This is a genomic window from Pseudomonas sp. TH31, assembly GCF_016650815.1.
GTDB lineage: Bacteria > Pseudomonadota > Gammaproteobacteria > Pseudomonadales > Pseudomonadaceae > Aquipseudomonas.
On the sequence record NZ_JAEKEZ010000038.1, the window covers coordinates 288,358 to 346,028 of the forward strand.

The 57,671-nt window shown below is 60.7% G+C and carries 37 protein-coding genes and 16 pseudogenes (2 of these 53 only partly in view); 18 read left to right on the forward strand and 35 right to left on the reverse strand.

All coding sequences use genetic code 11. The features are described from left to right. Window positions 1–247: the 3' portion of a hypothetical protein gene (locus tag JFV26_RS31745; protein WP_201197497.1), read on the forward strand. The gene continues 14 nt to the left of window position 1, outside the view; 247 of the gene's 261 nt are visible here — the last part of the coding sequence; its start codon lies beyond the left edge, outside the window; the stop codon is at window positions 245–247. 123 nt (window positions 248–370) lie between these two features. On the opposite strand, the pseudogene JFV26_RS31750 reads toward JFV26_RS31745, so the two are convergent. After that, window positions 371–891: pseudogene (locus JFV26_RS31750) on the reverse strand (DUF4142 domain-containing protein). A gap of 217 nt (window positions 892–1,108) precedes the next feature. Between JFV26_RS31750 and JFV26_RS31755 the strand changes: the two are divergent. Both JFV26_RS31755 and JFV26_RS31760 read left to right on the forward strand, forming a co-directional pair. Beyond that, window positions 1,109–1,351, forward strand: coding sequence for a YdcH family protein (locus JFV26_RS31755; protein ID WP_201197498.1), 243 nt, complete (start codon window positions 1,109–1,111; stop codon window positions 1,349–1,351). 101 nt (window positions 1,352–1,452) lie between these two features. Continuing rightward, window positions 1,453–1,626, forward strand: a complete 174-nt coding sequence (locus JFV26_RS31760) for a hypothetical protein (RefSeq protein ID WP_201197499.1) — start codon at window positions 1,453–1,455, stop codon at window positions 1,624–1,626. A 108-nt stretch (window positions 1,627–1,734) separates the two neighbouring features. Here JFV26_RS31760 and JFV26_RS31765 read toward each other — a convergent pair whose 3' ends face one another. The 3 genes and pseudogenes from JFV26_RS31765 to JFV26_RS31775 all read right to left on the reverse strand — a co-directional run bounded on the left by JFV26_RS31765 (window position 1,735) and on the right by JFV26_RS31775 (window position 4,936). Next, window positions 1,735–2,814 (reverse strand): SMP-30/gluconolactonase/LRE family protein, encoded by a 1,080-nt coding sequence (locus JFV26_RS31765; protein ID WP_201197500.1) that lies wholly within the window; start codon window positions 2,812–2,814, stop codon window positions 1,735–1,737. Further along, complete coding sequence (locus JFV26_RS31770) at window positions 2,811–3,956, reverse strand: SRPBCC family protein (RefSeq protein WP_201197501.1); 1,146 nt, start codon at window positions 3,954–3,956, stop codon at window positions 2,811–2,813. The genes JFV26_RS31765 and JFV26_RS31770 overlap by 4 nt, the downstream gene beginning before the upstream one ends. Window positions 3,957–4,073: 117 nt before the next feature. After that, window positions 4,074–4,936: pseudogene (locus JFV26_RS31775) on the reverse strand (LysR family transcriptional regulator). Window positions 4,937–5,126: 190 nt separating this feature from the next. Between JFV26_RS31775 and JFV26_RS31780 the strand changes: the two are divergent. Further along, a complete protein-coding gene (locus tag JFV26_RS31780; protein WP_201197502.1) occupies window positions 5,127–7,757 on the forward strand; it encodes an MGH1-like glycoside hydrolase domain-containing protein in 2,631 nt (876 codons plus the stop codon). A gap of 134 nt (window positions 7,758–7,891) precedes the next feature. Here JFV26_RS31780 and JFV26_RS31785 read toward each other — a convergent pair. The 10 genes and pseudogenes from JFV26_RS31785 to JFV26_RS31830 form a co-directional block, all read right to left on the reverse strand. Beyond that, window positions 7,892–9,609, reverse strand: a pseudogene (locus JFV26_RS31785) (hydrogenase maturation protein). Between the two features lie 445 nt (window positions 9,610–10,054). Further along, complete coding sequence (locus JFV26_RS31790) at window positions 10,055–10,813, reverse strand: PIG-L deacetylase family protein (RefSeq protein WP_201197503.1); 759 nt, start codon at window positions 10,811–10,813, stop codon at window positions 10,055–10,057. 355 nt (window positions 10,814–11,168) lie between these two features. Continuing rightward, window positions 11,169–11,339: pseudogene (locus JFV26_RS31795) on the reverse strand (acyl-CoA dehydrogenase); the annotation flags it as partial. A 1-nt stretch (window position 11,340) separates the two neighbouring features. Beyond that, window positions 11,341–13,500, reverse strand: coding sequence for a glycogen debranching protein GlgX (gene glgX / locus JFV26_RS31800; protein ID WP_201197504.1), 2,160 nt, complete (start codon window positions 13,498–13,500; stop codon window positions 11,341–11,343). 239 nt (window positions 13,501–13,739) lie between these two features. Continuing rightward, window positions 13,740–14,090 carry a DUF2934 domain-containing protein gene (locus JFV26_RS31805; protein WP_201197505.1) on the reverse strand — a complete coding sequence of 117 codons (351 nt, stop codon included), beginning with the start codon at window positions 14,088–14,090 and terminating at the stop codon, window positions 13,740–13,742. Window positions 14,091–14,111: 21 nt separating this feature from the next. Further along, window positions 14,112–16,904, reverse strand: a pseudogene (locus tag JFV26_RS31810) (malto-oligosyltrehalose synthase). Continuing rightward, a pseudogene (gene malQ / locus JFV26_RS31815) lies at window positions 16,901–18,977 on the reverse strand (4-alpha-glucanotransferase). The pseudogenes JFV26_RS31810 and malQ overlap by 4 nt, the downstream one beginning before the upstream one ends. Further along, window positions 18,974–20,769, reverse strand: a pseudogene (gene treZ / locus JFV26_RS31820) (malto-oligosyltrehalose trehalohydrolase). Before treZ ends, malQ begins: the two co-directional pseudogenes overlap by 4 nt. A 16-nt stretch (window positions 20,770–20,785) precedes the next feature. After that, window positions 20,786–22,366, reverse strand: a complete 1,581-nt coding sequence (glgA, locus tag JFV26_RS31825; protein WP_201197506.1) for a glycogen synthase GlgA — start codon at window positions 22,364–22,366, stop codon at window positions 20,786–20,788. Window positions 22,367–23,069: 703 nt separating this feature from the next. Next, a complete protein-coding gene (locus tag JFV26_RS31830) occupies window positions 23,070–23,348 on the reverse strand; it encodes a DUF3077 domain-containing protein (protein ID WP_201197507.1) in 279 nt (92 codons plus the stop codon). A gap of 806 nt (window positions 23,349–24,154) precedes the next feature. Here JFV26_RS31830 and JFV26_RS31835 point away from each other — a divergent pair. Further along, a complete protein-coding gene (locus tag JFV26_RS31835) occupies window positions 24,155–24,997 on the forward strand; it encodes a hypothetical protein (RefSeq protein WP_201197508.1) in 843 nt (280 codons plus the stop codon). A 127-nt stretch (window positions 24,998–25,124) separates the two neighbouring features. Here JFV26_RS31835 and JFV26_RS35090 read toward each other — a convergent pair. From JFV26_RS35090 to JFV26_RS35095, 7 genes and pseudogenes are all read right to left on the reverse strand, one after another. Continuing rightward, window positions 25,125–25,223, reverse strand: a pseudogene (locus JFV26_RS35090) (tetratricopeptide repeat protein); the annotation flags it as partial. A gap of 172 nt (window positions 25,224–25,395) precedes the next feature. Next, window positions 25,396–26,349 carry a D-2-hydroxyacid dehydrogenase family protein gene (locus JFV26_RS31840; protein WP_201197509.1) on the reverse strand — a complete coding sequence of 318 codons (954 nt, stop codon included), beginning with the start codon at window positions 26,347–26,349 and terminating at the stop codon, window positions 25,396–25,398. Between the two features lie 13 nt (window positions 26,350–26,362). Then, window positions 26,363–27,381, reverse strand: a pseudogene (locus JFV26_RS31845) (alpha/beta fold hydrolase). Between the two features lie 202 nt (window positions 27,382–27,583). After that, window positions 27,584–28,018: a YqaA family protein gene (locus JFV26_RS31850; RefSeq protein ID WP_201197510.1), complete on the reverse strand. Its 435-nt coding sequence runs from the start codon at window positions 28,016–28,018 to the stop codon at window positions 27,584–27,586. Beyond that, on the reverse strand, window positions 28,018–28,464 hold the full coding sequence (locus JFV26_RS31855) for a DUF411 domain-containing protein (protein ID WP_201197511.1): 447 nt from the start codon (window positions 28,462–28,464) through the stop codon (window positions 28,018–28,020). The genes JFV26_RS31850 and JFV26_RS31855 overlap by 1 nt, the downstream gene beginning before the upstream one ends. Before the next feature lie 696 nt (window positions 28,465–29,160). Beyond that, complete coding sequence (locus JFV26_RS31860; protein WP_446739963.1) at window positions 29,161–30,504, reverse strand: methyl-accepting chemotaxis protein; 1,344 nt, start codon at window positions 30,502–30,504, stop codon at window positions 29,161–29,163. Between the two features lie 56 nt (window positions 30,505–30,560). Further along, window positions 30,561–31,151 carry a hypothetical protein gene (locus JFV26_RS35095; protein ID WP_446739960.1) on the reverse strand — a complete coding sequence of 197 codons (591 nt, stop codon included), beginning with the start codon at window positions 31,149–31,151 and terminating at the stop codon, window positions 30,561–30,563. Between the two features lie 402 nt (window positions 31,152–31,553). Here JFV26_RS35095 and JFV26_RS31865 point away from each other — a divergent pair, with 402 nt between their 5' ends. After that, complete coding sequence (locus JFV26_RS31865; protein WP_201197512.1) at window positions 31,554–32,066, forward strand: hypothetical protein; 513 nt, start codon at window positions 31,554–31,556, stop codon at window positions 32,064–32,066. A 51-nt stretch (window positions 32,067–32,117) separates the two neighbouring features. On the opposite strand, the gene JFV26_RS31870 is transcribed toward JFV26_RS31865, so the two are convergent. Further along, the gene (locus JFV26_RS31870; RefSeq protein ID WP_201197513.1) at window positions 32,118–33,113 is read right to left on the reverse strand and encodes an aldo/keto reductase; all 996 of its coding nucleotides are present in this window, start codon (window positions 33,111–33,113) and stop codon (window positions 32,118–32,120) included. Window positions 33,114–33,231: 118 nt separating this feature from the next. Between JFV26_RS31870 and JFV26_RS31875 the strand changes: the two genes are divergently transcribed. Together JFV26_RS31875 and JFV26_RS31880 are read left to right on the forward strand one after the other, a co-directional pair. After that, window positions 33,232–34,158, forward strand: a complete 927-nt coding sequence (locus tag JFV26_RS31875) for a LysR family transcriptional regulator (protein WP_201197514.1) — start codon at window positions 33,232–33,234, stop codon at window positions 34,156–34,158. Between the two features lie 743 nt (window positions 34,159–34,901). Next, on the forward strand, window positions 34,902–35,090 hold the full coding sequence (locus tag JFV26_RS31880) for a hypothetical protein (protein WP_010460665.1): 189 nt from the start codon (window positions 34,902–34,904) through the stop codon (window positions 35,088–35,090). On the opposite strand, the gene JFV26_RS31885 is transcribed toward JFV26_RS31880, so the two are convergent. Beyond that, complete coding sequence (locus tag JFV26_RS31885) at window positions 35,080–35,484, reverse strand: fe2+ zn2+ uptake regulation protein (RefSeq protein ID WP_201197515.1); 405 nt, start codon at window positions 35,482–35,484, stop codon at window positions 35,080–35,082. The genes JFV26_RS31880 and JFV26_RS31885 overlap by 11 nt on opposite strands. Window positions 35,485–35,792: 308 nt before the next feature. On the opposite strand from JFV26_RS31885, the gene pvdQ reads away from it, so the two are divergent. Then, entirely contained in the window at window positions 35,793–38,138 is a 2,346-nt protein-coding gene (gene pvdQ, locus JFV26_RS31890) for a bifunctional acylase PvdQ (protein ID WP_342215506.1), read from the forward strand. A gap of 54 nt (window positions 38,139–38,192) precedes the next feature. On the opposite strand, the gene JFV26_RS31895 is transcribed toward pvdQ, so the two are convergent. Then, window positions 38,193–39,194: a FecR family protein gene (locus tag JFV26_RS31895; RefSeq protein ID WP_201197517.1), complete on the reverse strand. Its 1,002-nt coding sequence runs from the start codon at window positions 39,192–39,194 to the stop codon at window positions 38,193–38,195. Between the two features lie 152 nt (window positions 39,195–39,346). Here JFV26_RS31895 and JFV26_RS31900 point away from each other — a divergent pair. Further along, window positions 39,347–39,615: pseudogene (locus tag JFV26_RS31900) on the forward strand (PepSY domain-containing protein). Window positions 39,616–39,741: 126 nt separating this feature from the next. Here JFV26_RS31900 and JFV26_RS31905 read toward each other — a convergent pair. Beyond that, a complete protein-coding gene (locus tag JFV26_RS31905; protein ID WP_201197518.1) occupies window positions 39,742–39,903 on the reverse strand; it encodes a hypothetical protein in 162 nt (53 codons plus the stop codon). 305 nt (window positions 39,904–40,208) lie between these two features. Here JFV26_RS31905 and JFV26_RS31910 point away from each other — a divergent pair. Both JFV26_RS31910 and JFV26_RS33965 read left to right on the forward strand, forming a co-directional pair. Beyond that, window positions 40,209–41,238, forward strand: a pseudogene (locus tag JFV26_RS31910) (Ldh family oxidoreductase). A gap of 15 nt (window positions 41,239–41,253) precedes the next feature. Further along, window positions 41,254–41,343 (forward strand): annotated as a pseudogene (locus JFV26_RS33965) (metal ABC transporter ATP-binding protein); the annotation flags it as partial. A gap of 30 nt (window positions 41,344–41,373) precedes the next feature. Here the strand turns inward: JFV26_RS33965 and JFV26_RS31915 are convergent. Next, complete coding sequence (locus tag JFV26_RS31915; protein ID WP_201197519.1) at window positions 41,374–41,691, reverse strand: DUF883 family protein; 318 nt, start codon at window positions 41,689–41,691, stop codon at window positions 41,374–41,376. 164 nt (window positions 41,692–41,855) lie between these two features. Between JFV26_RS31915 and JFV26_RS31920 the strand changes: the two genes are divergently transcribed. Then, window positions 41,856–42,107 (forward strand): hypothetical protein, encoded by a 252-nt coding sequence (locus JFV26_RS31920; protein ID WP_201197520.1) that lies wholly within the window; start codon window positions 41,856–41,858, stop codon window positions 42,105–42,107. 37 nt (window positions 42,108–42,144) lie between these two features. Here the strand turns inward: JFV26_RS31920 and JFV26_RS31925 are convergent, their stop codons facing one another. Next, window positions 42,145–43,053, reverse strand: coding sequence for a LysR family transcriptional regulator (locus JFV26_RS31925; RefSeq protein WP_201197521.1), 909 nt, complete (start codon window positions 43,051–43,053; stop codon window positions 42,145–42,147). An 85-nt stretch (window positions 43,054–43,138) separates the two neighbouring features. On the opposite strand from JFV26_RS31925, the pseudogene JFV26_RS31930 reads away from it, so the two are divergent. Further along, window positions 43,139–44,061 (forward strand): annotated as a pseudogene (locus tag JFV26_RS31930) (carbon-nitrogen hydrolase family protein). Window positions 44,062–44,088: 27 nt separating this feature from the next. On the opposite strand, the pseudogene JFV26_RS31935 reads toward JFV26_RS31930, so the two are convergent. The 8 genes and pseudogenes from JFV26_RS31935 to JFV26_RS31970 form a co-directional block, all read right to left on the reverse strand. Beyond that, a pseudogene (locus JFV26_RS31935) lies at window positions 44,089–44,648 on the reverse strand (GNAT family N-acetyltransferase). 53 nt (window positions 44,649–44,701) lie between these two features. Beyond that, window positions 44,702–45,175 carry an LEA type 2 family protein gene (locus tag JFV26_RS31940; protein ID WP_201197522.1) on the reverse strand — a complete coding sequence of 158 codons (474 nt, stop codon included), beginning with the start codon at window positions 45,173–45,175 and terminating at the stop codon, window positions 44,702–44,704. A 128-nt stretch (window positions 45,176–45,303) separates the two neighbouring features. After that, a complete protein-coding gene (locus JFV26_RS31945; RefSeq protein WP_201197523.1) occupies window positions 45,304–46,383 on the reverse strand; it encodes a nucleoside hydrolase in 1,080 nt (359 codons plus the stop codon). A 207-nt stretch (window positions 46,384–46,590) separates the two neighbouring features. Continuing rightward, window positions 46,591–47,901 (reverse strand): MFS transporter, encoded by a 1,311-nt coding sequence (locus JFV26_RS31950; protein WP_201197524.1) that lies wholly within the window; start codon window positions 47,899–47,901, stop codon window positions 46,591–46,593. 628 nt (window positions 47,902–48,529) lie between these two features. After that, window positions 48,530–49,161 (reverse strand): annotated as a pseudogene (locus JFV26_RS31955) (N-carbamoylsarcosine amidohydrolase). Window positions 49,162–49,173: 12 nt separating this feature from the next. Further along, window positions 49,174–49,926, reverse strand: coding sequence for a maleate cis-trans isomerase family protein (locus JFV26_RS31960; RefSeq protein WP_201197525.1), 753 nt, complete (start codon window positions 49,924–49,926; stop codon window positions 49,174–49,176). Window positions 49,927–49,944: 18 nt separating this feature from the next. Beyond that, a complete protein-coding gene (locus JFV26_RS31965) occupies window positions 49,945–50,751 on the reverse strand; it encodes an alpha/beta fold hydrolase (protein WP_201197526.1) in 807 nt (268 codons plus the stop codon). Next, a complete protein-coding gene (locus JFV26_RS31970; protein ID WP_201197527.1) occupies window positions 50,748–51,896 on the reverse strand; it encodes an FAD-dependent monooxygenase in 1,149 nt (382 codons plus the stop codon). Before JFV26_RS31970 ends, JFV26_RS31965 begins: the two co-directional genes overlap by 4 nt. A gap of 310 nt (window positions 51,897–52,206) precedes the next feature. Between JFV26_RS31970 and JFV26_RS31975 the strand changes: the two genes are divergently transcribed. The 4 genes and pseudogenes from JFV26_RS31975 to JFV26_RS31990 form a co-directional block, all read left to right on the forward strand. Then, window positions 52,207–53,259, forward strand: a complete 1,053-nt coding sequence (locus JFV26_RS31975; protein WP_201197528.1) for a 2,5-dihydroxypyridine 5,6-dioxygenase — start codon at window positions 52,207–52,209, stop codon at window positions 53,257–53,259. 161 nt (window positions 53,260–53,420) lie between these two features. Then, window positions 53,421–53,905: pseudogene (locus JFV26_RS31980) on the forward strand (MarR family winged helix-turn-helix transcriptional regulator). 405 nt (window positions 53,906–54,310) lie between these two features. Further along, entirely contained in the window at window positions 54,311–54,787 is a 477-nt protein-coding gene (locus tag JFV26_RS31985; protein WP_201197529.1) for a (2Fe-2S)-binding protein, read from the forward strand. 16 nt (window positions 54,788–54,803) lie between these two features. After that, window positions 54,804–57,671 carry the 5' portion of a molybdopterin cofactor-binding domain-containing protein gene (locus JFV26_RS31990; protein WP_201197530.1) on the forward strand. The gene runs 681 nt beyond the window's last position, so only the first 2,868 of its 3,549 coding nucleotides appear in the window; its start codon is at window positions 54,804–54,806; the stop codon falls past the right edge of the window.

Sequence of the window (57,671 nt, forward strand, 5' to 3'; positions counted from 1 at the left end):
AGTGACTCAGCAACAGGATCAGGCGGTCAATCGCAACGATCCGGCGATTGATCCTCAGGTCCCTGGTGAAAGTGGCAGCGAAACCGACGAGAAAACCCCTGAGCCGGACAGTGCCAATACAGCGGTCGACCAGAAAAATCGCAACACCGACAACGACAACGAGTTCAGTCCCGGCTTCAAGCCCAATCCCGACCGGCCAAAGCCTGGCGAGGAAACCGATGCCGATATCGATACCGATGGCGGCTAATGCCACCATGCATAAAACTGTGGGAGCGGGCTTGCTCGCGAAAGCGGTGTGTCAGGCAACATTGATGTTGGATGACACACCGCTTTCGCGAGCAAGCCCGCTCCCACAGGGGGGATGTGACGGTTACTTGCCAGGATGCGCCGCTTGCAGGGCTTTTGCCGCGTCCAGGTGTTTTTCCAGCGCCGGCAGCATTTGCTGGGCAAAGCCTTTGAGCTCGGTGCCGCCCGGGTTTTATCGTCGGTCACGGTATCGGCTTCTTTCTTGAACAAAGCGATGGTTTCTTCGTGTGCCTTCACCTGATTGTTGGCATAGGCCGCGTCGAACGAGTCATCGCGCATGTTGAGGATTTTCTCTTTCGCCTGCTTCACCAGCGTCGTGTTGTCCGGCACCTTGATGTCATATTTTTTCGCCAGGGCCGCCAGTTCATCGTTGGCCTTGGAGTGGTCGGTGATCATCATGTTGGCGAACGTTTTGATGTCCGCCGATGAGCTTTTTTCCAGGGCCAGTTTGCTGGTTTCGACTTCGGCGATGCCGCCCGCCGCGGCGTTATCGACAAAGCTGTTGGAAGTGGCAGCGAAAGCGGCGCCCATGCTGCTGCTCAAGGCAACGGCCAGGGCGAGGTGGCGCAGGGTGAATCCGTCCATTGGTGATTCTCCACACAGGTGTTCTTGGGCGATCGAGTGATCGTTAAACAGTGGAGGCTGGTGCGGGACCAAAGGTTTGATCGCAAATACAACGGGACGACGAACGGACACCGCTGGTCTGACAGGTGGTCGACAGAACCGGGTAACCGAGGCCATTCTGATGGTTGGTGAACGCAATCGATCGCGTTTGCTACCGATCAACAAACGGAGGTGTTCCATGCCGGTGCCACACGACCTTTATCAGGACCTGAGCTTTTCAAAGGAAGATATCCAGCAAAAACGCACCAAGGATCCGTTACTGGATTCACTGATCAACAAGTATTCGCAAGCGGATGCCGAGGTGGTCAAGGCTGAAACCGCCCAATCAGACGCGCCCACTGATGACGCCCTGAAGAAGCTCAAGGAGCGGCGCTTGCAGGTCAAGGACAAGATCGTCAAACAACTCCAGGCGTCGTCCTGAACCACCGACGACCGGTGACTGAATAATTGGAACGGCGTCAGACCCCGGCACCTCGAAAGTACAGAGCCTTTTTATTCATGACTCGCTTGAGAGGTGCCTTCATGACACACCCCAAATTTCCCAGCGAAGAGCAGGGCGGGTATGACCCGATCCCGACCCATCCTGAGCCGCTGAGCCCGCAGCACTATACGGTTGAACCCGAAGAGCCGGACGGCGATGAGCTTGCGGATGATAAGAAGCGCAAGCCCGTAAACCCCAAAATCCCAGACGCATAGATCCCCCTGTGGGAGCGGGCTTGCTCGCGAAGGCGGCGTGTCAGCCAACATAAATATTGGATGTACGGACGCCTTCGCGAGCAAGCTTTGCTCCTACAGGTGGATCGGTTAGTGCAGTGCTTTGGCCAGCGGCAACCGCGCCATGTACTGGGCCTTCAACGAACCGAAATACAACCAGTCCCCATACTCACGCACGGTGGTGATCGGCGAATAATTGCCGTTGCTGGCATCCTGCAGATTGGCGATCACGTTACCGTTCAGGTCCAGGCCCAGCGCAAACGCGCGTTTCTCCACCGGTTTGGGCAGCACGGACAACGCCCGCACAATCATCTTGCGTATGAACGGATGCGCTGCCGTGGCATCCAGCAGTTTGTTGCGCGGGGCATACAGCGCCACCCAGAAACGGTCGTGGCCATTGAACGCCAGGTTGTCCGGCAACCCCGGCAAGTTGTCGATGAACAGATCATGCGTCCCGGCTTTCGGCCCGCTCAGCCAATAGCGACTGATGCGATAGGCGCCGGTTTCGTTGACCAGCACAAAGGCATCGTCCGGCCCGAGGGTCACGCCGTTGGCGAACTCCAGTTTGTCCAGCAACACGCTGGTCTTGCCGGTCTGGAAGTCATACCGCAGCAAACGACCATCCCCGCCGTGCTCGATGATCGCCTCGCCATCCTTGCCGTAGCCCCAACGATGGGTCGCATCGCTGAAGTAGGCGTAGTGCCCGGACTTGTCGATGGCCACGTCATCGATAAAGCCGAAGGGCACGCCATTGGCGGTAGTGGTCAAGGGCGTCAGTCGACCCTGGGCATCGAGGGACAACAAACCCTTGACCCCGTCGGCGATCACCAGCAAGCCATTGGGGTGCCGGGCCAGGCCCAACGGTCGGCCACCGGTGTTGGTCAATACCTGGGTGACTTTGCCATCGAGGCTGGTACGAATCACCCGACCGTCATGCAGGCCGGTGATCAACTCATTGCCCTCCAGCAGCAATGCCTCTGGCCCGTCGATGTCCGCGGCGCCCACGCGTTCCACGTCTTCAAGTTTCTGATTGTCGGCATACACGCCGCTGGCCAGGGACGGCGCCGGTGCAGGGTTCCAGGCCACCGGTTGAACCTTGGTCGGCATCAGCAGCAAGAAGGCAACAATAACGACAATGAGCAGCAACACACACCGCAAGAACACTCTCACACGCGGACTCCTGCCGGGGCCAGGTGCTGTTGCGCCATGTCGCGCAACGCCAGCATCGACGCCGCCGACTCGTGTTCGATCCGCCGCTTGAGCAGCAGTTGGTTGGCGATGCGCATCGCCAAACCGCTGAACTGATAGTCCAGGGTCCGGACAAACCGCGTACCGTCACCCAACGCCTCGCACTCGTAAGTCACCACCAGCGACAGACCATGATCACCTCGGGCCTGAGCGCTCCAACGGCGCCCCGGCAAATACTCCTCGACCTCCCAGCGCAGGTGGCCGTCACGCCCGCCGGCGCGGATGTCTTCCTCGAAGCGCGACCCTGCATGCAGCGGGCCCGCCTGGCCATCGACCTTGAGCGACGACGGATGCCACTCCGGCCACCGGGTCACGGTGCTGGCATAGGCAAGCACGGCAATCGGATTGCCGGGAATGTCGATCTGATGCTGCATGCGGGTCATGGGCGTTCTCGTCGGGTGCAGGTTGGCGTGCTCCGGTTCCCAATACAGGGTGCCGAACAAGTGGTCCATCAGCGGAAAAACGATATTGAAGTTGCGCTCCTGCATCAGCTCGCGGCGGTGATGCAGCTCATGCAGGCGGCGCATCTGGCGAATCCACGGCAGCCGCGTGACGGGGTTGCGCGGCGGCAAGTGCTCGCAGGCGTGAAACACTTCATAGGTCAGGTACCCCAGGACCATGCAGCCACCGAACAGCCCGGCGACGTTGGTATTGAACATTGAGATCAACCACCACACGGGCAGGGTGATGACCACCGTGTGCACCACGATCAGCCAGGCCGGAAACAGAATCACCCGCCAGTCCCTGGCACTGTCGTAGGTCATGTGGCCGGGAGCGAAAAAGCTGTGGTGATCGCCGGCGTGCCGGGCGTAGAACAGCCGGGCGAAGCTTTTCTTGTGATGCCCGAGGTGACGGTGCACCCCGTATACGCCGAAGTTGAAAAACAACAGCGTCAGCGGCACCGCCAGCCATTCCAGCGGCTGGACCTGCTGCACGGTGCGCCAGAACCCGCTAATGGCCAGGATGCCGAACAGCAACACAAACGCCCCGTGCAGCCACGGGTTGTAGAGTCGATGAATGTCGGCGCGGTATCGGGCGCGGAATGCTTCGGTGGTCTGCCTCACTGCAATCACCTGTGATGGTTGTTATCACAGCAGATTAGCCGATCCGGCCGGGCAGGCTGGTCCAACCTTGAAGACACAAACGCCATGCTCCGGTGTAAAAGCCGCCTCTCGATGTGCTCAGCCCAACGGGTTCCAGCGCTGGGACCAGTCATCGTCGGTCTTGATCACTTCGCGCAACAGGCCGAAGGCCTGTTGCAGGGTCGCCGAATCGCGGTCCCGGAGTAAACCAGGTAGGTCGGGTAACTGAACTCCGGAGCCTTGGCCACGGCTTCCAGCACGCCGCTTTCCAGGTAACTCTTGACCACGCGAGTACGGAAATAACCGCTGCCGCCATGCTCCAGCAGATACTGCAAGGCCAGGGGTCCGAGGTTGAAACCCAACGCAGCCTTGGCCTTTTCCGGCAGGGCGGCGTCGTGCTGACGACGGAAGTCCGGGCCCCAGTCGATGTACACGTAGGGGGCAGGTTTTGCGGCCAAACGCACGAGGATCAGTTTTTCTTCCAGCACCTGTTCCACTTGCAGGCGCGGCCAGTATTCCGGCTGGTAGACCAGCGCCGCGTCCAGTACGCCGAGTTCCAGTTGGCGCAGCAGGTTTTCGCCGTCACGGATATCCATGCGCAGGGCGTGACTGGGGATCTTCTCCCGCAACTCGGCGGCCCAACTGAGCATCAGCGGATTGCACAAACTGACTTCGCCACCGATGTGCAGCACGTCGCGGTAGCCTTCGGGCAGCGGCAGGTCGCGGCGGGCGGCCTCCCAGGTCTGCACCAGTTGATTGGCGTAGACCACGAAGGCTTCACCGTTTGCCGTCAGGCGGGCACCGGCGCGGTTACGCACGAACAGCGTGCTGCCCAATTGGCTTTCGAGCTTCTGTACCCGGGCGGTGATCGCGGTTTGGGTCACGTGGAGTTTTTCCGCGGCGGCGGCGAGGCTGCCGTGGCGGACGATTTCCAGGAAGGTGCGGGCGAGTTCGATGTCCATGGGGTGGCCGAAGCGGTAGGTGTCGGCATTGTAAGAGCAGCCATGGCGTTCGCCTATCGTTGTAGCAGCTGCCTCGCGGTGCTCGGCAGCTGCTACAAGGGATCTGTGGGCAGTCGACAGGGAGTGTTCAACTATCGGGCACGCTGACGCACTACACTGCAACCGTCTCCCGCCTCCAACGGACCACCCCATGACGGCAAAACCCGCAGCCAACATCCTCACCACCCCTGAAGGCCAGCGCTTGGCCGGCAGCGAGGCCCAGGACTGGCGCGAGTGGGGGCCCTACTTGAGCGAACGCCAATGGGGCACGGTACGCGAGGACTACAGCAGCGATGGTGATGCCTGGCGCTATTTCCCCCACGAACACGCCCGCAGCCGCGCCTATCGCTGGGGCGAGGATGGCCTCGCCGGGTTCAGCGACAAGGCCCAGCACTGGTGCCTTGGCCTGGGTTTATGGAACGAGCGCGACCCGATTCTCAAGGAACGTCTGTTCGGCCTGAACAACAGCGAAGGCAACCACGGCGAAGACGTCAAGGAGCTGTATTTCTTCGTCGACGGTGTGCCGAGCCATGCCTACATGCGCATGCTCTACAAATACCCGCAGGCCGAATTCCCCTATACCGACCTGGTGACCGAAAACGCCCGTCGTGGCCTGGCCGATGCCGAGTACGAAATCCTCGACACCGGTGTGTTCGAGGATGATCGCTATTTCGACGTCACCGTGGAGTACGCCAAGCACACCGCCGACGACATCTTCATGCGTGTCACGGTGCACAACCGTTCCGATCAACCGGCGCGCTTGCAGGTGTTGCCGCAGTTGTGGGCGCGCAACACCTGGAGCTGGATCGTCGGCGGGCAAAAGCCAAGCCTGACCCTTGACGGTAAACAGGTCATGGCCCGCCACCCTCTACTGCCTGATCGACAGGTCACGGCTTGGGGCGAGGCCGATTGCGAATGGCTGTTCTGCGAAAACGAAAGCAACTTCCCCAAGCTCGATGCTGTGCCGGCGAGCGGCCCGTTCAAGGACGGGATCAACGATTTCATTGTCGATGGTGCCGCCGACGCGGTGCGTCATGACAGCGGAACAAAGGTCGCCGCGCATTTCATCCTGACCTTCGACGCCGGCCAAAGTCGCAGCGTGTTCCTGCGTTTTGCCCCGGCCGGTTCCCCGCAAATCAACGCCCGGACCTTGTTCGAACGCCGCCGGGCCGAGGCCGATGGCTTCTACGCGGCCCTGCAAACCGAGATCAAGGACGCCGATGCGCGCAACGTTCAACGCCAGGCCCTGGCCGGGTTGCTCTGGTCGAAACAGCTGTATTACTTCGACGTCAATCAGTGGCTCGACGGCGATCCGACACAACCCGCGCCGCCGCCCGAACGCACGCACATTCGCAACACCCATTGGCGGCACCTGTCGAATTTCGACATCGTCTCGATGCCCGACACCTGGGAATACCCGTGGTACGCCTCGTGGGACCTGGGCTTTCAAGCGGTGGCGTTTGCGCTGATTGATCCGGGGTTCGCCAAACATCAATTGCTGTTGCTGGTCAAGGACCGCTTCATGCACCCCAACGGCCAGTTGCCGGCCTACGAATGGCGCTTTGACGACGCCAACCCGCCGGTGCATGCCTGGGCCTGTTGGCGGGTATATCAGCAGGACCGGGCGCTGACCGGCGTCGGTGATATGGATTTCCTTGAGCGAATCTTCCACAAGTTGCTGCTGAATTTTTCCTGGTGGGTCAACCGCAAGGACGCCGAGGGTCGCAACCTGTTCCAGGGTGGTTTTCTCGGGCTCGACAATATCGCGCTGTTCGACCGCTCGGCGCTGCTGCCACCCGGTTATCAACTCGATCAGGCCGACGGCACGGCGTGGGTCGCCGCCTATGCACTGGACCTGATGCGCATCGCCCTGGAACTGGCCAGGCGCAACAGCGTGTATGTCGACATCGCGGTGAAGTTCTTCGAGCACTTCCTCTACATCGCCGGGGCGATCAACAAAATCGACTCTGACGCCGAAGGCTTGTGGGACGAACAGGATCAGTTTTTCTACGACGTGCTGCACCGCCCCGACGGCGTTAACGAGCCGCTGCGGTTGCGCTCGATTGTTGGCCTGATGCCGCTGTTCGCCGTGCAGGTGCTGGAGCAGCACGAACACGAAGGCTTGCCGGGTTTGCGCGAGCGTTTGCTCGGGTTTATGCGCCATCGCCCGGACCTGGCCAGCCTGGTGTCGCGCTGGACCGAACCCGGTGAAGGCAATCGCATGTTGCTGGCGCTGTTGCGGGGTGAACGGACCAAGGACTTGCTCAAACGCATGCTCGACGAAAGCGAGTTTCTCTCGCCGTTCGGCATTCGGTCCCTGTCCAAGGCCTTCGCAGAGCAACCCTTCGGCATCCGCATAAACGGCGACAGTTTGTGCGCCCGTTATGAACCGGCGGAATCCGAGTCTCGGCTGTACGGCGGCAACTCCAACTGGCGCGGGCCGGTGTGGATGCCGATCAATTACATGCTGATCGAATCGCTGCGCGAGTTTCACCGTTACTACGACCAGAACTTCTCGGTGGAATACCCGACGGGCTCGGGGTTTCTGGCGACGCTGGAAGAGGTTGCGGACAGCTTGAGCCAGCGGCTGACCAGGCTGTTTCTAAGGGACGAAGAGGGCAATCGGCCGTCGATGGCTGCGTACGCGCAGTTGCAGGCTGACCCGGCGAGCCGCGATCTGGTGCTGTTCCATGAATATTTTCATGGCGAGACCGGGCGTGGGTTGGGGGCCAGCCATCAGACCGGGTGGAGTGCGTTGGTGGCGCTGCTTTTACAACCTTGAGACCGTATTATCGTTCATCGCGAGCAGGCTCGCTCCCACAGAGTTTTGCGTTGCCTGCACAGATTGTGTGAACACCACAAATCCAATGTGGGAGCGGGCTTGCTCGCGAAGAGGCCCTTAAAGGCGCCGAAAAATCACCCGGCCAACTCAACCTCCCGAACCACCGCCCACTGCGCCACCAACCGCGACGGCGTCCCACACGCCTTGCGCTTGAATACAAAGTTGCGGCATTTCTCAGCAAACTGCTGGCGGTTCTGCACCATGTCCAGGTGCATCTCTTCCAGCTCCGCATTCCGGCAATGCTGCATCAGTTGCGTATCGAGCCGGCCCTTGCGCGCGCGAACCTCGGCATACGCCGGATCGCTCAATGCCCCGTTAGCCCGCTGCAACAACCACAGGCCGAACTCGTCCGGACACCTCGGACCGATTTCCTGAACCATGCCCATTTGCAACGCCTGGGTCGCGCTCACTGGCAGGCATTCCGCGCTGAGCTTTTGCGCCATGGCCTGGCCCACGGCGCGGGGCAGGCTGTAGGTCCAGTATTCGGAGCCGTACAAACCCATGGTTTTGTAGTGCGGGTTGAGCACGATTTCGGCGCGGGCGAAGACAATGTCGGCGGCCAACCCCAGCATCACACCACCGGCTCCGGCGCTGCCGGTCAGGCCGCTGATCACCAGTTGCCGGGCCATGAGCAGTTCCTGGCAGACATCATCGATCGCCTGAATATTCGCCCAGGCTTCCAGCCCCGGCACGTCGGCCGCCTGAATCACATTCAAGTGCACGCCATTGGAAAAACTGCCGCGCCCGCCCTTGATCAGCAACACCCGCGTGTCCCGAGTCTTGGCCCAGCGCAGCGCCTCCACCAGCCGCTGGCACTGCTCGGTACTCATGGCGCCGTTGTAGAACTCGAAGGTCAGCTCGCCGACCTGCCCGGATTCGCGATAGCTGATCGGTTGATAGGCTTCGATGTTGAAAGGGGTGGACGCAATCGACCAGTCGAGGCTCGGCACTTCCCGCAGTTGCTGCGCGAGCACATGCCGAGCCGGGCGCTTGAAGGTTTCTTCGCCAGGCAGCGGCTTGCGGCGCAGCGAGCCGATCCACAGGCTGGCATCACCGGTCGCCACCAGCACCGCGTCGTCATGCACCGCGAGAATTTCCCCCGGTGTCCCGCTGCGCGCATCCAGATGGGCGTCATACAGGTAGTACTGACCGCCGGCCAGGCTGGCCAGCACACCCGGTTGACCGTCCGCGGCGTCGATGCGGCGTTTGATAAAGCGCGAGCAGTCGTGCCAGCTAAAGGTGCGATCGGCCTGTTTCATGTTCGGCTGCAAGCGACCGCGCACTGGGTGTCGGGTGTCATCCAGCGGCACCGGTACGAATCCGGCGATGAACTTTTCCACTACTTCGCGGATGCACAGGATCGCGGCATCGCTGACCCGTCCGTTGTACAACTCGGATTTACGCAGGCCTTGGGGCAGGTTGAATTCGCACGTGGCCCAGACCGGCCCAGCGTCCATTTCTTCAACGGCCTGCAGCGCGGTGACGCCCCAGCGTTCCAGCTCATGGGTGATCGCCCAGTCCAGGGCGCTGGCGCCGCGATCGCCGACAATCCCGGGTGAATGATCACTACCGGGCGCCGGGCATTGCTCCATAACTGTTGTGGCACCCGGTCCTTGATAAACGGGCAGATCACCAGATCCGCGTCGCAGCGTTCGATCTGTTCGCACACCGCGTCTTCGTCGGTAAACAGCACCACGCTGGGCGAGTGACCGGCCTGACGCAACGCCAGCCAGGCCCGTTGGGTCAGGCCGTTGAACGCCGATGCCAGCACAATGATCTTCAGTGAACGCATGATTGCCTCTTCCTTGAGAATGGTCAGCCGCGGCTCCCAATGAGCCGTCCCTGGCTTTCGATGGAAGCGCGATAGTAGTGACTGGAGGCGGTGGGACAACTGACCGGGATCAACGCTTGTGTCAGCGAGTGTTTGATCCCGACGAGGTGGTCGAGGCGGGGCAGAGTCTGCTTTTTGATGAGCAAAACATTCTCGCGCTGGCGCGTCCCAAGGGGCATGAGATTGCACGTATCACAGCGCGTATTGGGTCAGCATCGAGGGGCGTTAAGATCAAAAGATCGCAGCCTTCGGCAGCTCCTACATGGGAATGCGATTTCCTGTAGGAGCTGCCGAAGGCTGCGATCTTTGATCTTCCGGCGTCTGGTTATAAACCCATAACTTCTTGGCCTAATTCGCGAGCGGGCTCGCTCCCACATTGGATCTTTGTGATGTTGATGACGGTGTTTCAGACGAAAACGATTTCATACGGCAAGCGAATCCGCTCCAGCAGCACCCGGGGCAACAGTGGTGCGATGCCGATGGCCGGTTCGCCGTCGAGTTGGCTGGCGTAGGCGTGGGTCGCGTGGCTTTTGCGGGCGACGGTCCAGGTGTCGAGCCGCATCTTGCGGGCCCGGTGCCAGGGGATCAGCCCTTGGTCGCGGTTGGACCAGTGCCAGGCCCAGACCGGCATTTCGTTGAACGCCACCCCCGCAATTGCCGCCGCCCTGGCCGTGGCCCGGCCGACGGCGTCATGGTCATCGTTGCCGTCTTCGCGCCAGGTGCTGAACAGCACATCGCCAGGTCGCAGGTAGCGCGCAATGTAGTGCGCCAATTGTTGTTCGCGTTCGGCCAGCGCGTTATCAGCGAAGCCGCCGCGAATCCATTTCAGGCTGTGCATCGGCAGCCCGAGGCGGCGCAAGGCTTCGACACTTTCCTGAGGGCGGAACACGCTCAAGCGTTTCTCCGACCACTGCTGCGAGCCTGGATGGCTGGCGCTGCCGTCGGTAATCGAGATCAATTGCAGGGGATGGCCGAGGGTGGACAATAATTGCAGCAAGCCGCCGCACATGACCACTTCGTCGCCGGGATGCGGGGCGACCACCACGGCGCGTGCGCCTTCGGGGACCAGGGACTGGGTGTTGATGACCGGGATGTTGTCCAGTTGCGCTGCGTTGTTCCAGATCTGTGCAGGGGCGCTGCTTTCGCTGATGAAGACCGATTTCATGGGGTCACGTCCTTGTTCTGTCTCGCCCTCAGTCGTGCACAACGCTTGTTGATCAAGCCTGGCAGACCCGTGAAGGCTGGTTGATGGCAAACTGCTGCGCTCCGAACCCTGGATTGCAGCGACCAGAGTATTGCTCATGCAGCGCTATTCGTCGCCTCGCTGTTTCATCTGATCCGGTTTTTTTAATCAAACTGTACCCTGTTCCGCAAAAAACCACCGAAACCACCCCGTACCCGACTGCCCAGACGGCCGCTGGTCAGCGCTCGCAGCCCATGGCTCCAGGTGATGTTCGCGCCACAACGTTCCAGTTGCCGGACCTGTGCACCGGGTCACTGTCGACAATCGTCGAGGAGCGGTCGTGGCCAGCGACCTCGGCCAGCCGCTGAAAGCGTTCCAGCGTCTGGCCGTTGCCCGGCAGCGGCAGTTGATCGAAACCAGCCTCCACCAACGCCCGCAAGCAGCGGCCCAGAGCCTGAGTGTCGGCGTAATGCGCTGGCGATTGTTGGAGAAACGCTTGAAGGTCCATTTCACTCATCTTCCTCATGCTGCAATTCGAACAGCAGCAGCGAGCGGCCGGTGACCGAATATTCATGGCCGAACTCAAAGCGCTCCTGACCGCGGATCGACGGTTGATTGGTGTCGATCATGCAGGTCCAGAAACCGCCGTCCGGCACTTCCGGCAAGGTGAAATTGACGATGTCATGGTGCGCGTTGACCACCAGCAGCAGGGTCGCATCGCCACCCTTGCGGCGGATGCCGGTTTCCTGAGCGCGACCATCGAGCAGCATGCCCAGGCAACGACCGTGGGCTTCCTGCCATTGTTCGGTGGACATCTCGCTGCCATCCGGGGCCAGCCAGGTGACGTCCTTGACGCCGATGTCCTCGTTGTAATTGCCCACCAGGAACCGTCCGCGCCGCAGGATCGGGTAGGCCAGGCGCAACTTGATCAGGCGTTTGACGAACTTGAGCAACGCCTTGCCGTCGTCGCTCAGGTCCCAGTTGACCCAACCGATGTCGCTGTCCTGGCAATAGGCGTTGTTGTTACCGTCCTGGGTCCGCGCGAATTCGTCGCCGGCCACCAGCATCGGTGTGCCTTGGGACAGCAGCAGCGTGGCGAAGAAGTTGCGCATCTGCCGCTGGCGCAGTGCGTTGATTTGCGGATCATCAGTCGGGCCTTCGACGCCGTGGTTCCAGGACAGGTTGTTGTTGCTGCCGTCCTGGTTGTTTTCGTCGTTGGCTTCGTTGTGTTTGTCGTTGTACGACACCAGGTCGTTGAGGGTGAAACCGTCATGGGCGGTGATGAAGTTCAATGACGAATACGGACGCCGTCCGCGCTGGTTGAACATTTCGCCAGAGGCGGTCATGCGGCTGGCGAAGTCCGCCAATTGGCCGTCATCACCTTTCCAGAAGGCGCGCACGGTGTCGCGGAACTTGTCGTTCCACTCGACCCAACCCGGTGGAAAGCCACCGACCTGATAGCCGCCGGGGCCGCAGTCCCAGGGCTCGGCAATCATTTTCACCTGACGCAATACCGGGTCCTGGCGACAGGCAACGAGGAAGCTGTGACGCTCGTCGAAGCCGTCGTGGTAACGCCCGAGAATGGTCGCCAAGTCGAAGCGGAAACCGTCCACGTGCATCTCCGTGGCCCAGTAGCGCAGCGAGTCGGTGACCATTTGCAGCACGCACGGGTGACTCAAATCCAGGGTGTTGCCGGTGCCGGAATCGTTGATGTAGAAGCGCTTGTCGTCGGGCATCAAGCGGTAGTAGGAGGCGTTGTCGATACCGCGCATCGACAGCGTCGGGCCTTGTTCGTTGCCCTCGGCGGTGTGGTTGTAGACCACGTCGAGGATCACTTCCAGATTCGCTTCGTGCAGGTGCGCGACCATCTCCTTGAACTCGGCGATCTTGCCGCTGGCCAAGTAGCGTGGGTCGGGGGCGAAGAAGGCGATGCTGTTGTAGCCCCAGTAATTGGTCATGCCTTTGTGCAACAGGTGCTGGTCGTTGACGAACGCGTGGATCGGCAGTAATTCCACGGTCGACACGCCGAGCTTGCGGATGTGTTCCAGCACATCATCGACCATCAACCCGGCGAAGGTGCCACGCACATTCTCGGGGACGGAGGGATGACGCATGCTGAATCCGCGCACGTGAGTCTCATAAATGATCGTTTTGTCCCACGGCACACTGACCCGATGATCGTGGCCCCAGGTGTGGGCCGGGTCGATGACTTTGCATTTGGGCACAAACGGTGCGCTGTCCCGTTCATCGAAACTGAGGTCGGCGTCGGGGTGGCCGATGGTGTAGCCGAACAGCGCTTCGGACCATTTCAGTTGGCCGACCAATTGTTTGGCGTAGGGGTCGATCAGCAATTTGTTGTGGTTGAAGCGATGGCCGTTGGCCGGGTCATACGCGCCGTAGACCCGGTAGCCGTAGATCAGCCCCGGATGCGCGTCCGGCAGGTAGCCGTGGTAGATCTCGTCGGTGTATTCCGGCAGTTCGATGCGTTCCAGTTCCACTTCGCCGGCATCGTCGAAGATGCACAGCTCGACCTTGGTGGCGTTGGCGGAAAACAGTGCGAAGTTGACCCCCAGGCCATCCCAGGTCGCGCCCAGCGGGAAGGGCAAGCCTTCACGGATTCGCGAGGCCTCGGCGTGAGGTTCTGGCGCGGCTTTCTTGGGACTGGTCATAGATGCTCCTGCAAATGGGTGATGCAAACGGTGTAATACCGCTCGGTCATATTGGGTAGGAGCTGCCGAAGGCTCGGGCCGCGTTCGGACGATCTTTTGATCTTGCTTAAAAAGTCAAAAGATCGCAGCCTGCGGCAGCTCCTACAGGGGAACGGCGGCGTTCCGATTTTTTCAGGGCAAGCGCGCCCACGGTGGCGAGCGGGCTCGCCACGAGTTCAATCAGCACAAGGCGTTAAGCGTCAGACCGCGGGCGGTTTTTTCGCGGTGCGCGGTTTCTTCTCGGCGGCTTTTTCGCCCGGCGGCGTTACTTTCGCCGCCGCTGCGCCAGGTTTGGCTTTGGTTTTAGCCGCCGCTGCGGTGGCTTTGCTATCGAGCTTGCCGTTGAGTTTGCTGTCGGTTTTGGCGGCGGCAGGTTTGGCTGCGGAGGTTTTGCCCGCGGCAGCTTTTGGCGACTTCCTGGGCGCCAGGGCTTCAGCTTCGGCCAGTTTGCGCGCCATCTCCCAATGGCGGCTTTCCTCGCCAACGGGCTTGCCTTCCGATTCCCAGATTTGATAGGCGAACTCGCGGATGCGTTTATCGTCGGTGCTCATCGCAATGCTCCTGAACTGAACTCAAGTTTGGATAGTTTGGATAAAGAGATTGACCGGGAAATCCCCCAGCGCGGCGCTGATGTTAAGCGCCCTGTTTTTTGTGACTGCTGTGTTTGAAAAAAGTCCCTTCAGGTTTTCGCCTGGGGCGGCGAACGGTAATTGGACCCGCGTATCGCCCCACAGCAGCGCGTCGACCTGAGGTTCGGCACTGTTTTCCAGCAACCCGGCACACCGTATCGGTACGATCACGATGGCGCGTTTTCCTGCCCGCGAGCGGGTAAACGCCAGCACTCGATGCGCCTCGCTGCCGAGGACTTCAAGGGCTTGATACGGCCCTTGGCGAAACAGCTCGGCATGCTCGGCGCGCAGGTTCAACGTAGCGGCGATCAAGCGTTGCTTGATGCGCCCGTCACGCCAGTTCGCCAACAGCCCGGCAAGTCCGGTGACGCTTGCAGGGACTGCTGACGACTGACGTAATCCACCGGCCGGCGGTTGTCCGGATCGACCAGGGTAAAGTCCCAAAAGTCGTCGCCCTGATAGAGATCCGGCACCCCAGGCACGGTCATGCGCAGCAAGGTTTGCGCCAAACCATTCAACGCGCCCGGCGCGGCAATCGCCTGGGCGGCTTCACCGAGGGCCGAACGCAACGGCTGGCCTTCGGGGCTGAGCAACAGACGATTGAGGAAGGCCTCACAGGTCTGTTCGTAAGCGTCGTTCGGCGCGCTCCAGCTGCTTTGCAACTTGGCCTCGCGCAGGGCTTTTTGCTGCCATTGCCACAGGCGTTCAGCGTAGCCCGCCAGCGCCGTTTGATCGTCGCTGCGCAAGGTCAACGGCCAACTGCCGAGGATTGCCTGATAGAGAATCAACTCGTCGCCCGCCGAAGGCGCGCTGTCGTCGGTGCGCAGTTCGCGGGCCAGGGTTCGCCAGTGTTCGACCTGTTCGACATACCAGCCGCTGCGTTCGCTCAACACCGCGAGCCGAGCGCGGGTGTCTTCGCCGCGCTTGTGGTCGTGGGTCGCGGTGGCCAGCAAATTGTTGGGGAAGGCTTCGAAGCGTTGCAGGCAGGCTTGGTGAAAGTCACTGACCGGCGCACTGAACTGTTCGGTGCTGAACCCCACGTCATTGCGCGACAGCAACACCGCCGAGCGATAGAACGCGGTGTCTTCCACGGCCTTGGCCGCAGCAGGAGACGTCAGTTGCTGGAAACGCACGCAAGCGTGTTTGAGGATCTTGCGTTGACGACCCACCGGGCGTTTGCGCCAGGGCTCGCCGCCGAGCCAGCCGGCCAGGCAATCGAGCACCGGCCAGTCGGCCTCGCCCAGGGTCTGGCGCGCACCGTCCATGGCTTGCCGAAAAAAACATCGTCTTCAGCGCAGCGGCCACGAGGGCTGATATAGGTTCGGTACACCGGGAAGTGCACGATCAATTCCTGCAACGCCCGGCGAATCGCGCCGAGGGTCAGGTCGCGGCTCATCAGGTCATCCCGGGCCACTTGCAGCAAGGCCTGGGCGACGCTTTCGAAATCCCCGGCCAGCGAACCGTTGAGGATTTGCTGGCGCGCCAATCGCGCTTCCTGGATGAACTCGGCGGGCCGTTCGCTGTGGCGGCTCCACAGCTCACCCAAGGTTTGGGCACCGGCCGGATCATGTTGCAGCAGCGACAACTGGTTCATGAATTCGTAACCGGTGGTGCCATCCACCGACCAGTCGCGGTGCAGGGTTTCGCCTTCGCCGAGGATCTTCTCGACGTAGATCGGCAAGTGCCGTTGCGGTGACAGACTGTCGACCCGACGACGCAGTTTGCGGCAATAACCCCGTGGGTCGGCGAGGCCGTCGATATGGTCGATGCGTAAACCGTCCACCAGGCCTTCGGCAATCAGCTCGAAAATTTTTGCGTGGGTGGCTTCAAACACCGCCGGGCGCTCGACGCGCAAACCGCCGAGTTCATTGACATCGAAAAAGCGCCGCCAGTTGATGTCATCCGCCGCCGTGCGCCAACTGGCCAGGCGATAACTCTGGCGCTCCAGCAGGTTGTGCAGGTTCTGGAAACCGTCCGGGGTGAGCGAGTCATAGGCGCCAAGCTGCTGCTCGATGGCGTGCTGTATCGCCGGGTCGGCGGTCAGTTCACGCAGCTCTTCTTGCAGGGGAATCGCCAGGCTGTGGGCGTCGGTCTGGTAGCTCAGGGCGGTGAAGCGGTCGGCGAGAAACTTCAGCTGCTCGGTCTGTTCGGCATTGAGGCGCTCGTCAGGCTTGAGCAGTTCGCCGTAGTGAGTCGGGCAAATTGGAAAGTGATGGTCGTAGTGCTCGACATAAAACGCGCCGTGTCCGGCATCGAAGCGCAGGGGCAGCGTGCCGTCCTGCAACGCGACGCCGTAGTCGCTACCCAGGAATGGCAGCAGTAACTGGCCTTCCATCAGTGGGTCGGGTGAATGCCACTGGATGTCGAAAAACTCGCCGTAGGGACTCAGGCGTCCCCATTCCAGCAAGTCCAGCCACCACGGGTTGTCACTGCCGCCGACGGCCATGTGGTTGGAGACGATGTCGAGGATCAGGCCCATCTGTTGCTGGCGCAGCGCATCGACCAGCCGCCGCAATGCCGCTTCACCGCCCAGCTCCGGGTTGACGCTAGTCGGGTCCACCACGTCGTAGCCGTGCATGGACCCGGCCCGGCGCTGAGCAGCGGCGAGGCGTAGACATGGCTGATGCCCAGGCTGGCAAAGTACGGCACCAGTGGCACCGCGTCGTCGAGGCTGAAGCCTTTATGAAATTGCAGCCGCAGGGTCGCCCGCAGCGGTTGGATAAGCGCTTGATTCATTGGTCACGCTCACCCGCCTGAAGTCGCGCGCAGGCGAGCAGTTCAAGGCGGCGGGCGGCGTCCGGGTCATCGAGCAAGGCTTCGCTGTTACCGGACAGGCGCCGCGACCAGTTGGGGTGCGTGTCGGTGGTGCCGGGCAGGTTGGCTTGCTGCTCAATGCCGAGGGCATCTTCCAGCGGCAGCAACACCAGCGGCGCCCGGTATGGCCAAGGAAGCGAATCGCGGCGTCGAGCACCTGATCGGTTTCGTGGTGTTCTTCACGGAAATTCTGCGGGTCTTCGCTCAACACCCGGCGCAAGCCTTCGCGCTCGCGTTCGCGGTGCTGCCGCCACTCGATCTCACTGTTGGCGTCGATCAGGCCCAGCCGGGAATTCCAGTCGATATCGTGACCGTGCCACCAGCCGTTGATGGTGGGCAGATCGTGGGTGCTGGTGGTCGCCAAAGCGTTGTCCGGCCAGTCGAGGATCGGCTTGAAATGGGTGTTGTCCTGTTCAAACAGCAACACACGCATGCCGAGGATCGCGCGGGCGATGAGTTTTTCCCGCAGGCCGTCGGCCACCGTGCCGAGGTCTTCGCCGAGGACAATCGCCTGATGCCGATGGGATTCGAGGGTCAGCAAGCGCAGCAAGTCGTCCACCGGGTAATACAGATAAGCGCCGTCGGCCGGCGGCGCACCGTTTGGGATCACCCACAGTCGTTGGAGGCCCATCACGTGGTCGATCCGCAGACCTCCGGCGTGGGCGAAATTGGCGCGCAGCATTTCGATGAAGGCGCGAAAGCCGTTGCGCACCAAGCCTTCCGGGGAAAACGCGGAAATCCCCCAGCCCTGGCCGGAACGGTTGAGGATGTCCGGTGGCGCGCCCACGGTCAGCGACGCGAGCAGTTCGTCCTGACGGCTCCAGGCCTGGCTACCACCGCCGTCGGCGCCGACCGCCAAGTCCGCCACCAGCCCGATGCCCATGCCCGCGCTGACAGCCGCGGCTTGGGCCCGTGCCAGGCAGCGGTCGATCAGCCATTGGCAGAAGGCGAAGAAGCCGATGCGTGCGGCGTTTTCCTCGGCAAAGTCGGCGAGGGCAACGCTGCGCGGGTCTTGCCATTGTTCGGGCCAGTGGCGCCAGTCCAGATCTTCACCGCGGGCGGCGCGGGCCTCTTGTATGGCTTCGAAACGGCAGTGGTTTTCCAGGGCTTCGCCGCCGGTATGACGAAAACTGCTGAAGTCTTCGTGCAGCGGGTGTTCGCCCTGGACGAAACCTTCGTAGAGCGCTTGCAGCAACTGATGTTTGACTTCGGCAGCGACCGGCCAGTCGATCAGGGGCAGGGCTTCCAGGTGTTGCAGTTGTTCGGCCAGCCCGGTGGCGTCAATCGCATCGCGCAAGGCGCGTTCACCGAGGATCGCACCCGGTGCGGCGTAGAGGCTGTTGAGGAACAAACGGCTGGACGGTGAATACGGGCTGTAGCGGTGGGTGTCGCTGCTGAACATCGCGTGCATCGGGCTGATCGCCAGTGCCTCGGCACCGCGTTCGCCGGCCACCGGGCCAGGTCTTCAAGGGCTTGGGTATCACCGAAGCCACCATCGCCGGGACGACGCAACGAATACAACTGCACGCTCAGCCCCCAGGTGCGCGGGATCGGGCTGTCGACCGCATCGCCGACGCTGTAGCAGCGCTCGGGGGCCACGGCCAGGGTGAAGGATTGCCCGTCGATGCTGACGTGTTGATAGCCGACCGGGATCAAGCCCGGCAGGATCGCTTCGGCGTCGAGTTTCAGGTGCAGGCGTGAACCGTCTTCGAGATGGATTTCGCACAGTGTTTCAGGTTCGAAATAGCGCGCCAGGTCGAGGCCAGTACCGATCTCGGCGGTGATCAGCGGCGGCAGGAAACGGGTCTGTCGCACCCGCTGCAATTGCAGCAGGCTGGCGTCGATTTCCTGAGCGCTGCCGGCCGGATGACCGAGCCCGGTCAGTACCGCGCGCAGCACCGAGGGGGCGACTTTTTGCGCACGACCGTTGGCGTCGATCCAGTCGACCGCCAGGCCAGCACGGCTGGCCAGTATTTCCAATTGCGCATCGCTCATAGGCGCTCTCCATCCGGGGGTAGCAAAGGGGTTGCGGCCGTGAGGCTGACTAGGGCGCTATACGGTGCGAGGTGGCTCTGGTGCAACAGGTCGGACGCGGGTGGGTGTTCGAACAGCAGCAACGCATCGGCCTGTGAGGGGTGGACCACAGGCGCAGCGCTGAGGTTCAGGTCGATGCGCAGCAGACTGCCGTCGCCCAGGCGCCAGCGCGCCGTCACCGCCGCTTTGGCCAGCACCTCTGCGCCCAAGGCTTGAGCGCCGGGCAAGTGCGGCGAGATGTGCCGGTGACGCAGTTGCAGCAATTGCCGGTAAAGGTTGTGCATCGCCTGCTGCGCCGGGTCGCCAGCGTGCCTGGGCTGCGACGCTTCGAAGGTCTGCGGCGCATTCGGGTCGGGGATCTGTTCGCGTTTGACCGGATCTTTGAAGGCGCTGAATGCGGCGAATTCGCTGCGTCGACCTTCGCGCACCAATCCGGCCAGTTCGCCGTGGTGACTGGTGAAAAACAGGAAAGGCTGCTCGGCGGCGAACTCGTCGCCCATGAACATCAGCGGAATCATCGGCGACAACAGCAGCAACGCGGTGGCGGCTTTCAATGCCTGGGGCTGCGCCAGTTGATGCAGTCGTTCGCCAAAGGCGCGATTGCCGATCTGGTCGTGGTTTTGCAGAAACAGCACAAACGCGCTCGGCGGCAAGTGGCCGCTGGGCTCGCCGCGCGGCGTGCTGTGGCGGGTGATGTGGCCCTGGAACACGAAGCCCTGGCTGAGGCAGCGCGCCAGTTGTTCGGTAGGGTTTTGCGCATAGTCGGCGTAATAGGCGTCGGTTTCGCCGGTCAGTAGAACGTGCAGGGCGTTGTGGCCGTCGTCGTTCCACTGCGCATCGAAACCTTGCTCCAGCAGACTGGCCTGGTTGTGTTCGTTTTCCACGGTCAGCCACACGTGCCGGCCCGGATCAGTCTGGCGGCGCACCCGTTGCGCCAGTTCTTGCACAAAGTCCGGGTCTTCGATGGCGTGCACCGCGTCCAGGCGCAAGCCGTCGAAGCGGTATTCCAGCAACCACATCAGCGCGTTGTCGATAAAGAAGTCCCGCACCTCGCGGCGCCGGAAGTCGATGGCCGCGCCCCACGGGGTGTGTTTGTCCTCGCGGAAAAAACCCTTGGCGTAGCGATGCAGGTAATTGCCGTCGGGGCCGAAGTGGTTGTAGACCACGTCCAGAATCACCGCGAGGCCATGACCGTGGGCCGTGTCGATCAGGTGTTTGAGTTGTTCGGGGGAGCCGTAGGAGGCTTGGGGCGCGTAGGGTAGAACCCCGTCGTAGCCCCAATTGCGCTCACCGGGAAATTGCCCCAGGGGCATCAGCTCGATCGCGGTGATGCCCAGTTGGACGAGGCGCGTCAGGTGTTGTTCTACTTCACTGAAACCGCCGAGGGCACCGACGTGCAGTTCGTAGATCACCGCTTCATTCCACGGCCGACCTTGCCAGGCACAGTGCTGCCAGTGGTAGGCGAGGGGTCGACCACCACGCTATGGCGGTCGAGGTCCCCGGCCTGGGCACGGGAGGCCGGGTCGGGCACCTCCAGTTCACCATCGATGTTGTAGCGGTAACGCGTGCCGGCCGGGCACCGGGTCTTGATCACGAACCAGCCGTCGGCCTGGGGCAGCAAAGGCAAGGATTGCCCGTTTTCCAGTTCGACGCTGACGTAAAACGCATCTGGCGCCCACAAGGCAAAACGCGTGTGTTCTGCGTCCAGCATGATTGCGCCGTGGGGCCAGGTCTCAAGGGTCCGTAACGGCATCGTTGAAAACCTCGTGTTATTTGTGACCCGATTTACCCAGGGCTTTAGCCACCAATTGTTCGTAGAGTTCGGCGTAGGGTTCGACCGCTTTGCACCAGTTGAACGGCGCGGCCATGGCGCGGCAACGCATGGCGTTGAGCAGGTCGGGGAAGGCGAACACCTTGAACGCACGGCCCACGGCTTCGCGGTAACTCTCAACGGTGGATTCATCGAACAGGAAACCGGTCACGCCGTTTTCAATGGTGTCGGCCAGGCCGCCGGTATTACGTGCCACCGGCAACGAGCCGAAGCGCTGGGCATACATCTGGCTCAAGCCGCAAGGTTCGTAACGCGAAGGCATCAACAGGAAATCACTGCCGGCGAACATGCGGCGGGCGTCGGTTTCGTTGAAGCCGATGCGCACGCCAACCTGGCCAGGGAAGCGCAGGGCCAGCAACCGCATGGCGTGTTCTTCTTCCGGCTCGCCACGGCCGATGATTGCGATCTGGCCGCCGTTTTCGACAATGTAGTCGGCTACGGCTTCGGTAAGGTCCAGACCTTTCTGGTAGACAAGGCGCGACACCACGGCAAACAGCGGACCTTCGCAGGCTTCCAGGCCGAACAGCTCGCGCACGTGAGCGGCATTGACGGCTTTACCGTCCCAGTCACCGATGGTGAACGGGCAAAACAGGTGCGGGTCGGTGGCGGCGTCCCAGCTTTCGTCGATGCCGTTGGGAATCCCGCTGAGCAGGCCTTGCTGGGTCTTGGCGGCAAGAAAACCGTCGAGGCCGCAGCCGAAGGCAGGCGTGGTGATTTCCTGGGCGTAGGTGGCGCTGACCGTGGTGATGTGGCTCGAATAGGCCATGCCGGCCTTGAGGAACGACATCTTGCCGTAGAACTCCATGCCTTCCTGTTGCAGCGCGTGCATCGGGATACCCAGTTCCGGGCAAGAGCCGAGGTTGGTGACGCCCTGATAGGCCAGGTTGTGGATAGTGAACAGGGTTGGGGTGCGCTGCCCGCGCCAGTGCATATAGGCAGGGGCCAGGCCGGCGGGCCAGTCATGGGCATGCACCAGGTCCGGGCACCAGTGGATTTGCGCGAGGTTGGCGGCGATATCGGCAGCGGCCAGCCCCAGGCGGGCGAAACGGATGTGGTTGTCCGGCCAGTCGCGGCCGTTGTTGGCACCGTAAGGCGAGCCTTCGCGCTCGTAGAGTTCGGGGCAGATCAACACGTAGATGACCAGGCCATCAGGCATGTCCATGCGCCCGATCTTGCAGGGCGGCAATGCGGCATGACCGCCGAGTTCACCAATGATGTGGATCGGATTTTCGCTGTGCAGCACTTGCGGATAACCGGGGATCAGCACACGAACGTCGTGTAAATGAGCCATGGCTCGCGGCAGCGCAGCGGAGACGTCGCCCAGACCACCGGTTTTCACCAGGTCGGCGATTTCCGAGGTTACGAACAAGACTTTCTTCTTATTGGGATTCTGACTGGCGACCGGTACAAGTGCCTTGGGGACGCTGATTGCCTTGCTGCTCGGGGCATTCACGGCGCTCGATTCGCCGACCTGCTGATGAGCACGTTCTCCCTGAATATCTAAAGCCGCACTGATCATATGAATCTCCCGTGTTGTTGATCTAATTCTAGGTCTGGCACAAACGGTGTTCGTGGCCAAATCCTGTGGCCGGGCGCAAACGCGCTACGCATCGGTGAGCAAACGCTGCCAATACGCTAAAGCACAAAGGCTGGAGGGGCTGTTGCAAGGATTGCACCAGTCGGAACGCACCTGTCTTTAAGAGGACTCTTCGCTACAGGTAAAAGTTTCGACTTTTTTCCCGCTTTGTGACCGACCGGTTTCGACCCGCAAAAATCAGTCTAGGCCAGAACTTAGAGCGTCACAGGCCAGATGGCAAAATTGTTCGACAATCGGTTTGAAGAGGTACGGACGTGCCGGATTGCGGGGCAAACGCACCGACGAAGTGCAGGTTTAATTTTTAAAATGGCTGAAAACGAAGCACAAATGTCACATCAGTGTGCGTGGGCGAACAGTTGTGTCGCACCAATGCGGTGCATTATTTTGAGTTGTGCGGGGGCGATGCTGGCCGCTTCGCGAGCAGGCTCGCTCCCACACGGGGTCTTCAGTGGACCCTGATCTTGTGTCCGACAAAGATTCAATGTGGGACAAACCTCTGCCATCGCCGGCCTGACTGAGCTGATGGGTGTATATGCGCGGCGGAGAATAATTTACGGCCAAGCTTTTAGCGAAAAACATCTCGCGAAAGCTTGGCCGTGAACAGAGTCTCTACAGGGGAATGCGTTTATGTGTCGGGGTGGGCTTCGTGCCAGCCGTCGATGGATGCCTGGGCCAGGGATTTGGCGGTGCCCATCATTTGCCGGCTGGCCCAGCGCAGTTCGGCCGTGTGGCCGGGTTGGGTGGCGAAGGGGGCTTGATGGGCCAGGGCTTCGGCGCAACTGAGGTAGACGGCGGCGGATTCGAGGGCGTCGAGGATCGGGATGTCGGGTTGGACGGCGAACAGGTGATGGTCGACGTGATCGCAGTGGGCGAAGGGGGTGAATTTTGTAGTGGGTTTGGTCATGTGCAATCTCCTGGGAAATGGAGTCGCCACTTCATCGCCGTCAAACGATTAGGGTGACAACTGTACGCAGGTTGACGGACCGGGCCAGGAACCCGGCGCACTCGAAAGTGCCCCACGCACAGCTGCCATAACGCTGTGCAAGGTCCTGGAAGAAACGGAGCCGTCAAACCCCATCACGAATGAGTCGTGACAGGCGCGAGGATAGGGAGTGAGGTGGGTGCAGTCAACGTCTGCAGTGTGGCTGCAAGTGCAATCAGCGGCTGATGATTGTCAGGAGCGTTATGTGATGGCGCCCGATTACAGCCTTTGTAGGCTGGCGAGCGCAGGTCACTTCCACTGGTCCGGGTTTATCCCTTGCTTGCAGGAACTTCGCAAGTCAGAAGGGCCACTTCCGAGAGTTCAATAATGATGCGCATTTACGTTGTTCCCGTTTGTCCAGTTCCCGTCAGGGATTGTCTCCCGCCCTCCGCTTCGGCAAGGTCCTCGTTAGCCGTGTAACTCAATACTGTGACGTCAAGTACTCACTCATTGAATCCGGCAGAGTTCCCGGGCTCACGGGGTGATCGGTTCCTGGGGTTTTCTGATGGCGACGATTTCCCTACTTCAAAAGTGGCGGTACGTTGGCTGTGCAGTGACGAGTGTGCGGGCAGGCCCGTGTCGGAAGAATTGCTCCGCGCCAACGACTTGCAGCGCTATGCACCACGCCTGCTAGCCGTTGCAACGGCTCATCAGAACATCAAGGCCGGAGGTTTAAATCGTTGAACGTTGATTCAATTACACACTCACCAAGACCCTGGACGGGTCAGTTGGCGCTGTCATCGCAAGCCCCGGCTGCCTTGCCATTGCAACTCAATAAGGTCGCGGGAGGTCAATCGTCCTGGACGTCGGTGCTGACCAGTCGGCATGACCTGGTTAACGTAGATGCGGGCCTGAATTTTGCGCCTCGCCTCGCCATGGCAGGCGCTGGTACAGCGCCATGTACAGGCCGCACGAGAGCTCCTGTTGAGCAGATCGAAAAAAACAAGGGAAGGCTTCGCAGTCAATTACTTGCAATGCGCCGGATCTATTGCCATGGCAGCGCTTATGTCACGCCCACAAACAACGCGTATGGCTTGGCTAACGTAGCGCAGGGCGTAACCGCCGCGTCTGGTCCCAATGTGGCAGGCTGCACTACAACGCAAGGTAACGGCCGCGTGCAAATGTCTGCTGCGCCGTTTCCAGGCGAAGAAAAAATGTATCGCAGGCGTCGTGCTCCCTACAATAAATTGACGCGAGATGAGCAGGCAAAGAACCTGGGTTTGACGCGACAGGAGTTTGAAAAAAAGCAAAAGGATCGCTTCGCACGAACGCTTGGCTACCTTGATCACAAGTCTCGTAAGCGTGCGCAGTATAAATATGCGCAGCATAAGCGTGCGCAGGATAAGAAAAATACAACTGACACCCAGCCTGCAAGACCTCTCTACCCAGCAGTTTCCCGAAAAATGCCCGATGAACATACCGCACAGGCGGTATGGCGAGATGGGTATAACGTCAGGGCAGCGGACTTGCCGGCAGGCACAAAGAGGCTCATCCCGACATCCCACGCCATCGCCTGTGCGCAGCCCCCTCCACATTGGAAGCCTTGCCTGTACTCACCTTCGATGACATAGCTCACTTGTTGCGAGAACCGAGTTCCGAGCTCCCCCAGACGACCTGACGCCCTTGATTTTATGGCGTATCAAGGGCTTGCGCCGACCCTTCCATGCGAAAGGCTTCGCGCATCGTACTTTGCGGCATTGAACGGTTAATGGCTTGGGCCAGGTCCCGATGCTCCTGCGCCAACTCCAGTTGCCCTTTGATCACATAGGCTTCGCCGAGGTATTTGCGTACCCGCGCAATCGATACGGGCGCCGGTCGGCAAGTTTACCCGGGGCGCAGGTGATTACCGTGGAGCCCTCCCAGTGGATCTGCGGCGTGCACAAAATCCCTTGCAGGCGCTAGCTTGCTGGCGATGGTCGTGCACGGACACCCCGCAGCGGTCTCAGGTTTTTCGCGAGCGAGCTCGCTCCTACAGTAGGAGCCGGATCGGCGCTCCGGCTGACCAGGCCTGGATATCTTCGATCATCTGCGAAAAGAACTGCTGGTAATTCTGCCGGCTGACATACCCGATATGCGGCGTGGCCAGCACATTATCCAGCGTCCTGAACGGATGCAGTTCAGGCAACGGCTCGTGCTCGAACACATCCAGCGCCGCGCCCGCCAGGCGATTCTTCTGCAGTGCCTTGATCAGCGCCGTTTCATCGACAATCGGCCCGCGTGCGGTGTTGATCAGCAGCGCCGTGGGTTTCATCCAGTCCAGCGCCTGGGCATCAACGATCCCGCGGCTGCGCTCGCTGAGCACCAGGTGCACCGACAGCACATCGGCCTGTTCGAACAGCTCCTGTTTGCTGACATAGCTCACGCCGACTTCGGCGGCTCGTTCGGCGGTGAGGTTTTCGCTCCAGGCGATCACCTGCATGCCGAAGACCTGACCGAACTGCGCCACGCGTTTGCCGATGCTGCCCAGACCGAGGATTGCCAAGGTCTTGCCGTGCAGATCGCCGCCCAGGCCTTGCTGCCAAAGACCGGCGCGCAGGGCGTTGGCTTCGGCCACCAGGTTGCGGGTCGCGGCCATGATCAGCGCCCAAGTCAGTTCCGGGGCGGCGTGTTTGTAACTGTCGGTGCCGCTGACCTGAATACCCAGCGTCGCCGCGGCCTTCAAGTCCAGCGCCGCGTTGCGCATGCCGCCGGTAACCAGCAGCTTGAGCTTGGGCAGGCGGCGCAGCAGGTCGTCGTCGAAGCGCGTGCGCTCGCGCATCACGCAAATCACCTCGAACGCGCCCAGACGTTCGACCAGTGCGTCGTTGTCGGCCGGGTAGTCATGGATAAAGCTCACCTCGCCGATGCTGTCCAGCGCTGACCAGTCCACCACGCCGCTGGCCACATCCTGCCAGTCATCGAGCACCGCAATCTGCACAGCCATCAGCCTTACCTCATCAACGAACAGGGTTGGTTTTGTTCAGCCAGTCGAGCAGGGCCTGATGAAATTGCGTCGGCTCTTCCATCTGCGGTGCGTGGCCCATGCCCGGAACTCGACGAGGGTCGAGTGTGGAATCAGTTTTGCCACTTGCTTGCCGAGCACGTCGTAGTGACCGAGCTTCGCCTTGACCTCGTGGGAGGCGATGTCGCTGCCGATGGCCGTGGTGTCGGAGGTGCCGATCAGCAGCAAGGTCGGCATTTTCAGATCCTTGAACTCATAGAACACTGGCTGGGTGAAGATCATGTCGTAGATCAGCGCCGAGTTCCACGCCACTTGTTTGTGCCCCGGGCCTTTGTTCAGGCCGGCGAGCATGTCGACCCAGCGATCGAACTCCGGCTTCCAGCGTCCGGCGTAATAGGTGTTGCGCTCATAGGTGCGGATCCCGTCGGCGCTGACTTTCAGCTCCCGTTCATACCATTGATCGACGGTGCGATACGGGACGCCGAGGGCTTTCCAGTCTTCAAGGCCGATGGGATTGACCAGCGCCAGTTGCTCGACTTGCTCCGGGTACTGCAGCGCATAGCGGGTGGCGAGCATGCCGCCGGTGGAGTGCCCGACCAAGGTGGCCTTCTGGATGCCCAGGGCCTTGAGCAGCTTCTGGGTGTTGGTCGCCAGTTGCTGGAATGTGTATTGGTAATTGTCTGGTTTGCTGGAGGTGCAGAAGCCTATCTGGTCCGGGACGATGACCCGGAAGCCGGCCTCGCTCAGGGCCTTGATCGAACTGTCCCAGGTCGCGCCGCAGAAATTCTTGCCATGCATCAGCACCACGCTGCGCCCGTTGGCCTTGTCATGGGCGGCGACGTCCATGTAACCCATTTGCAAGGATTTACCCTGGGACTGGAAGGCAAAATGCTTGACCGTGTAGGGATACTCGAAGCCCTGGAGTTGCGGGCCATACTCCGGACCTTCGGCGTGAGCCAGGATGGGCAGGGCGGCGGCCAGCAGCAGGCAGGGCAGCCAGCGGGAAGCGGACATAAGTTAACTCCATGGAAATGCGGCGATGCTGGAAGGGCGAGATTATGGTGACATTAACCGGTCATGTGGGAGCGAGCCTGCTCGCGAAGAGGCCGGCAGTTTCAAAATAAATGTTGCCTGAGGCAGCGCTTTCGCGAGCCGGCTCGTTCCCACAGGTTCGCGGCTTGCCGACTGGAATTGGGCACTGGCCCGGGATGATCGTTCAACTCATCCAGCCGAGTGTGGCCAGGGCCAGCATCGCATAACGGGCGCCCTTGGCGAAGGTCACGATCAGCAGGAATCGCCCCAGCGGCTCACGCATGACGCCCGCGACCAGGGTCAGCGGATCACCGATCACGGGCACCCAACTGAGCAGCAACGACCAATGACCGTAGCGCTGATAATGCTTTCGGGCCGTTTCAAGATGCCGGGGGCTGACCGGAAACCAGCGCCGCTCGCCAAAGCGCTCGATGCCACGTCCCAGCCACCAGTTCAGCACCGAGCCGAGGACATTGCCCAGGGTCGCAACTGCCAGCAGCGCCCAGAGCCAGTAACGATCACTGAGCAGCAACCCCACCAGCACGGCTTCGGACTGCAACGGCAATAGCGTCGCGGCACCGAAGGCTGCAAAAAACAGCCCGATGTACGCGCCGAACATCAATGGGCGGGGTAGTCCGCCACCACCACGTCGGTGCCGGTCCGGGTCAGGCCAATCACTTGATAGGCGTCGCTCATGCCATCCATTTCCATGCCGGGCGAGCCCATCGGCATGCCGGGAGCGGCGACGCCCAACAAGTCGTCACGCTTGCTCAGGGCCAGCACTTGTTCGGCCGGTACATGGCCCTCGACGAACTTGCCGTTGATCAGCGCCGTGTGGCACGACGCCAGACGTGGCGGCACGCCGTGCTGCTGCTTGAACTCGCTCATGTTGGCTTCGACGTGATCCTCGACCTTGAAGCCGTTGGCTTCCAGGTGACTGATCCATTTTTTGCAGCAACCGCAATTGGCATCACGGTGCACTTCGATGGGGATCAGGTCGGCGGCCTGGGCCAGAGAGGAGATAAACAGGGCGCTCAGGGCGACCAGACGCAGAGGGGTTCGCATGGGAGGATCTCGGCTGGGGGGCGGTCAAAAAAAGAGGCATTTTGACTACTTTAACCGGTAAAGAACGGCGAGATTGTTTCGAAGTACTACATGCCAGGACGCGACATAAAACCCTGTAGCCGCTGCCGAAGGCTGCGTTCGGCTCGTGTAGCAGCTGTCGAGCCTGCGTTCGGCTTGTAGCAGCTGTCGAGCTTGCGAGGCTGCGTTCGGCTGCGCAGCAGTCGTGAAATCAGACGACGCGGTGTTTCAGGAAAACCGCGTGCGCAGGTTTTACGACTGCTGCGCAGCCGAACGCAGCCTTTGGCAGCTGCTACACGAGCCGAACGCAGCCTTCGGCAGCTGCTACTGGCCTGCGTAACTAGCGGACTTTGAAGCGCCCCATGATCGCGCTCACCTGGCTATTTGCTTCCAGTTTTACTTTAACCGGTAAAGAGCGGCGAGATTGTTTCGAAGTACTGCATGCCAGGACGCGACATAAAACCCTGTAGCCGCTGCCGAAGGCTGCGTTCGGCTCGTAGCAGCTGTCGAGCCTGCGAGGCTGCGTTCGGCTGCGCAGCAGTCGTGAAATCAGACGACGCGGTGTTTCAGGAAAACCGCGTGCGCAGGTTTTACGACTGCTGCGCAGCCGAACGCAGCCTTCGGCAGCTGCTACACGAGCCGAGCGCAGCCTTCGGCAGCTGCTACAGGTCTGCGTAACTAGCGGACTTTGAAGCGCCCCATGATCGCGCTCACCCGGCTATTCGCTTCCAGTAACTGCTGGGTGTTGAGTTCGCTGGCGTGACCGCTTTTGACCAGTTCATCAACCATGTGGCGGATCTGCACCATGCTGCGGTTGATCTCTTCGGTCACGGCGCTTTGTTGCTCGGCGGCGGTGGCGATCTGGGTGCTCAGGCTGTTGATGTGGCTGACGGAACCGGCCATTTCATCCAGGCCGGAGTTGACCCGCGCCGTGGCATCCGCAGCGGACTGGCAACTGGCCTGGGTGTTTTCCATGGCCGCCACCGAAGAGCTCACGCCTTGGGTCAGGCGTTTGAGCATTTCGTTGATTTCCGAGGTGCTGGCCTGGGTCCGGGCGGCGAGGGCGCGGACTTCATCGGCCACCACCGCAAAGCCCCGGCCCTGTTCACCGGCACGTGCCGCTTCAATTGCCGCGTTGAGCGCCAGCAGGTTGGTTTGCCCGGCAATCGCGCCGATCACCCCGAGAATCTCGGTAATCCGTTGTGCGTCCTGCTGCATGTTTTCAACTTTGTGGGTGGCGCTGGCCACTTCATCAATCAACGCAACGACACTGCTGGAGGCTTCGCCGACCACGACCCGCGAGCGATCCGCGTGTTCGCTGGCGCGCTGGGTAAAGGCCGCGGTTTCAGCGGCGTTCTGCGCGACGCTATCAGCGGTGGAGCTCATTTCGGTGATGGCGGTAACGGTCTGATCGGTTTCCGAGGCGTGACGCACCAGGATCTGACTGGTGTGCGCGGAGGTGCGTTGCAGGTTGTCCAGGCCCGAAGCCATGGCGCCGGTGGCTTGGGTGACTTCGCCAATCATGTTCTGCAAATAGATGATGAAGGCGTTGACCGAGTGGCCGATGGCGCCCAGTTCATCCTCGGCGCGGATGGTGATGCGCTTGGTCAGGTCGGCATCGCCGGCAGACAGTGCATCGATGTTGGCCTTGAGGATTTTCATGCGATGAATCAGTTGGCGAATCGCGTAGACCTGCAGCAGCACCAACAGAATCACCATTGGAATCTGCAACAGGCTCAAGGTGCTCAATACATCGTCACGTTGAGCGGTGATCAGCTTGGTCGGCAGGGCAGTGGCAAGGAACCACGGCGTGCCTTCGATCGGGCGCATGAAGAAGGTGCTGGCTTCGCCGTTGTTGTCGAATTCAACCCGTTGCGCCTGGTCGCGATTTTGCAGGCCCGCCTTGACCTGGCTGGCGAACGGCGAGGTGCCGGCCAGTTCGCTGATGTTCTTCAGTACGACCGGCCCGCTGATGCGTGAGCTGTTGCTGATGATTTTGCCGTCGGCTTCGACGATCAGCATTTCGGCACCGAGGTCTTTTTCCTTGCGTGCGATCAGGTCGTTGAAAAACCCCAGGGTCACGTCGATGGTCGACACACCGTAGGCCACGCCATTTTTTGAATGGCCATCGCGCAGTTGGTGCGCGGCTCGGCACTGGCGTCATCCTTATAGGCTGCGGCCCACGCGCACTGGCCGCGCGGCGTTTGCATGCCGCCCTTGTACCAGGTCTGGTCGTAATAGTTGGGCGCGGCGTCGCTGTTCCAGAAGGTGTTGACGGCCAGCTTGCCCGAGCTGTCGCGGTGCCAGAAGGTGCTGAACTTGTTGCGTCCCGCTTCACGTTGGCCGGGCAAAGGCCAGATCCCGCCACCAAACACTTTCAGCTCGCCGTACTGGTCCACCAGACCGGGCAGCACCGTATCAATCGCGGCGCTGTCGAGCAGGGGAATGGTCTGGGTGATGCTGCGTTGCTGGGCTTGCACCTTGTTCAGTTCCCCCTGGATTTGCTCGGCAACTTCAGCAATGCGGTTGAGGGCGACCTGTTCTTCGGTATGGCGCAGTTTCGGTGCGACCAACTGGCTGATACCCACTACCGTGAGTATCGAAAGCAGCAGGATGAACAGGACCAGAAACAGCGTGTAGCGAGCCTGAATGGTACGGAATGCGGGCATGGGACCGGTCCTTGTGCTGCGTTTTTATTGTTGGGATTCAGATGTTGAAAATGGCGGGCTTCAAAGCTTTATCGGCCCGCTCGAGGCGAGCTTTAGGTACGGACGTACAAGAAAGGTATTAGAGGGCCGGATGGCGAGTAACGGTCCTGGTACAAACAAGAAAAATCAGATGGATATGACAGCAATGCCTCGGCTATAGCTAAATGAAAAAGATCGTGCAGGCCAATAAAACAGGGCCTCTAATGATTTGTATCGTAAATGTACGAGAATTGTAAAAAGTCGAAATATTTGTAGGTGGGCGTTCTCATCGCGCCGATACTTCTGCGCATTCATCTCGCTTAAACAAGGATTTTTTATGTCGCACGGACATTGGAATATCGTCGCGCTGTCAGGAGTACGCTCATGACTGTCGGTCTGGTCGGCAACTGGACAGCGAAGGCCGGTGTGCTGGTTCGACAGGGTTCGGTCAATGCCAAGCCGCTGACCCAGAGCGTCAAGGCGAGGCAGATCTTGAGTCAGGTGGGCACCAACCCGCTGTTGCTCGACAAAGCCAAAATGGATTCCCTGCAGATGTACAAGCAGGTCAAGGGCTTCGATCCGGAAAACGTCTCGGTAAAGCAATTGGGCAACATGAGCACCTTCCTCAAGCAGAACGGCATCATCAGCGATGTGACCGCGCTGACGCTGCTGAACGCTGGAAGCCAGTTCGATAAATTTGGCGTGCCGACTGACACAGACGCGAAATTCAATGCCCTGGAATACTTCGCCGTTCAACTCGATACCATCCAGAGCAACAACCTCAAGGGCAACAAGTACGCCAACTACCTGGTGCCCGAATACAAGAAAGCGATCTACGCCCTGCAAAATCTCAAGACCTACGGCGAAACCAACGGCCCGGTAGTCAAGAAGAAGTGAGGCGTCATCCTCTGACCCGATCCACTCAGGGAGCGGGTCGCAGGACAGGGGTCAGCGGTCGAGCAACTTCATCACCGCTTCCGGGTAGCGCAAGCCGGCGGTGGCGTTGGCCGGGAATATCGCTTCCAGCGCCTGCAACTCGCCGGCGCTCAGCGTCACCTCCAGCGCTGCGACATTTTCCTCCAGGTATTTGCGTTGCTTGGTCCCAGGAATCGGGATCAGGTAATCGCCTTGCGCCAGGACCCAGGCCAACGCCAGTTGCCCGGCAGTCACGCCTTTGTCGGCGGCCAGCGCCTCGACTTGCTGCACCAGTTGCAGGTTCTTCCCGAAGTTCTCCCCTTGAAAACGCGGACTGAAGCGACGGTAGTCGTCGGCTGCAAAGTCGTCCGGACTTTTCAGCGCACCGGTCAGAAAGCCACGGCCCAGCGGGCTGTACGGGACAAAAGCGATGCCCAGGCGCTGGCACGCCGCCAGGCAACCGTTGTCTTCCTGGTCGCGGCTCCACAATGAGTATTCACTTTGCAGCGCGCTGATCGGATGCACCTTGTGCGCCCGTTCAAGTGTCGCGGCCGATGCTTCGCTCAAACCCAGGTAACGCACCTTGCCGGCCTTAACCAGCTCGGCCATCGCGCCGACGGTTTCCTCGATGGCCACTTGCGGGTCGATCCGGTGTTGGTAGTACAAATCCAGGGTCTCCACGCCGAGGCGCTTGAGCGTGCCGTCGATGGACTGGCGAATGTATTGCGGCCGACCGTCGACACCCCGTGCTGAAGGGTTGGCCAGGTCGCGAACGATGCCGAACTTGCTGGCGAGGAACACCTGGTCGCGCTTGCCGACGATGGCTTTACCGATCAGTTCTTCATTGGTATGCGGGCCGTACATGTCCGCGGTGTCGAGCAGGTTAATGCCGAGTTCCAGCGCCCGGTGCAGGGTGGCGGTGGCTTCGCGGGTGTCGGTGCCGGTGGTGTAGAAATCGGTCATGCCCATGCAGCCCAATCCGATGGCGCTCACTTGCGGTCCGTTCTTGCCCAGTTGACGTGTTTGCATGAGATCAGCTCCTTGAAAATGTGAGCCACCATTGTTCACCTCGACAGAAACCAGATAAACCGGCTAAAACTGCTATCACTATTCGTTATTTCTAAATAATCACCTGCTGAGTCAAACCATGGACCGTCTCAACGCCATGCGCGTGTTTACCCGGATCGTCGAGTCGGGCGGTTTCGCCAAGGCTGCCGACAGCCTGCAAATGCCCCGTGCCTCGGTGACCATTCTGATCAAGCAACTTGAAGCGCATCTGGGTGTGCAACTGTTGCAGCGAACCACCCGGCACATCAGCCTGACCCTCGACGGCGCAGCGTATTACCCACGTTGCGTGCGTTTGCTGGCGGATCTTGAGGAAACCGAGGCGGTATTTTCCGCTGCCCGGCACAACCCCAAGGGTTTGCTGCGAGTGGATATGCCTGCGGGGATAGGGCGGTTGATCGTGATCCCGGCCTTGCCGCAGTTCACCGCCAGGTACCCGTTGATCGAACTGGAAATCGGTTTGAATGACCGCACCGTGGACCTGATTCGCGAAGGCGTGGACTGCGTGCTGCGGGGCGGTTCGCCCATGGATGATTCGCTGGTGGCGCGGCCGCTGGTGATGCTGGACCAGGTGACCTGCGCCAGTCCCGAGTACTTGCAGCGTCACGGCACGCCTCAGTGCCTGGCCGATTTGCCGGGTCATCAGATGGTGGAGTATTTCTCCGCCAGCACCGGTACGCGCTTCGGGCTTGAGTTTGTGGTCGAGGGGCAGGTGCAGCAACTCAATTTGCCCAAGCAGGTTTCGGTCAACAGCGCCGACGGTTACATGGCCGCGTGTGAGGCCGGGTATGGCCTGGTCCAGGCCCCGTACTATCACGTTGCCCGGCAACTGCAGGAAGGACGTCTGTGCGAGGTGCTCAGCGACAGGCCGCCGCCGGCCATGCCGCTGACGGCGCTGTACCCGCCACACCGCCAGTTGTCCCGGCGGGTGCGGGTATTTGTCGACTGGCTGGTTGAACTCTGTGGGCAACCGGGCCAGCACTTTTACCGCAGCGAATCAGGTCGCTGAACGATCAGCCGTGATCGCTTGGGTGCGCACGGCTCCAGTGTCCGATGGATGCGTGGGATTGCCATGTATAGTGCAAGTGCTCGGGCTGCGTTAAGAGTAGAAGGCGTCAAGGAACCAAACTGACACAAGTGCGAAAGATCGGCGGCAAGAAAAATGCCCGCAACAGGGCTAATACCGATCAGTCAAGAAAATCTCAAGGTGCCACACGCTCTTTGTAGCAGCTGGCGAAGCCTGCGTTCGGCTGCGCAGCAGTCGTAAACCCTGACGACGCGATCTTCCTGATAAACCGCATTGTCTGATTTACGACTGCTACGCAGCCGAACGCAGGCTTCGCCAGCTGCTACAGATCGCGTTTTGCTTAACTGATCGGCATTGCGCAACAGGGCGGGCATTTGTTCAGGGCTGATTAAAAAAGCTGTTTTGTCTTACGCATTGTTCAAGGGAATGGACTACCGATGTTCGTAATAACCCGGTCCGCCACGATCATAATGGTGGTCACCATGCCAGCCTCCGTGGGGAAAAATTATACAGCCGCTCAGGGAAAGCAGAGCGATCAGGGGAATCAGCAGTGTGATTCGACGGAGCATTTCAAAATCCTCATGGTTATCGCCACAATGAAGCGAAAACTCTTCATCGGCTGTAACATGAGACTTCGTTTGCTGCCGTTCATCCCCGTATAAAGGTAGGCGCTTGGCATGCAAGCGGATACAAATCGGATACATTTCAAGATTCAGGAACCCGCAATGACCCAATCGCAACGTTTGAAATACTCGATTCTGATCTCCCTGGTGGTGCTGGGGATCATGTTCGGCCTTTCGTATCTGCAAAATGCAGGGGTCATCAGCGAGAAGCTGTTTCAGTACATCGCCATTGGCGTGGCGGTGATCGTGGTGGTGGTCAATGGCGTGATGCGCCGCAAGGTCAAGCCTTGAGCGATGCACCCGAGGCGGGTTCGCTGCAGAGAATGGCAATAGCCTGCGGATGCAAGCTGTAGCTCTTGTCCGGATTGAGCGTGATCACGCCCTCAGTGCACAAGCGCTTCAATACCTCTCGCACACTCAGGAAGGACAGGGGAATATCCAGGTCCAGCAAATGCGTGTGTACGCCGCGCACGCCCAGGCTGCGCTCGCTTTCTGCGGCGCTCAGCAAGGCGTCGATGACTTTCAGGCGAATCAGGCTGGTTCTCAGGCCAAAGCTCTTGAGCAGCACTCTGATTCGTTCGTTTGCGTGGCGTTCAGTCCTGTGTTCGAACATTCCGGCGCCAGGATTCATGGCAATCCCCTTTGACGCACGGCTACCGTCCGTTGGCAGATGCGAGTTGTACATGCAAAAAACTCCTTTTCAGAGCCTGATCAGGAAGAAGTGAAGGTGCTCTCCATCAATAAGACGAACGAGCCAGGCAAATCATGAAGGCTGTGATGTAGAAAATTTGTCGATGCCATGTCGGCGGGATGTTATGCAGCATCGGGCGAGTGTTGGCGGCGCCTAAATTCCCTGATGATTTTTTCGTTCCCAAGGCCAGGCACATTCCGTGTAGATCGCCGGGTGTGATTTTCCAAGGCCAGGTTCGGTGTTGCTGTGTGGGCGTCAAACCGTCCCGATCCTGGTCGTCGTCTTTTGCATCAGGAGCGCGCGTGATGATTAGCAGGCAGTTAACCCGGTCAAGTCTTGCAGGTGTGATGCTGGGGCTCAGCCTTGTGGCAAGCGCCCGCAGCCAGCCAGAACTTTCGGCCGTCGAGATTCGCCGCACCAGTTTTGGTGTGCCGCACATTCGCGCCGAAAACGAGCGCGGGCTCGGCTACGGTATCGGCTACGCCTACGCTCAGGACAACCTGTGCCTGATGGCCAACGAGATCGTCACTGTCAACGGCGAACGCTCACGGTATTTTGGCCCGGATCAATTCACGCTTGAAGAGCGCGCCAACCTGGCCAGCGACCTGTTTTTCAACTGGCTGAACACACCGCAGGCCGTGGCCGGTTTCTGGCAGGCGCAAACCCCTGAAGTACGCGATCTCATCGACGGTTACGTAGCGGGTTACAACCGCTCGCTGGCCGAGCGTCAGACCCAGGGCTTGCCAGCGCAATGCCAAGGTGACTGGGTGCGCCCGATTGCCGCCCAGGACCTGGTGAAGCTCACGCGTCGCTTGTTGGTCGAAGGCGGGGTCGGGCAGTTTGCCGAAGCCCTGGCCGGCGCCACGCCACCGGCGGCCGTCGCTCACGTGGCGAACGGTGCGCAGGCGTTTCAACTGGCCGACACGCGTCAGCAGCGATTTGCACTGGATCGCGGCAGTAACGCGGTGGCGATCGGTAGCGAGCGCTCGTTCAACGGTCGCGGCATGTTGTTGGCCAACCCGCATTTCCCCTGGGTCGGCGCAATGCGTTTCTACCAAATGCACCTGACCATTCCCGGCAAGCTGGATGTGATGGGCGCTGCGCTGCCCGGTCTGCCGATGATCAACATTGGTTTCAACCAGCACCTGGCCTGGACGCACACGGTCGATTCGTCCAAGCATTTCACCTTGTATCGCCTGCAACTGGACTCCAAGGATTCGACCCGTTACCTGCTGGACGGCAAGTCCCTGCCACTGGATCAACAGACCCTGACGGTGAACGTGAAACAGCCCGATGGCCAGATCAAGCCGATGTCCCACGTGATCTACAGTTCGGTATTCGGCCCAGTCGTGCAATGGCCCGGCAAGCTCGATTGGGACAACCAGATCGCCTACAGCCTGCGCGATGCCAATCTGGATAATGACCGCGTCTTGCAGCAGTGGTATGCGATGAACCGAGCGACCAGCCTCAAGGATTTGCAGGCGTCGGTGCACAATATTCAGGGCATTGCGTGGGTCAACACTCTGGCGGCGGACGATCAGGGGCAGACGCTTTACATGAACCTGTCGGTGGTGCCCAACGTCAATGCCGACAAACTGGCCAAGTGCAGCGATCCACGCGCCGGGTTGAAGATGATCGTGCTCGACGGCTCCAACAGTACCTGCGCCTGGGACATCGATCCGAACGCCGCGCAAAAGGGTATTTATGCGGCAGACAAATTGCCGCAACTGTTGCGCAAAGACTTTGTGCAGCATTCCAACGATTCCGCCTGGCTGGTCAACCCGGCGCAGCCATTGACCGGCTTCTCGCCATTGATCAGCCAGGACAGTCAGCCATTGGGGCTGCGCTCACGCTTCGCGCTGGATCGCCTGGGATCGCTGGCGAAGGCCGGGCCGGTGGCGGCAGCGGATTTGCAACGAATGGTCATGGATGATCAGGTGTATCAGGCGACGCAAGTCATGCCGGACCTGTTGCAGTTCTGCAGTGCCGACCTGGGCGCCGATGCGGTGAGCCTCGCGCCGTTGTGTGCCAGTTTGAAGGAGTGGGATGGCCGGGCAAATCTGGACAGCGGCGTGGGCCTGGTGCATTTCCAGAATGTCATGGAGGCTCTGCAGCAAGCGCCCGACATCTGGCGGGTGGCATTCGACCCGAAAGACGCGCAGCACACCCCTCGCGGGTTGGCGTTCGAGCGGGCAGACGTGGCCAAAGCCATTCGCGAGGCGATGCTCGCATCGTTGGAACTGACCAACAGGATGGGACTCAAGCCCGACAGCCGCTGGGGCGATATCCAAGTGGTCAGCAGCGGTGGACAGCAAACGCCGATCCACGGTGGGCCGGGAACGCTGGGGGTGTATAACGCCATTCAAAGCGTGCCGAGAACCGACGGCAAACTTGAAGTGGTCAGTGGCACCAGTTACCTGCAAGTCGTGACCTTCGATGAAAAAGGTCCTCATGCTCAGGGGTTGCTGGCGTTCTCGTTATCCAGTGATCCGGCTTCGAAATATTCACGGGACCAGACGCTGGCGTTCTCGAAGAAACAGCTCAGTGTGTTGCCGTTTACCGAACAGCAGATCAAGTCTGATCCGCAGTATCAGATGCAGACGATTCGCGAATCGGATGAAAAAGCCGGGACGGCGGCGAGGCAGTAAAGTCGATCGCGCTGGCAGTGAACATGAAGGCCGCCCCCTCAGGGGGCACGGCCTTCAGCTTTTTGGCGCTTGTTGCACAATAGAATTGAGCACCGGGTTGCCGTTCTCGTTGCGGGTCAGGTAAACCGGCAAAACCTTGGGCAGGGAGGCCACCAGGTTGTTGAGTTCCTTGATGTTGTAAATGCCGCCGAGGCGGATCGACGCGGCGTTCTTGTCGGCGATCATCACAGGTTTGTTCAGGTAGCGATTGATCAGCGGCAATGCATCGCTCAGTGTCAGGTCATCGAGCACCAGTTTGCCGCTGCGCCAGGCCAGCGATTGGTCGTTGGCGTAGGTCTGACTGATCTGCGGCATAAAGTCGCCGTGATGAAAACGCGCCTGCATCGCCGGGCCCAAGCGCAACCCGTCGTCGCCAAGCGTGTCATTGCTGGTGACCAGTACCGAGCCTTCAATCAGGTTCACCCGTACTTGATCTTCATACAGCCATACGTTGAATTGGGTGCCGGTGACCCGAATTTTGCCTTCGGCCGCTTTGACGATGAAGGGGTGAGTCATGTCGTGGCTGACGCTGAAGAAGGCCTCGCCTTTTTTCAGCGTGACCCGACGTTCGTCCTTGTAATTGCGGAAGGTCAGTTCAGTGCCCAGGTTCAGCTCCACCTGGCTGCCATCGCCCAGGGTGACCTGACGGACATTGTCGGTGGTTTCGAAGTGCTGGTAGGCGTTGGGCAGCCAGCCGAGGTTCCAGCCGGTGTACGCCGCCAGCGGCAGCGCCACTGCGCAGACGGTCGCGGCGATACCCAGGGAGCGCCATGGTGTTGAAGGTCTGACGGGCAGCACCGGAGCGGTGGATTCCGGACGCGGCAAGTCGCCGGCGACGTCCCATATCTCCAGCATGGCTTCGTACTCGAACGCATGCAGCGGATGAGCGTCGTGCCATCGTTCGAACGCCTGACGCTCCTCGGCGGTGCAGTCGTTGGCGTGCAGACGCATGCACCAGTGCGCAGCGGCATCGGTGACAGCGTCGTATTCGGCTTCCGAGAGAGAGCGTTCGGTCATTGACTCATCCTGATTTGCTGCATTCTAACCTTGCGGGTAAGGCGGCGAGAACATCCGTCATGGCAATTGCCCATCAATTGGAACTTATTTTCCCCGGTGACGCCCAAAAAAACAGGACGTGCACGCCTACTATCCACAAATGGAGTGAAAAAATGATCAAAAGAACCTTTGCCGCCTTCATTGCCAGCGCAAGCTTGCTCAGCGCTGGCGCAGCGTTGGCCGACCGCCGGGCGCTGGCTGGATCTCGATCGAGAAAGCCGTCGAAACGGCGAAGACCAAGGCCGGTTATGTCGAGGTCTACAAAGTCGAAGCGAATGACAAGGGCTACTGGGAAGGCGAGGGCCGCAAGGCCGACGGTGTGGTCTATGAATTCCGCATCGACGGTGCCTCCGCAAACATACTGCGCGATCAGAAGGACTGAGCCCGTCGGGGCACTGCCGTCACAGTGCCCTCACATCGATCTCATGGGGTGCTGGTCCAGGGCGCTCAATGTCATTGAGCAAACACCTGTCGAGCTCAGCCAACAACGGTTTTAGTGAAGGGGAGGCTACAAACCCTTGGGCCGGGGCCAGAGAATGGTTTTGCCAGAATGTTCCGGGTCCAGGCCACCGCGTTCGTTCAGTACCAAACAATTGGCCAGCTTTAGTAAATCAGTCGCGCTGCCGGCCTTGAGCGCCAGGAAAAAGACCTCGGGCAGGAAGCCATTCAATACACCGCGCTTGAGGCGCTCGGGGGATCGAGCACTGTCTGCACATCATCATGCTTAATACGGTGTTCTTGATCTGGCCAAGGTTGCCGCTGGTCTCAAAGCCTCTTGATGGGGGTTCAAAAAAGCGCTGGTTTGCCGCTGCCGATCAGCAGCGCAGAGGTCGTACATATTGCTTGAGCCGATCACTTTGCCAAGGCTTGACAGGACCCCTCTGAAACAGCGCTTAATCGGCGATGTTTTGTGGGTTGCCGCGCAACCCCGTTTCAGCCTGTAGCCCGAACTCAATAATAAAACTGGAGCCTCAGATGACCGCAACACCCGTCAGCCCGAACGCGCAAACCCTCGATTTTGATTCACTTGTCCAATTGCTTGAGCAAATTTTTCTGCGTCATGGTACTTCGGCGGACGTTGCCAGAACGCTGGCCCTCAACTGCGCTGGCGCCGAGCGTGACGGCGCCCACAGCCACGGTGTGTTCCGCATTCCCGGGTATGTGTCGACACTGCAAAGCGGCTGGGTCAATGGTCAGGCCGTGCCGGTGGTCGAGGATGTCGCCTCGGGATTTGTCCGGGTCGATGCCGCGAACGGTTTTGCCCAACCCGCGTTGGCCGCCGCCCGTGCCTTGCTGGTGGCGAAAGCCCGCAGCGCCGGGATTGCGGTGTTGGCGATCCGTAACTCCCATCACTTCGCCGCCCTCTGGCCGGATGTCGAGCCCTTCGCCTATGAAGGCCTGGTCGCCCTGAGCGTGGTCAACAGCATGACCTGCGTGGTGCCTCACGGTGCCGATCGACCGTTGTTCGGCACCAACCCGATTGCCTTCGCTGCCCCGGGCCGACGGTGAGCCGATTGTCTTCGACCTGGCCACCAGCGCCATTGCTCATGGCGACGTGCAGATTGCCGCGCGCAAAGGCGAGCGCTTGTCGCCGGGCATGGGCGTGGACAGCCTTGGTCAGCCGACCGAGGACCCGAAAGCGATTCTTGAAGGCGGCGCGTTGCTGCCGTTTGGCGGGCACAAGGGTTCGGCGCTGTCGATGATGGTGGAGTTGTTGGCGGCCGCGTTGACTGGCGGCAATTTTTCCTTCGAGTTCGACTGGTCGAACCATCCCGGGGCCAAGACACCGTGGACCGGGCAACTGCTGATCGTGATCGATCCGAGCAAGGCCGCCGGGCAAAACTTCGCCGAGCGCAGCCAGGAGCTGGTGCGCCAGATGCACGGTGTCGGGCTAAAGCGATTGCCGGGGGATCGACGTCATCATCAGCGCAGCAAATCGGCGGCTGAAGGTATTCAGTTGGAGGCTGGAGTGTTGGCCAGCTTGCGAGAGTTGGCCGGGCTCTGAACTCGGCTCGTAAATGTGGGAGCGGGCTTGCTCGCGAAGGCGGAGTGTCAGTCAACATCAATGCTGAATGACACTCCGCATTCGCGAGCAAGCCCGCTCCCACAGGGGTTGCGGCGTGCAATTAACTCATGAGTGTTAACGACGCCCCAGCAGCAACCCGACCACCAGGCCGAAACCGGCGGAAATCGCTACGGTCTGCCATGGATGGCCACCAATGTAGGTTTCAGTGGCGTCGACCGCCGGCTTGGTCCGCTCACGAACGCTGGAGACTGAGTCCAGCGCCTGCTGCAGTTTCAGGGCTATTTGCCCACGAAGGGTTTCTGCTTCCTCGCCAACGAGTGAGGAGCTGCTTTTGAGCAGTTTGTCGGATTCTTCGATCAGTGCCTGAAGTTCACTGAATGCCTGATCCTTGATTTGGTCTGCGGTGGCTTGTACGGTGGTTTTGCGGGCCATTGAGTAACTCCTTGCGGGTAAGTGGGCAGTGAACAATGGAGTCTGCCGGGGTTGGAAAAGTTGCAGCAAATTTGCATCCCGACGCCAGGGTGAAGAAAAATCCTGGTCAGGAAATTTCGTCCTTCAGTGTAAGATGTCGCCTATTTAGGTAGTAGGAATTTTCCATGAGCTTCAATCTGGCCGACAAACCCCTTGCCGAGCGCGCTGCGCTTGAAGACGAAAAATCCCGTCTGTTCGACCTCTGGCAAAGCAACCTGGGCAAGTCCAAGGGCGAAGCCGCGCGGTTGTTCGGTGAGCGCGCCAAGCGCAAAGGCAAATGGGCCGAATGGGTTCGCGCCGAGCTCGATCTGATGTCGCCGCCCGAGTTCGCCAACATGGTGCGCAGCGAAGTCAATCGGCTGATGGCCGCCAAATAATTCTGTACGTGAACGGCCCCGTTTTTGGTAGCAGCTCCTACGCAAAGCTCGCGACAATCGCCTCGCGCACCTTCAACACCAGCGGGTCAAGCGGCGTGCCGGTGCGCCAGCCCAGTTCGATCGGGTAACGTGCCAGCGCCAGCGGGCAGGGCAGCAGCGCCAGGCCGCTGAGCGCCGCGATGCTTTGCGCGGCATGGGCCGGAATGGTCGCCACCGCCTGGCTGCCCTTGAGCAAATAGGGCAACGCCGCAAAGTGCGTGGTCGAGGCACACACCCGTCGACTCATCCCCAGCGCCGCCAGTCCTTCATCGGTAATCCCGATAAATCCGCCCGATGACACCAGAATGTGGTCCCGCGCGACGAACTCTTCCAGGCTGATGGTTTGCTGTCCTTGCGCCAGGCTGAGCGGGTCCACGAGGCACAGATAACCCCCTTCGCCCAGCACCTGGCGACTGAGCAAGCGCTCGGCAAAGCCGCCGGCGGTGATCGCCAGATCGATACTGCGGTCGAGCAAGGCATGGGCGACGATCTGGCTGTGGGTCTGGCGGAAAATCAGCCGCAGTTTCGGCGCGCGCTGGGCGATTTCTTCAATCAATCGCCGCCCGTAGGCAATCTCGAAATCGTCCGACAGGCCCACGGTGACCGAGCGTCCCTCGTAATGATTGGCCGCCGGATCGACCATCGCCAGGCTCTGTCGGCATTTGTTCAGCGCATCACTGACCACCGGTTTTAACTGATTGGCCCGCAGGCTTGGTGACAACCCCCGGCCGGTGCGCACGAACAACTGATCGCCATACAGCTCCCGCAGACGCCGCAACGCGGCGCTGACCGCCGATTGCGTGACGCCCAGGCGCAGGGCGGCGCGGCTGGCGCTCGACTCCTCGTGCAGGGCCTCGAAGACTTTGAGCAGGTTGAGGTCGACGGTGGCGATATTCATAGGCTTCATATCATTCAGCAGCGAGCGGGGCTTTATTCATGATCCGGCGACGGCCGAGAATGAGCAACACCTCATTGCCCACGGAGTTATCACGATGCCCAAGTCAATTGTTGCGGCCCTGCAAATCGGCGCCTTGCCCGGCGGCAAGGGCGAAACACTGGCGCAGATCCTTTCCTGGGAAAACCCAATCATGGCGTCCGGCGCCGCGCTGGTGGTGATGCCGGAAGCATTGTTGGGCGGCTACCCCAAAGGCGAGTCCTTCGGCACGCAACTGGGTTATCGCCTGCCCGAAGGGCGCGAGGCGTTCGCACGCTATTTTGCCAACGCCATCGACGTGCCCGGGTTGAGACCGAAGCCTTGGCTGGATTGTCGGCGCGTACCGGGGCCAATCTGGTGATTGGCGTGATCGAACGCGCGGGCAGCACCTTGCATTGCACCGCGCTGTACTTCGACCCGCAGGCCGGGCTGGTGGCCAGGCACCGCAAACTGATGCCGACCGGCACCGAACGGCTGATCTGGGGCAAGGGCGATGGTTCGACGCTGCCGGTGATCGACAGTCAGGTCGGCAAGCTTGCGGCGGTGGTGTGCTGGGAAAACATGATGCCGTTGCTGCGCACTGCGATGTACGCCAAGGGCGTGGAGGTCTGGTGCGCGCCGACGGTGGATGAGCGGGAGATGTGGCAGGTCAGCATGCGCCACATCGCCCATGAAGGCCGCTGCTTTGTGGTCAGTGCCTGCCAGGTGCAGGACTCGCCGCAAGCGTTGGGCGTGGACATCGCCAACTGGCCGGCGGATCGGCCGTTGATTGCCGGCGGCAGTGTGATCGTCGGGCCGATGGGCGACATTCTGGCCGGGCCGTTGCGGGGCGGTTCCGGATTGCTGACGGCCGAAATCGACACCGACGAGTTGATCCGCGCCCGATACGACTTCGACGTGGTCGGGCACTACGCGCGCCCGGATGTGTTCGAGTTAACCGTCGACGAGCGGGCCAAGCCCGGCGTACGCTTCAGCGCATAATCCCAGTAATCCGGCTCCTACGGGATGTCATTCGCGGTATTTTTTGAGTGTTTGCAACCACTCTTCGCGGCTGATTTCCCAGATATCCCTCTGGAATCGGCCGCTGACGAAGTTGTCTTCATCGCTGCGGATCAAGCGCATGCCAGCCCGTTCCGAGAGTTTGCGCGAGCCGATGTTCGGTGTAGCTTTCGGCACGCGCATCAGCGGCCGCCCAAGGCTCTGAAACCAGTACTCGGTGACTGCCGCACTGGCTTCGCTCATCAAGCCCCGGCCCTGCCATTGCGGAGCGAGCCAGAAGCCACGGTTGTTGTCCTGTTGGTCCATCAGGCTGACATTGCCGATCAATTGGTCCGGCGCCGACTTCAAGCGGATCGACCAGTGCCACTCTTCGCCCGGGCAATTGCCGGCAGGGCGATCTCGCGCAGGTAGGTAAGCGCACCGTCGGCGGGATACGGCCAGGGCACGAAGGCGTTGAGGTAGCGAACCACTTCCCAATGAGGGAACTGTTGCTGGATGGCATCGGCGTCCGCCAGTTCCAGCGGGCGCAGGATCAGGTGTTCGGTGTAAAGCGTCGGTGTGGCTTCCATGGGATTGCGGCTTCCTTGTGAGTCTGTATTCAACGATAACGCAGCCGATGAATTTACCAGGTCGCGGTATTCGGCCCTGGCAGGCTGAGCTTGCCAGTATCGACAAAGCGCATGGTGCCAAACAACCCGCCGGCCAGTTTGCCACGCAGCACATAGGGCAGGTTGTCGAGGTTTTGGGTCTGGCTCAGGCCCAGGGTCTGGCGCAGCACCGAGAAGGCCGAGACGCTCACCGGCACGGTCAGCACGGCTTCGGAAAATCGCGGGATCGTCCCCGACTGATCGCTGACGCCGGACGCCAATGGCCGACCGTTGACTTCCAGATCCAGTGCCACGCCGTTGTAGTCGATGGCGGTTTCATTTGGGTTTTGCAGGCGAATCTTCACCGCGAAACGTACCTCCAGATCCTGGCTTTGCAGTGGCTCAATGCCGACCACGTTGATGTTCAGCGGATCACGATTGGGGAACAGCGCGCAGGCGCTCAGTGAGAGCAACAGCAAGGAAAGGGACAGGGCAAGGAGTCTGCGCATGTAAAAGGCTCTCGACAGAAAAAGGGACCGAACCGCCATTGAACACTATCTGGCGGTTCAGCTGTGCGACCACATTAACTGTGAGGGGTTCGCCGCAGGCTGTCACTTGTTCATGATGGCGGGCGATTTCAGTTGCCCTTGACCGGCGTCGGCAAGGTCACCAGGTTCACGTAGCCATCCCAGAATTTCTTCTGGTCGATGGCAAACACTACCCGGGCTTTTTGCGTGCCCACCGGCGGGCTTTTTTTGTAGCCCAGCGCCCGGCCGTAATCGGCGCCGAATTGCGCGTCCACATCCACCCACAAATCCCGGGACTCGGTGACGATGCCCGGTTCGACCAGAAACAGCGCTGGCAGGCTGTCCCAGGTGAAACTGTGATACGCCGGGTCCTTGCTGAACAGTGGGCCAAATTCATGTTGGTAGAGGTCGGCAATCGGTCCCGGTTGCGCGATCACCCGTTTGTAGATCGAGCCATCGAAGGTGACCTTTTCGCAAACATCGTTGGGGAAGATCACATGTTCGATGGGCGAGCGAAGGACAATCTTCGCTGCCTCGGGATCGAACCACCAGTTGAATTCGGCGGCCGGCGTGGTGTTGCCTGGGATTTCGAGCGCGCCGCCCATGTACACGATGCGTTTGATCAACGGCACGATGTCTGGCGCGGAGCGGATCGCCAGCGCAATGTTGGTCAGCGGCCCGACCGCCAGCAGCGTCACTTCATGGGGATTGGCCCGCACGCTGTCGACGATGAACTGCGCGGCGGTTACTTTGCGCAGCTGGGTGTGCGTCGCCAGGCCATCCGGTGGCGCGACCAGCTGCGTGGCAGAGGTGGGGCGCGGTGCCTTGAACGCTCCCGGCCACCCGGCACCGAACAAGGCTTGCTCCTGCGGGTAGGTGGCGAAGTCATGCAACAGCGGGTAGGCCGCACCGGAGTACACCCCGATGTCCTTTTCCACGCCCATACGCTCGACCGCTTTGAGCGCGTCGACCTGTTCCTGATCGACCCAGGCGTTGCCGCTGACCAGGGTCATGCCGAGCAGATCGATGCGTTTTTGCGCGTGAAGCTGGGCGAGCATGATGAAGGCCTGGCCGTCATCGTTGAGGACGTTGAAGTCGGTGTCGAAGATGACTTTTTCCGCCGCTTGCACAGAGCCGACACACAGGCCGGCGGCGACAAGCAGGGCACAGCGTTTGATCAAGCGTTGCATGGAGACTCACCTGGATAATTGGAATGTTCAACTGCCGAAGGACTGTCCGCTACCACGTTCAATGTAGGCGCTGCCGAAGGCTGCGATCTTTTGATCTTGCTTTTTGATGTTCATTGATAATCAAAAGATCAAGATCAAAAGATCGCAGCCTTCGGCAGCTCCTACAGGAGCGCTGCGTAACCCTTTATATGGCCGCGGTGTGGGGTATCAGCGGTTAACCAGTTTCGCCGGGAGTGCTATCACCAGGAAGCTGCTGAGGATCAGGCAACCAGCGAAGAACCACAGCGCCCCGGCGCTGCTGCCGGTGACGTCAATCGCCACGCCCATCAGCGAGTTGCTGACCAGTCCGGCGATGTTCGCCAGCGAGCAGGCGAGGGCGAAACCGGTGGCCGCCGCCGTGCCTTTGAGGAAGGTCGCCGGCAGGCTGAAGAACACCGGCACCGCGCCAATGATCGCCGCCGAGGCGATGGCGAACAGCGCCACGGTCGCCACCACGTTGTGGACAAAGAACGGCGCACTGGCCATGGCCGCCGCACCGACCAGGAACGGCACGATGATGTGCCAGCGGCGCTCGCGGTGTTTGTCCGAACTGGCGCCGATCAGCAGCATGCCCAGCAGCGCGGCGATACTCGGCAACGCGGTGAGAATGCCAATGTGGAAGGTATCGACGATCCCGGCGTTACGGATGAAGGTCGGCATCCAGAACCCCATGGCGTAGGCGCTGAGCAGGATCGAGAAGTCGATTCCGCCGAGCATCCAGACTTTCAGATTGAAGAAGCCATCGCGAAAGCTGTGTTTGCTGTCGCCGGCACTGGCCTCGTCGGCGCGCAATTCCTGCTCCAGCAGGGCTTTCTCTTCGTTATTGAGCCACTTGGCTTGTTGGTAGCTGTTGGGTAGCGCCCAGAAGGTCAATACGCCGAGCAACACACTCGGCACCGCTTCGATCAGGAACAACCATTGCCAGCCGTGCAGGCCACCAAAATTGTCGAAATGACTCATCACCCAACCGGACAACGGCCCGCCAATCACGCTGGACAGCGGCAAGCCGATCATGAACAACGCAATGATGCGGCCGCGTCGATAGGTCGGGAACCAGGTGGTCAGGTAATACAGCACGCCCGGCAGGAAGCCCGCTTCGGCGGCACCGAGCAAGAACCGCAGGATGTAGAACTGGGTGGTCGAAGTCACGAGCATGGTGCACGCCGAGAGCAGGCCCCAGGTGATCATGATCCGGGCGATCCAGATCTTCGCACCGACCTTTTCCAGTACCAGGTTGCTCGGCACTTCGAACAGGATGTAGCCGACAAAGAACAGCCCGGCACCGAGGCCGAATGCGGTTTCGCTGAAGTGCAATTGGTCGAGCATCTGCAGTTTGGCGAAGCCGATGTTGATCCGGTCGAGGTACGCGGCCAGGTAGCAGAAGCACAGGAACGGAATCAGCTTCCAGGTGATCTTGTGGTAAAGCGCTTGAATCGGGTCGGCGACCGTGGTCGCGGGTGCTGCGTTCGCAATGGGCATTGGATGTCTCCTGGCGGTGACTTATGGTTTTTATACAGCCGCTTTTTCCAGCGCTCTGGCGCGCTGCAAAAGCGACGTCCAAAGGCAGTGTCAGAAGACTGAGACCGAACCTGTAGGAGCACAGCTTGCTCGCGATGGCGTCCTTGAAATCGCTATCGCGGGCAAGCCTTGCTCCTACCGGGTTCGCGCGTAGGAGCACAGCTTGCTCGCGAGGACGTCCTTGAAATCGCTATCGCGGGTAAACCTTGCTCCTACCGGGTTCGCGCGTAGGAGCACAGCTTGCTCGCGATGGCGTTCTTGAAATCGCTATCGCGGGCAAGCCTTGCTCCTACCGGGTTCGCGCGTAGCAGCACAGCTTGCTCGCGATGGCGTCCTTGAAATCGCTATCGCGGGTAAACCTTGCTCCTACCGGGTTCGCGCGTAGGAGCACAGCTTGCTCGCGATGACGTCCTTGAAATCGCTATCGCGGGTAAACCTTGCTCCTACCGGGTTAGCGCGTAGGAGCACAGCTTGCTCGCGATGACGTCCTTGAAATCGCTATCGCGGGCAAGCCTTGCTCCTACAGGGTTTGCGTCTCAGTTTTTTACCAAGACCAACGCTCTAAATGGCGCGGTTCTTGTGGCACGCATTACATTTTTTCGAAGTGGGCGATGGCCTCCTGTTTGCTGACGACATCGCCGTACTTGCTGTCGATGTCGAACAGGTTGGCTTCGTGGGGCGCCGGATGGCGGTCGCCGACGCATTCGCGCACGACGATGGTGCGAAAGCCGTGTTGCACCGCGTCCACCGCCGTTGCCCGAATGCAGCCGCTGGTGGAGCAACCGGCCAGCACCACGGTGTCGATCCCCTGGGCGTGCAGCATCGAGGCCAGGCTGCTGCCGAAAAAGGCACTGGCGTATTGTTTGCTGATCACCACTTCATTCGCCTGGGGCAGCACTTCTTCGCAAAACGCCGCCAAGGGGTTGCCCTCGATCATGTCTTTCATCACCGGGGCTTTTTCACCCAGACACCGCCGTCGGCGAAATGGCCGGGATGGTAGCGGATATTGGTGTGCACCACCGCAATGCCCTGACGCCGGGCGCTGGCCAGCAGTTCAACGCTTTGAGCCACCGCACCGACCACGCCGGGGGCGAACAGCGGCGCACCTTCGGTGGTGTAGCCGCGCATGAAATCGATCATCAGCAACGCGGCCTTCTGGCCGAAACCGATGCGCTGGCCCCACACGCCTTGATAGTTGTCGTTGGCGGTTTGTTCGCTCATGTCGCTCACCTCTTAATAGGCGCCGGAAAGCAGGGCGCCGGCACCGGGAACGATCGGTTCCAGGTCCAGGGCCTTGAGCATGGCGTAGGTGGTGGCAATGGCGGCGGTGAGCACCGGTTTGCCGGTTTGCGCTTCGACTTGCGCCACCACCGGCAGTGACTGCATCTGCACGCAGGCCGAGAGCACGATCACATCGACCCCTTCCAGATTCATGCCAGCGACGATGCCGGGCAGGTTCGCCGGGTCGTGTCGGGCGACGGCGAGGTTGTCGGGAATCTCCAGCGCTCGCCAGTCCACCACTTCGAAGCCTTCTTCGCGAATGTAATCGACCACCAGCTCAGTCAGCGGCTTCATGTACGGCGCGACGATGGCGATGCGTTTGGCACCCATGACTTTCAGGCCTTCGATCAAGGCGCCGGCACTGGTGATGACCGGGGCGTTGGCGTCGTTATCCGCCGTGGCCTTGCGCAGCCGCTGCTCGGATTTACGGTGATAACCCAGCCCCATGGCCATGATCGCGACCAGGCAGGCATAACCCAAGACATCGACCTTGGCGTCCGACAGTTCCACGGCGCAACGGTCGGACTCGCCGTCCATCGCCGCCAGCTCTTCCTTGCGTACCTGCTTCATGCGCATGCGGCTGGAGTGAAAGGTGAAACGTTCAGGGCGGATCAACTGGCGCGCGTTAAGCATCGCCGGGATCTCGGTTTCCATGGTGGTGTTGGAACTCGGCACAATCTGGCCGATGCGGTAAGGCTTGAGCATAAAAGTCTCCCGTTGCGTTTAGTTCAGGCGTGGGCCGAGGAAGTCACCGAAGGCGGCGAAAAAGCCTTCGAGGTCATCCCAGGGAATCATGTGCCCGGCGTTTTCGACGTGGACGCTGCGAATGTTTGGTTGCAGGTCGAGGATTTGCGCTTCGTCCTCGGGCTGAATCACACCGCCGCGTCCGGCGATCATCAGCAGCGCCGGGGCCTGGAGTTTCGGCAAGTCCTGATGGAAATCCACGTCGTGGAAATCGTTGAAGGCCCGAACGATGGCCGGCTCGTAACAGGTGTGCAGCCATTCGGCCCGCAGTTGCAGTTGCTCATCGGTCCAGGTGGCGCAGAAGGCGCGCATCGCCTCGGCATCCATCCCGATCAACGACTGGCGGATCGAATCGACGTACCACGGCAGTTTGCTCGGGTATTCGCGGCGGCCGGGACCGGAGACGGGCGGGTCGATCAATACCAGGCGATTGACCCCGGCCGGATGCTTCACGGCACTGCGCACCGCAAACCGCGCGCCCATGGAGTGGCCGACCATGTGATAGTTGGCCAGTTTCATCGCTTGGGCGAACGCGCCAATGTCGTCGGCGCAGGCGTCCGCGCTGTAGTCCAGCTCCGGGCCGGTGGAGGAGAGCCCGCGACCGCGAACGTCGAGCACGTAGGTATCGAAATGCTCGCCGAGGCGTTCCGCGACAAACCCCCAGGTAATCGCCGGGCTGGTAATGCCGGGAATCAACACCAGCGCCGGGCCTTTACCGCCGTAGCGCAGGTAATGCTGGCGAATACCGTTGGCCTGGACGTTGCCGCCATGGACGAAAGTGCTCACGCGGCCACCCCCGATTTCAGCGGTTGGGCGTACAGGTCATAGCCGTAGACCCAGGCCGGATCTTCCTGAGTGCGCAGCCAGGTGTTGGCGTTCGACACCGACTGCACGCGGGAGGCGCGTTCCTTGCGGTTGGCTTCATAGAGTTCGAACGCGGTGCGGTAGTCGCCGAGGCCGGTTTCCTGCAGGCAGCGAGTGAGCATCGCCGCGTCTTCGATGGCCATGCCGGCGCCCTGGGCCATGTGCGGTTTCATCGGGTGGCAGGCGTCGCCCAGCAATACCAGGCGACCACGGCTCCACAGCGGCAATGGGTTACGGTTGCGCAACGGCCATTTGGTCACGCTTTCGGTGGATTCGATCAGCGCCTGGACCGTCGGGTGATAACCCTGGAACGCCTCGAACATTTCTTCGCGGCTGCTATCAACGAACGCGCCCTGGAAATCCCACTCCGGGTGCGGCACGCCGGTCACGTAGTAGTACTCGTCGCGCTTGCCGGTGGTGTAGTAGACCATCATGTGTCGGTCCTCGGTCCACCACTTGATGCAGTCCTCGAACTTCAAGTCGTACTTGGCCAATTGATCGCCACGGATCAGCGCCCGGTGCGCGACCCAGCCGCTGTACAACGGTTTTTCCGGGCCGAGCAACTCTTCACGAATCTTCGAATTGATCCCGTCGGCGCCGATGACGATGTCGGCGTAGGTGACTTCGCCGTCGCTGAAGGTCAGGCGCACCTGGCTGTCGGTTTCCTCGAGGGTTTCCAGGCGTTTGTTGAAGTGCACGGTGCCGGGCTTGATCGTCGACATCTGCAAGGCGTGAAGGTCGCCGCGGTGCACGGTGACGTAGGACGCGCCGTACTCCTTGCGGGCGAAATCGCCCAGCGGGATGCGTGACAGGTAGTCGCCGCTCAAGCCATCGCGGCTGAACCAGTGATCCGGGTGCGAGCCCATCAGGTCGAGCTGCTGCTCGATGCCCATGCGCCGGAAAATTTTCATGATGTTGGGGCCCATGTGGATCCCGGCGCCGAGACGGGAGAACTCCGGGGCCTGTTCGTAGATGTCCACTTGAAACCCGGCTTGTTGCAGCAACGTCGCAGCGGCTGCACCGCCAAGACCTGCACCGACGATGGCGATTTTTTGTGTTTGGGCCATGGGGCTTGTTCCTCTTCTTCGAATGGTCGCTGGCTGGGTCGCCGCAAGGTTTTAAAGTGTATACACTGTATTTTTGAAAAAGAAAGAGCCGCCCGAGAAATTTAATTTTTAGCGATTTTTCTCAGTGGTCACCGAATGTAACCAATGTTTATTGAGTTTGTGTGGGTTGGTAACGTTATGGTCTGGCTCTTGCAGTCCGCTGGCATTTCAGGTCTTATCGTTAACAAATGGCGTATACGCTATATAAATGCACCAGGGTGAGGCGGGGCGCCTCGACTTGGTGCGCAGCAGACGACTGAGGAGACAGAAAATGCCGGTAAGCGATTGCGAGCTGACCCAGATGTTCGAACACGTGTTGAAGCTGTCGAAGGTCGACCCGACCCAGAGCGTCGCCGTGCTCAAGAGCCACTATTCCGACCCGCGTACCGTGCGCGCCGCGATGGACGCCGCCCAGCGCCTGGGGGCCAAGGTGTACGCGGTGGAGTTGCCGTCGTTTAACCATCCGACGGCCATGGGCAACGACATGACCGCCTATTGCGGTGACACCGCGCTGACCGGCAATCACGCGGCGCAACGGGCGCTGGAAGCCGCGGACTTGATCGTCGACACGATGATGCTGCTGCATTCGCCGGAGCAGGAGCAGATCCTCAAGACCGGCACGCGGATTCTGTTGGCCGTCGAGCCGCCGGAAGTGCTGGCGCGGATGCTGCCGACCGAGTCGGACAAGGTGCGGGTGATGGCGGCGCAGACGCTGCTTGAACAGGCGCGCTCGATCCACGTCACGTCCCGCGCCGGCAGCGATTTTCGCGCCGCGCTGGGGCAATACCCGGCGGTCACCGAGTACGGCTTCGCCGATGAGCCGGGGCGCTGGGACCACTGGCCCAGCGGTTTTCTGTTCTCCTGGCCCAACGAAGAAACCGCCGAAGGCGTGCTGGTGCTGGATGTCGGCGACATCCTGTTGCCGTTCAAGACCTACACCCGGGAGAAGATCACCCTGGAAATCGACAAGGGCTTCATTACCTCGATCCACGGCGGTTTCGAAGCCGAATACTTGCGCGACTACATGAAGTACTTCAACGATCCCGAGGTGTATGGCATCTCCCACATCGGCTGGGGCTTGCAGCCAAAAGCCCAGTGGACCGCCATGGGCCTGCACGACAAGAACGACGGCATGTGCATGGATGCGCGGGCGTTCTACGGCAACTTCCTGTTCTCCACCGGGCCGAACACCGAAGTCGGCGGCAAGCGCAAAACCCCGTGCCACCTGGACATCCCGCTGCGCAATTGCGATGTGTACCTGGATGACCAGGCGGTGGTGATTGGCGGGGATGTGGTGGCGCCGCAGGCTTCCCGGGTTCGCTAAGCGTGCAGGATTACCCTGTAGGAGCTGCCGAAGGCTGCGATCTTTTGATCTTGATCTTAAAAGCAAAATCAAAAGATCGCAGCCTTCGGCAGCTCCTACAGGGGTTGTGAACACCGTTGCAAATGGTTCATCCCTTGAGTCCACCCGCCGACCTGTCCATCATGCCTCCCCACCACTCATCGTCTTTCGAGTCTGCCGTGCCTGAAACTCCTGATTCTTCTTACGTTTTCTCCGAACAAGTCGGGCATTTGCTGCGCAAGGCCTATCAGCGGCACATGGCGATTTTCCAGCAGAACGTCGGCGACTCCCAGCTCACGGCGGTGCAGTTTGTCACCCTGTGCGCCGTGCGTGATCATGGTCCCAGCTCCCTGACGGAACTGGTCAAGGCCACCGCCGTGGACCAGGCGACCATTCGCGGTATCGTCGAACGGCTCAAGGCCCGGAACTGATCACCCTTGAACCCGACCCGCAAGACCGGCGCAAAGTTATTGTCGGCCTGTCCGAGGCTGGCGACCGCCTGGTCCGGCAAACCGTGCCCTGCGCCGGGAAAATCACCGAGCTGACGATGAGCAATCTCAACCCGGCAGAACGGGTTGCCGTGCTGTTTTTGCTGCGCAAAATGATCGACGACCCGCAAGACTCATAAGCGGTAACGCGCTCTGTAGCAACTGCCGAGGTACGAGGCTGCGTTCGGCTCGTGTAGCAGCTGCCGAAGGCTGCGTTCGGCTGCGAAGCAGTCGTGAAATCAGCCAATGCGGTGTTTCAGGAAGACCGTGTGCTCAGGTTTGACGACTGCTGCGCAGCCGAACGCAGCCTTCGGCAGCTGCTACACGAGCGGAACGCAGCCTCGTACCTCGGCAGCTGCTACATGAGCCTCGCGGGCTCGACAGCTGCTACACACCGCGTGCTGGCATCGTTCTTGCTCTTGTTTCATGTAGTAGTCACTTCACCAGTTGAGTGTGTCGCGATGCCACAACCCCATTTGGCCCGCGACGTTTTTTTCGACCTTTTGGTGTAGTGCCTGCTTCATCAACTGATGTGGGCGAAGTGAATGAGCAGCCAGGAAATCACCGTAGCGCTTGAGGTCAACGGCCTCACGAGCACCGTTACCGCCATGGCGGACACGCCGTTATTGCTGATCTTGCGCAATGACCTGCAACTCAACGGCCCCAAGTACGGCTGCGGCCTGGGCGAGTGCGGGGCGTGCACGGTGATCATTGATGGCGTGGCGGCGCGTTCTTGCGTGTTTCCGCTGGCCGGCGCCGGCGACCGGCAGATTGTCACCCTCGAAGGGCTCGGCTCTCGCGCCGAGCCGCACCTGGTGCAACAAGCCTTTATCGACGAGCAAGCGGCGCAATGCGGCTATTGCCTCAACGGCATGATCATGACCGCCAAGGCCTTGCTCGACCGCATTCCGCACCCCAGCGAAACCCAGATCCGCAACGAACTCTCGGCCAACCTCTGCCGATGCGGCACCCATATCGAAATCCTCCGTGCGGTGCTGCGTGCCGCCCGTCAAATGCCTTGAACGTGGATCGATGACCATGACTGACGCCATTCCAACCCGCGACCAATTGCTGGCCAAGACCGGCGTGCTGCTGATCGTCGATGACATCCTGCCGCCGTCCGGTCCGGTGGCCAAGGGCGGTACACCGCTGATAAAACCCAAGGAGTTGGGCCTGTTCATCGCCATCAGCGATGACGGGCGCGTGTATGCGTTCAACGGTCACGTCGATCTCGGCACCGGCATTCGCACCTCGCTGGCGCAGATCGTCGCCGAAGAACTCGACCTGCAACTGGAGCAGGTGTGCATGGTGCTCGGTGACACCGAGCGCGCGCCGAATCAGGGCGCGACGATTGCCAGTGCGACCTTGCAGATTTCCGCGATCCCGCTGCGCAATGCTGCCGCCGAAGCCCGGCGCTTTGTGCTGGACTCGGCGGCGCAGCGCTGGGCAGTCGAGGCGGGCAGCCTGAAAATCGAAGCCGGGGTGATTCGCGCCAAGGATGGTCGAACGGCGACCTACGCTGAGTTGGTCAGCGGCGAACACGTTGAACTGCGCATTTCCGGCACCGCACCGCTCAAGCCTGTCGAGGACTATCGACTGGTGGGCAAGGGCGCCGCACGGGTTGATATTCCCGCCAAAGCCACTGGCGAGCTGACTTACGTCCACGACATGCGCGTGCCGGACATGCTCCACGGCCGGGTGATTCGCCCACCCTACGCCGGGCTCGATTGCGGTGACTTTGTCGGCAATAGTCTGCTGGAAGTCGATGAATCCTCCATCGCGCACATCGCCGGGATCGTCGCCGTGGTGGTGATCCGCGATTTCGTCGGGGTCGTGGCGTTGCGCGAAGAGCAGGCGATCAAGGCCGCCCAGGCATTGAAAATAACCTGGAAAGCCTGGAATCAAGGCTTGCCGGATTTGAACGATGTCGAGCAAGCGATCCGCGACAACCCGCGAGTGCAACGGGTGGTCCTCGATCAAGGCAATGTCGACGAAGCGCTGGCCAACGCCACTCAGCGCATGCCGCGTACCTATATGTGGCCGTATCAAATGCACGGTTCGATCGGCCCGTCCTGCGGCGTGGCGGACTATCAACCGTCAGGCAGTCGCGTGTGGTCCGGTAGCCAGAATCCGCATTTGCTGCGGGCCGACCTGGCGTGGTTGCTGGAGTGTGAAGAAGAATCCATCGAGATCATTCGCATGGAAGCGTCCGGCTGTTACGGGCGCAACTGTGCCGACGATGTTTGCGCCGATGCCTTGCTGTTGTCACGCGCCGTGGGCAAACCGGTGCGGGTGCAATTGACCCGCGAGCAAGAGCACTTGTGGGAGCCCAAAGGCACTGCGCAATTGATGGACGTCGACGGCGGCCTGAACGCCGATGGCAGCGTCGCCGCCTATGATTTTCAGACCAGCTACCCGTCCAACGGCGCGCCGACCCTGGCCTTGCTGCTGACCGGGCGGGTCGAGCCGGTGGCGGCGATGTTCGAGATGGGCGACCGCACGTCGATCCCGCCGTATGACTTCGAAAACATGCGCGTGACCATCAACGACATGGCGCCGATTGTCCGCGCTTCGTGGATGCGCGGGGTTTCCGCGCTGCCGAACACCTTCGCCCACGAGTCGTACATCGATGAATTGGCCTCCGCTGCCGGCGTCGATCCTGTGGAGTACCGGTTGCGTTATCTGCACGACGAACGCGCCATCGATCTGGTGAAATCCACCGCCGAACGTGCGGCCTGGACGCCACGCACTGCGCCGATGCAAACCCCGAATGAGGATCAGTTGCTGCGCGGTCGCGGCTTTGCCTATGCGCGCTACATCCACAGCAAGTTTCCCGGGTTCGGCGCAGCGTGGGCGGCGTGGGTAGCGGACGTGGCCATTGACCGCCAGACCGGCGATGTCTCGGTTACGCGGGTGGTGATCGGCCATGACTCGGGGATGATGATCAACCCGGCGGGGGTGCAGCATCAGATTCACGGCAACGTGATCCAGTCCACCAGCCGGGTGCTCAAGGAGCGGGTAACCTTCGAAGAATCCACCGTGGCGAGCAAGGAGTGGGGCGGTTATCCGATCCTGACCTTTCCCGAGGTGCCGCAGATCGACGTGTTGATGATGCCGCGTCAGGACCAGCCGCCGATGGGCGCCGGTGAGTCGGCTTCGGTGCCAAGCGCGGCGGCGATTGCCAATGCGATCTATGACGCCACCGGGATTCGTTTTCGCGAACTGCCGATCACCCCGGAGCGGGTGCTGGCCGCGTTGAACGCCGGCACTTGCGACGAACCGCCGAAGTCTCCAACTAAACGATCAAAGTGGCTGTTCGGTTCGCTGTTTGCCGCATTCGGCGCGGTGCTCGGCATGGCGGCGACGGCCTGGCCGTTTCATAGTGAAATCGCGCCGATTGCGCCACCAAGTGCCGGCACCTGGTCGACGGCGACCCTGGAGCGCGGACGGTTGCTGGCGGCGGTCGGTGATTGCGCGGTGTGCCACACCGCGCCCGGCGGCGTGACCAATGCTGGCGGGTTGGCGATGCAGACCCCGTTCGGCACGCTGTACAGCAGCAACATCACCCCGGATGTGAAAACCGGGATCGGCCGTTGGTCGTACCCGGCGTTCGAGCGGGCGATGCGCGACGGCATCGGCCGTGACGGGCGCAACTTGTATCCGGCGTTTCCCTACACGGCGTTTCGCAACATCAATGACGCGGACATGCAGGCGTTGTACGCGTACCTGATGTCGCAAACGCCGGTCAGCCAACCGGCGCAAGCCAACGACATGCGCTTTCCGTTCAACCTGCGGCCGCTGATGGCGGGGTGGAATACGTTGTTTCTGCGCAAGGGTGAAATCAGCGTGCAGCCGCAGCGCAGCGAGCAATGGAATCGCGGCGCCTACCTGGTCAACGGTTTGGGT

Excerpts from the sequence above, each read along its gene's own strand:
- JFV26_RS31755 (WP_201197498.1), top strand. The coding sequence starts at position 1,109 with ATGCCGGTGCCACACGACCTTTATCAGGACCTGAGCTTTTCAAAGGAA.
- JFV26_RS31760 (WP_201197499.1), top strand. The coding sequence starts at position 1,453 with ATGACACACCCCAAATTTCCCAGCGAAGAGCAGGGCGGGTATGACCCG.
- JFV26_RS31780 (WP_201197502.1), top strand. The coding sequence starts at position 5,127 with ATGACGGCAAAACCCGCAGCCAACATCCTCACCACCCCTGAAGGCCAG.
- JFV26_RS31790 (WP_201197503.1), bottom strand. The coding sequence starts at position 10,813 with ATGAAATCGGTCTTCATCAGCGAAAGCAGCGCCCCTGCACAGATCTGG.
- glgX (WP_201197504.1), bottom strand. The coding sequence starts at position 13,500 with ATGACCAGTCCCAAGAAAGCCGCGCCAGAACCTCACGCCGAGGCCTCG.
- JFV26_RS31805 (WP_201197505.1), bottom strand. The coding sequence starts at position 14,090 with ATGAGCACCGACGATAAACGCATCCGCGAGTTCGCCTATCAAATCTGG.
- glgA (WP_201197506.1), bottom strand. The coding sequence starts at position 22,366 with ATGATCAGTGCGGCTTTAGATATTCAGGGAGAACGTGCTCATCAGCAG.
- JFV26_RS31830 (WP_201197507.1), bottom strand. The coding sequence starts at position 23,348 with ATGACCAAACCCACTACAAAATTCACCCCCTTCGCCCACTGCGATCAC.
- JFV26_RS31840 (WP_201197509.1), bottom strand. The coding sequence starts at position 26,349 with ATGGCTGTGCAGATTGCGGTGCTCGATGACTGGCAGGATGTGGCCAGC.
- JFV26_RS31850 (WP_201197510.1), bottom strand. The coding sequence starts at position 28,018 with ATGTTCGGCGCGTACATCGGGCTGTTTTTTGCAGCCTTCGGTGCCGCG.
- JFV26_RS31855 (WP_201197511.1), bottom strand. The coding sequence starts at position 28,464 with ATGCGAACCCCTCTGCGTCTGGTCGCCCTGAGCGCCCTGTTTATCTCC.
- JFV26_RS31860 (WP_446739963.1), bottom strand. The coding sequence starts at position 30,504 with ATGCTGATCGTCGAAGCCGACGGCAAAATCATCAGCAACAGCTCACGC.
- JFV26_RS35095 (WP_446739960.1), bottom strand. The coding sequence starts at position 31,151 with ATGCCCGCATTCCGTACCATTCAGGCTCGCTACACGCTGTTTCTGGTC.
- JFV26_RS31865 (WP_201197512.1), top strand. The coding sequence starts at position 31,554 with ATGACTGTCGGTCTGGTCGGCAACTGGACAGCGAAGGCCGGTGTGCTG.
- JFV26_RS31870 (WP_201197513.1), bottom strand. The coding sequence starts at position 33,113 with ATGCAAACACGTCAACTGGGCAAGAACGGACCGCAAGTGAGCGCCATC.
- JFV26_RS31875 (WP_201197514.1), top strand. The coding sequence starts at position 33,232 with ATGGACCGTCTCAACGCCATGCGCGTGTTTACCCGGATCGTCGAGTCG.
- JFV26_RS31880 (WP_010460665.1), top strand. The coding sequence starts at position 34,902 with ATGACCCAATCGCAACGTTTGAAATACTCGATTCTGATCTCCCTGGTG.
- JFV26_RS31885 (WP_201197515.1), bottom strand. The coding sequence starts at position 35,484 with ATGTACAACTCGCATCTGCCAACGGACGGTAGCCGTGCGTCAAAGGGG.
- JFV26_RS31895 (WP_201197517.1), bottom strand. The coding sequence starts at position 39,194 with ATGACCGAACGCTCTCTCTCGGAAGCCGAATACGACGCTGTCACCGAT.
- JFV26_RS31915 (WP_201197519.1), bottom strand. The coding sequence starts at position 41,691 with ATGGCCCGCAAAACCACCGTACAAGCCACCGCAGACCAAATCAAGGAT.
- JFV26_RS31920 (WP_201197520.1), top strand. The coding sequence starts at position 41,856 with ATGAGCTTCAATCTGGCCGACAAACCCCTTGCCGAGCGCGCTGCGCTT.
- JFV26_RS31925 (WP_201197521.1), bottom strand. The coding sequence starts at position 43,053 with ATGAAGCCTATGAATATCGCCACCGTCGACCTCAACCTGCTCAAAGTC.
- JFV26_RS31940 (WP_201197522.1), bottom strand. The coding sequence starts at position 45,175 with ATGCGCAGACTCCTTGCCCTGTCCCTTTCCTTGCTGTTGCTCTCACTG.
- JFV26_RS31945 (WP_201197523.1), bottom strand. The coding sequence starts at position 46,383 with ATGCAACGCTTGATCAAACGCTGTGCCCTGCTTGTCGCCGCCGGCCTG.
- JFV26_RS31950 (WP_201197524.1), bottom strand. The coding sequence starts at position 47,901 with ATGCCCATTGCGAACGCAGCACCCGCGACCACGGTCGCCGACCCGATT.
- JFV26_RS31960 (WP_201197525.1), bottom strand. The coding sequence starts at position 49,926 with ATGCTCAAGCCTTACCGCATCGGCCAGATTGTGCCGAGTTCCAACACC.
- JFV26_RS31970 (WP_201197527.1), bottom strand. The coding sequence starts at position 51,896 with ATGGCCCAAACACAAAAAATCGCCATCGTCGGTGCAGGTCTTGGCGGT.
- JFV26_RS31975 (WP_201197528.1), top strand. The coding sequence starts at position 52,207 with ATGCCGGTAAGCGATTGCGAGCTGACCCAGATGTTCGAACACGTGTTG.
- JFV26_RS31985 (WP_201197529.1), top strand. The coding sequence starts at position 54,311 with ATGAGCAGCCAGGAAATCACCGTAGCGCTTGAGGTCAACGGCCTCACG.